Raw genomic sequence first — 57,671 nt, 5'->3', positions numbered from 1 at the left:
ACTGTTGAATTTGCGGATTATTTTCCAGCCACGCATCCGCCTCGGCGGGGGTGTGATTGAACCAAAACGGATCGGGAATGCGCGGCATCTCCACGCGCTGGCAGTGAATTAACGCGGCTGGCGCGGGCAATTCGGGCAAATACGGCGTGACGTTGCGCACCACGAGCGGCAGCAGACGGCGCGTCACCGGACAAAACCACGCCTCGCGCACTTCGGTTAATTCGGCTTGCTGTTCCAACTCAAGACGAAACCCGCTCTCGGTTTGCGTCAAAAGCGGGCGCAATCCATCCCAAATCGCCCGCAGGATTTCCTCAATGAAAGCGCGGTGTTGAGCGTCATCAAGACTCAATTGAAACACTTGGCTGAGATAGCGAATAAGACGACTGCGTTTAGCAAATAGTGAATACGCAGAAAACCAAGCACGTTCGGTGTGACGATTCTTTACCGGCTGTTCAGGTGGCAATAAAAAACTCGGGCGACTGGCATACCCAAACCAACGCAATACATCGGGCGCAACGGCAACGGGTGAATTGCTGCCGCGCAATACATTATCAATGGTGATTTGCAATAACGCCCGCCATTCATCTAGCTTAACATGGCGTTGTTTCATTACCGCTGGCAATGACGCCTGATCGAGTTTTGGATAATGCAGGCGCACCAATCCCAAGCCTTCTAATGAGAATTGCCGCCGCGGCCGTAAATAAAACTCGCGCAGTAAACAGAGTTTTACTAATTGCCGATCAGTCAATTTACCAAATGTCAATTCTGTTAATGATGGCAGCAACCAGTGTTTGAAATCGTTGGCGCTGAATACCGCATCTTCGGCCGCTTGCCAATTCAAACATCCGACCGCTGGTGTTTGTAATTGAATCAACTCGCGGCGTTTTTGTTCTAAAACAGTGTTTAATACGGGATTAACACGAGCGGCAATTTCCAGTGCTTGAATGGTCTGCTCTAATTCGGCGAGGTGCGCTGAATTAGCCGCCGTTGGCACACTCGCCGCGAGTTGGTGATACAGCAAACTGCGCACATAATCGCGTTCACTTTCCTGCTGCAATTTCGCCGCAAATCGCGCTGTGCCTTGCCGACTATCGGTAAAACTCATTAAACGCCGCCCGTCTAATGGCCCCTGATCATTTTTATTGAATAGCGGCGGCAGTGATTCTAATAAGGTAGGAATTGCGGTACTCAATAAAAACGGCGCACCAATCCGCACGGGGCGAAACAATTGATCTTTGCGATCAAAGCGTTCGTACTCGCGGCACACCGCGCATTGCAAACCATCGCTATTCGGCAACCGCAACTGAATAGGAACGCCATCCTGTCCGCTGGGATCAAGTACATTGGTTGGATTTAATCCCCAATTGTGCAAATTGGCGTGTTCCGCACTGGTCAGCAAACGCGGTTCATTAGCAACCACATCATTAAAAATGATGACATCGGGATCATTCTCATCATCTGTTGGCAGCGGTTCTAATTCCTGTTGAAACTCGTCTTCATCCTGATCGTGTTGTTTGGCTAATAATTGACTTTGGCCGTCACACTCGCTTTCATTAGCAATTAAATACTCCGCGCCACATTCGCGGCACTGCACCAATTCAAATACCGGCATTTCGCAATGCGGGCAATGGGTGCGGCGCTCTAAAAACACCGCACCGAATGGCCACGTCGGCTGATCCAGCGCCGTGTTGGCACGTCCCGCGCAGGCAGCGTTGGCACACGCCCACAACCCGCTCACCGTGCGTTGGAACAGGTGCGCCCGCAGTGGCAAAAATGGCTCGCCGCTGGCGCTCGTCGCTTGAGTGCAGAGATCGAGCCAGTGCAACGTCGTCTGCCGTGCCGCGCTAATATCCCGTTGAAAATCAGTGAGTTGCGGCACTAAATCAGTCAGGCGGCGCGGGCGTTCCGTCAACGTGGCGCGGAGCGAGCGCAGGCGCGGATCACTGGCTAACGCGGTGAAACGCTCGGCGGGTGACTGTTGCCACACCGTCTCCAGCGGCGGGCAAGCGTGATTTTGCGCCACCAATTCTGACGGCAACGGCGGCACTGCCCGCGCACCGGTGATGACCGTCACCCGATCCATCGTCACGCCCGCAATATCTGCGAGAAATTCAGCCAGTTGCCGCTTTGACGCCGCCGAGTCATCGCCCAACGTCGCCGAAGTCGCCACGACGCGCACCTGCTCCGCGTCACAGCCGAACGTGTGCCGCACTCGCCGCAATAACAACGTTAATTCAGCCGCTTGCGAGCCGAGGTAGGTGTGCGCCTCGTCAATCACGATCCAGCGCAATTGCCCGCGTGACTGCTCAATTAACGGGCGGTCTTCGGTGCGCACCAGCAGATATTCGAGCATGGTGGCGTTGGTCACGAGCAGCGGCGGCGGATTGCTGCGCAACGTGCGCCGATCTGGCACTTCGCATTGCCAGTCACTTTTGCCCTGATCGGGCGTATCACCGTTGTATAAACAAAAACGAATACCGCCATTAAATGGCTCTGACCACGCAATTAACCGATCGCGTTGGCTTTTAATCAACGCATTGAGTGGATATAAAAACAACGCCCGCACACCAGTTAATGGTGCAGATTGACGTTGCGTTAATTCGCTCGCTAAATCGCTGAGGATTGGAATTAAAAAACATTCGGTTTTACCCGAACCGGTGCCGCTCGTGACCAATACAGAGCGGTGATCTTTTAATAACGCTTGCCACGCCTCTAATTGATGGCGATACGGCTGGCGGTCAAGTGGAAAACTGTAATCGTCATTTAATCCACGTTTGCAGGGCTGGCGCAGTGCTTTCATTAATTGCGGGTGTAATAAACCGCTGGTTTGCAATTCACGCATCGTTTGCGCTGCGGGTTGCCAACCAAAACTGGCTTCAAATACCGGATCGGCAATAAATGCGCCTGGTAATCCCGCCGCTTGATCGAATACTGAATGCAAATGAGTGCGTAAAGCGTCGTGGCGAAATCCACTTAAGCCGAGCATGGCGCGAGTTGCCCGCCGTCCGAGTTGTTCAATTAAACGGCTATAAAACAGCGTGCGATTCATGGGGGAATACTCGATGTGATGCAATGAAATCAGGTATTAAGAATGCAGTGCTAAACCCCGACTCAATGCAATGGCATAGGCGGCGTCGAACCAATCGCAATCAAAATCGCGCATCATGCGAAATTGATAAACAAGCGATTCATTCGTGACAATGCCATTCACACTGCAATGCGCGGCGAATAGGGGCGCGTAACGCACGACGGCGCTGTAATGCGGTGCCGGTTTAATTGCGGTCGGTCGCCACCAATCAATTGTGCGCATGGCGGACATGAGCGCGGCGCTCTCTGCCCAGCGTTCATCGGCGGCGTGACGCGCTTGCAGCGCCAGCAGTTCAGCGGCGAGGTGTTCCTCCAGCCAGCCATCACCCAACCCGCGAATGACCTGCAACGCGCTGCCTTTTAACGGTTGCTGCGGGAACAGCCGCTCCTGTAACCAATCGCACAGGTGCGCCCAATAGCGGCGATGTTGCGTGATGCGGGCGCGAAATGTTTGGAACGAGTCAAAAACCAGCGTTTCCTGCGCATCCGCTTCGAGGTCAACGTGCGCCAACGCCTCGCGTAGTGCGTTGAAATGTGCCGTCGCGCTGTCCTGCCAAACCGCACTGTTGAGCAATGCCCACGAAAACGGCATTTGCTGCGCCAACTCCCACACGATTTCAAAATCATCATCCGCTTTGAACAGCGCCAGCGCGAGGGTGCGCGGCTGACTAATTAACTGCTGCAATACTTCTAGCGTTTGCGGTGGATAGTCGCGGGTCAGACGAATGGCGTCTAACAGTAATTGCCAATCAGGATGGTTTGGATTACTGCCTAGCGTGGCGAGTGCCGATTGCAACTGTGCCGTGCGTTGTTCACGATTCGCCGCCCGAATTGCCGCGGCTAGGGCGCTCGCGTGATCAACATCGTCGCTCGGCGCATCGCTAAACACCGTCCACAGCAGCGGGCGAAACCGCGCCCAGTCGCCGTCAACTCCCAAAATCCACCACGGTCCCGCTTCGAGTTGCGCCGGTAACGTCCAGTGCCAGTCGTTTTCAGCAGCGCGGGTGAGTGGAATCGGCTCACGCGCTGGCGCCCAGAGCGGGATCATTTGGCAATCCAGCCGTGTCGCGCCGTCGTCACCAAAACGGCCGCGCTGTTCAACTGGCACAAACACCTGATTGCTGGAGCGATCTGGTTGCAAATGGCAATCAAAGCGCGTCACCAACAGCCGTGCCAACCGCTCCCCCCGCCCCGTTTCAACGGTCACGGTCACATGCGCATCCAACTCGCCGGTGGTCGCCAACAGTGCCGCGATGCGCGGTTGCCACGACCAGAGCGCCAGCACCAATTGACCGTCATGCAACGGCGGCATCCGCTCGGTGAACCGTTTAACGCAGTCGTCATCAGTTTGGCGCTCGTCCGCCACCAATTCGCCCACCAACCAATAACTGCCACCCACTGCCGCGTCTTGAATTAACAATTGCACCGCGCCGAGCCGCTCCAGTGCAATCGGTGTTTGATCTGAAACGGCGTTTCCATGCCACAGAAAACAAGCGCCGCGTTGCGGGTAGGGCAGCGTCAATTCAACTGGATCAGCGCCCGCCCACGTCAATTGCACTGTGAACGGCGGCGGCAGTTGACCCGTCACGGCTGGGCAAAACAGGTGCGCCTCGTCGCCGGTGCATTGCAATTTGACCGCTGCGGACGAACAGGTCACATCTGCGCCCAGCAATCCGCTGAGGTGAATCACGCCCGCCCGTTGACCTGCGCCAATCGTGGTTGTCAGTTGCAACGAGCGCGGCACCACCGCCACCTGCCGCCGCCCGCGTTCGCAATGCTCCGCATCCACCCGCCGCACCCACAATTGCCCGTAAGTCACGGCGTCGTGCAATTCCCGCCAATTCTGATCACGCCCAACCGCCCGCCACTGCTGCCGCCACTGGTCAGTTTCAGGCAACGGCTGCCCGTCGGCATCGTTCACCCGCAAACGTGGCACACCCGCGTAGAGCGGGCGCGGCTGACCACTCAACGGCACCGTCGCCCCGCTGACATCAAACGTGGCAATGACATCCTGCGCCGCCCGACAGCGCAGGCGATACCGCTCGTGTTGCGGCGTGACCAAATCCACCGTGCCGCTAATTTGATACACCGACCGCTGCACTGCCGCGCACTCGCCGACGGCGGCGCAACTGCCCGCGCTGGCGTCAACCGTGAACGTGGCTGGCGCGACAACCCACGCCTGCTCCGCCCGCAACTGCGCCGAGCCTTCAGTCACCCAGCGCCACGACTGCGATGCCGCGTGTTCGACAAACACCCACGGCGCGTCACCCCACGCCTCCGCGTCCTGCACCCGCAACGGCGCAGCGGTCGTGCCATCGTGCAACAGCAACGCATGAGGCGTGGTCACGGCGGCGTCGGTCAACCGCACCCCACCCGCCCGCAACCACTCGCGCCGATACTGCGCCTCGCCCGCGGCGGTTTCGATTCTGGTCAACCACGCCACCGGTGCGTTTTGCAGCAACAGGCGATAGCGCGGCGCCGTCGCAGTGCCGCCATCCGCTCGCCAATTCGATAACTGCGCGGCGCTCATCAATTCCGGTAAATGCAATTGTTTAGCAATTTGCCAGTGCGTTCCATTGCACAGCAATTGCCCCTGCCAATACAACCGCGCCTCACGTTCGGCCGCCAATTCATTCGAGCGCGTCACCAATAACCGCAATAACGCTGCCGCATTGTTATCATCCAAACGCAATGGCAACTGCCGCTCCCAATTTGGGCAGTTTTCATTTAATGCGGCAATTGGATCAGCCGCTTGACCAACGTGCGGTTGCAAGGCGCTGATGTGCGCAATCAATTGCCCAGTTAATTGCAACACCGGCGGCTGTTGCAGACTTTTGGGCAAACGATGCGCGTGTTGTTGGGCAATTGAAACGGCGGCGTCTGTATTCACCTGACCAGCGCGAAAATACTGATCGAGTACGGTGCGGAAATAATTGGTCAAATGCGTATTTTCGCGGGCTAATAACCGCAATGGCAATCCGCCTTCACACGCCAGCGTCACCAAATATAATTTGCCGCGCCGATTGGTTGACAATGAACGCCGCCAATACGCCAACCCGTATTCAACCCATTCGGCAATAATAGAATGCGCGGGTATTTGTTCGAGATCGAGCGGATTAAAAATCGTCTGCCATGTCCATGCACCGTCAATATGTTCACGACGGAATGTTTCGGCAGCAAATAAACAAAACAGCGCGGGTAATTCGGGGGATGATTGATTGTGCGCGTGATCTCGAATAGACTGGCGTACTAAATCGCGCAATTCAGCATAAAAACGATCAGCGGTTTTATAGCCGTAAAGCGGTCGGCCGTCGGGTTGGGTGGCGGGGCGAATATGTGCAAATAAAAACCGTGTTAGCCAAGACATAAACAACTTAACAGCATGATTTAATTCAATTTAAAGTAACATATCCACTCTGAACTATACACGCTATAGACTAGCATGTGACATGCTCTTCAAGAGTTACGCAGTTGAGAGCTCAAATACTTGATTTTTACATAAATCAAACTGTACAGCATAGCTCAGTAATTTACGTTCTGGTATTACTTTTAGTTTATTCAACGTTCGAGCTAAAAATTTTAGTAGTACATTATTTGATAGGTTAAACGATTTTTAACAAGAATAAACTTTTATGAATTGTCCAACAAAAGCATTCTTTGCTTATACCAACCGCGGCACTCCACTGCTGATCTTGCTTTAGGTCTGATGTTGTGATTTTCATTTTCGTGTTAATTGAAACTATTTCGTTGTATTATTAACTATTTACGTTAGAACAACTCTAACAAACATGAGATTGCGAAGACATGTTTAAGCATAGCCTAAAAGCTAAAATATTTGTGTTTTTCATGTTAGCCATTGTGATTGGCATTGTTGCACTGATGGTTGCCATTGGAATTATTACCAGGACATCTGTATTACAGCGAGCAAATACAGAATTAACAAATACTTTAGAAACGACACAAAATTTGTTATCTGTCATTGATGATATTATGACAGAGCGTGTTAAAACTGCAATGTCATTATTGCATAAAGAGATTGCTATTCACGGCACAGCCGCTTTAGGTAAAGAGATTGCTATAGGAACACGTCAAGTTCCAGATTTATTGCTTGGAGGGCAACCGCAAGCCAATCGATTTGAATTAGTGGATGAAATTAAAAAACTTTCCGGTAGTACCGCAACACTATTTGTTAAACAACAGCAAGATTTTGTGCGTATTACCACTAATGTCATGCATGATGGTCAGCGCGCCATTGGCACTGTGCTTGATCCCAATGGTAAAGCTATGCAATCCATACGCATGGATCGCGCATTTTTTGGTCAAGTAGATATTTTGGGTAATCCATTTTTAACTGGTTATACACCTATTCATGATGCCACGGGGAGTGTCATTGGGGTAAGCTACGTTGGTTATAAAGCTGATCTGGAAATCCTCAAACAATCCGTGCAAAATAGCCGTATTTTAACTCAAGGTTTATTAATCGTTTTAGATGATAAACAACGGATCCGCATGTATAGTCGTCATGCCGATGAGGCGCTTGTTAAAACGATTGTCAATGATAAACCCGACACATGGTTAATTGAAACTCGTACTTTTGCGCCATGGAATTATACGTTATTAGCTGCTATTCCTAAAACAGAAATTAACACCACCATATACAGCCAAATTCATATCGGCTGGATTATTGTTCTTGGACTTGCAGTAGGTTTGGTGATGATGATGTTATTAACAGTATCTATAGGGCGTTTAGTTGTGCGACCGATTGTTGATGCCACGCAGTTAGCTTCTGATATTGCCAAAGGACGACTTGATTACCAGATTCATTACCATAGCAATGATGAAATCGGTCAATTAATACAGGCATTGCACCAAATGCAAATAGTATTGCGCTGTTTTGTCACGGATGTCACCAAGACATCACAATACATGAATACGGCAACATCGGATTTATCGCAGACAACCGAGGAAACCATGCAGGGCGCAACTGAGCAATTGCACAGTACTGATCAAGTAGCTATGGCCATGACAAGAATGACAACGACAGTCAATGAAGTAGCGCACCATGCTGAACAGGCTGCTGCGGCAACACAGGCTGCCGATTTAGAAACAAAACATGGTTTAGAAATTACGCAAACAGCGGTACAAAGCATTCAGAATTTAGCCAGCAATATGCTGTTGGCAGGTAATGAGATGCACGAATTAACTGAGCATAGCACTCGTATTGGAAGTGTAATTGATGTTATTCGTGGTATCGCCGAACAAACCAATTTATTGGCACTCAATGCGGCTATTGAAGCCGCCCGTGCTGGTGAACAAGGACGCGGTTTTGCCGTTGTCGCTGATGAGGTACGCACTTTAGCATCACGCACACAAGATGCTACTAAAGAGATTCGTTCTATGATTGAATTATTGCAGGCTGGCGCACAACAGGCAGAGACGCGAGTGTATGACGGACAAGAACAAGCGCAAGCTAGTGTAGCGCAGGCAGAACAGGTGGCGGTATCATTAGATCAAATTACCAGCACCGTGAAAGGTATTCATACCATGAATGAACATATTGCGAATGCGGCTAAACAGCAAACAACGGTGGCTGAAAATGTAAATAATAACTTACAACATATTACGCAGATTGCCGATAATACGAACATTAAAGCACAACGCGCTGTGACTGCCGTGACGCAGCTTAATGAATTATCAAGTCAGTTGCAACATGTCGTCCACCGTTATCATATTTGATAATGATTACGCCAATCAGGTGGCAATTAATAAGATGAGCGGGTATTTGTTCAAAATCAAGCGGTATAAAAGTCGTTTATCATGTCCACGCGCCGTCAATATGTTCACGGCAAAATGTTTCAGCGGCAAATAAACAAAACAGCGCGGGCGATTCAGGCGGGGGGTTGATGGAGAATGCTATTCGATGTCACGGTTTAATCCGCCGCGTGAATAGCCGCCACGACCTTTAATGCCCGCACGGTTGCGGCGACATCATGCACGCGAATTAAACGGGCGCCGCGTTCCACCGCTAATACCGCCGCGCTAATACTTTCTATTAACCGATCATCCACCGCGCTGCCGGTAATCCCGCCCAACATGGATTTGCGTGATAATCCAACTAATAATGGCACCCCGATTGCGGCCAATTCGGGTAAATGGACGAATAATTGAACATTATGCGCCAGGGTTTTACCAAAACCAAACCCAGGGTCAATTACGATCTGCGTTAAATTTAATCCCGCTTGTACCGCAGCGGCAATACGAGCGCGTAAAAAATCTATTACTTCCGCGACCACGTCAGAATAAGACGGCGCCTGCTGCATGACCTGCGGCTCGCCCGACATGTGCATTAAACACACCGGCACCTTTAATGCGACGGCCGTGGTTAATGCACCGGGCAATTGCAATGCGCGCACATCATTAATAAAACCGGCGCCCGCCGCAATTGCCGCCCGCATCACTGCCGGTTTAGAGGTATCAATTGAAATCGGCACCGGCAATTGCGCGGCAATGCGTTCAATCACCGGCACGACGCGGCGGATTTCTTCATCAACGCTAATGGGTGTTGCATTAGGCCGAGTAGATTCACCGCCGACATCAATCATAGCCGCGCCCGCCGCCACCATTTGTTCAGCATGACGCAGCGCCGTATCAGGCAAAAGAAAACGCCCGCCATCAGAGAATGAATCGGGCGTCACATTTAATATCCCCATCACTTGCGGGGTGGTCAAATCTAATACACGACCAGCGCAGTTTAATAGCGACATGACAATTGAAATTTAACCACCCGCCGCATCACTCAATGGCTTGACGCCCCCGAGTTTATCACTGGCTAAAATATCCAATTTACTGCCCGGATGGTGCGTGTCATTATCCCAATCTTTGGGTGGACGCGGTTCACGCCGCGACATGATGTCATCAATCTGTTCGGCATCAATGGTTTCGTATTTAATCAAGGTCGCAGCCATTGCGTGCAAACAATCCATGTTATCAATCAACAACTGTTTGGCACGTTCATAATTGCGATCAATAAAACTGCGCACTTCTTTATCAATTAAATGCGCCGTCTCATCGGACACCGCTTTATGCTGCGTCACTGAATGACCGAGAAACACTTCTTGCTCATCTTCACCATAGGCGAGCGGCCCCAATTTATCAGACAACCCCCATTTTGTGACCATATTGCGCGCCAATTCCGTCGCCCGTTGAATGTCATTAGACGCGCCGGTGGTCACCATATCGGCGCCGAAAATCAATTCCTCGGCAATACGCCCGCCGAATAAACTCGAAATCTGACTTTCTAATCGCAGTTTGCTAAAACTAAAGCGATCATCTTCGGGTAAAAACAGCGTCACACCGAGCGCCCGCCCACGCGGAATAATACTCACCTTATGCACCGGATCATGTTGCGGCACTAATCGCCCGACAATTGCGTGGCCGGATTCGTGATAGGCAGTTAATTTCTTTTCATTATCCGACATCACCATTGAACGGCGCTCAGTGCCCATCATAATTTTATCTTTGGCTTTTTCTAAATCCTGCATATCCACCAAACGTTTATTCGCCCGAGCGGCAAATAACGCGGCTTCATTCACCAAATTGGCCAAGTCAGCACCCGAAAAGCCCGGCGTTCCGCGTGCAATGATCGAGGCTTTGACATCCTCCGCCGTCGGCACCTTGCGCATGTGAACGCGCAAAATCTGCTCACGCCCGCGCACGTCCGGCAGCGGCACCACCACTTGGCGATCAAAACGCCCCGGGCGCAGCAGGGCGGGATCCAGCACATCCGGGCGGTTGGTCGCGGCAATCACGATCACGCCTTCCGTGCCTTCAAACCCATCCATTTCCACCAGCAACTGGTTCAACGTCTGCTCGCGCTCGTCGTGACCACCGCCCAAACCCGCGCCACGATGCCGCCCGACCGCGTCAATTTCATCAATAAAAATGATGCACGGCGCATGTTTTTTCGCCTGTTCAAACATATCGCGCACCCGTGATGCGCCGACGCCGACAAACATTTCGACGAAATCTGAACCGGAAATGGTGAAAAACGGCACTTTCGCCTCGCCCGCAATCGCCCGCGCCAGCAATGTTTTACCCGTCCCCGGCGGCCCGACCATCAACACGCCTTTGGGAATCTTGCCGCCAAGTTTCTGAAACTTGCTCGGATCGCGCAAGAAATCCACGATCTCGACCACTTCCTCTTTAGCTTCCTCGCAGCCGGCGACATCGGCAAACGTCACCTTGACCTGATCCTCACCCAGCATCCGTGCGCGACTTTTAGCGAATGACAACGCCCCGCGGCCACCCGCCCCGCCCTGCATTTGCCGCATGAAAAAAATCCACAGCGCAATCAGAATAAACAGCGGGAACCAGTTAATTAAAATCTGCATCAGAAACGATTGTTTCTCCGGCGGCGCGGCTTTAATTTCCACTTGATTATTTAGCAAATCACCGACCAATCCCGCATCACCCGGGCTATAGGTGGTAAAGCGCTGGCCACCGGCGCTCATTCCTTCAATAATATCGCCCCGAATACTCACTTCGCGCACTTGACCATCACGCACCTGCGCAATGAAATCCGAATACGCCAACATGCGCGGCGTACTCTGCGTCACCGTAAAATTATTAAATACCGACATCAACACTAAGGCGATGACGACCCATAAAATCAAGTTTTTTGCCATATCGCTCACAACCTACGCTCTGTTTAAATATTTTCCGATTGAACAATGCTGGAGATTAAATTAGAGACTGTCAACCTGTCGCTGTCATCACGCCGGCAGCGGGCGTAATTGGCGCGCCACGAGGTAAATTTCTTTACTCTGAGCGCGGGAGGCGGGCGGCTTGCGGGTAGTCACGCGGACAAACTGTTGGCGCAGTGTCCGCAGCAAGTCATCCAACCCCGTGCCATGAAAGGCTTTTAACACCAACCCGCCATTGGGTTTGAGTACCGTCACCGCCAACTCCGCTGCCAGTTCACCCAAATAAATGCTGCGCGGCTGATCCACCGCCACCACGCCAGAGAAGGTGGGGGCTAAATCTGACAACACCACATCCACCGCTTGCCCGGCCAGTTGGGTGTGCAACTGCGCCAACAGCGCCGCGTCGGTAAAATCGCCCTGTAATACAGTGACGCCCGGCAGTGGTGTGATGGGCAACAGGTCAACCGCAATCACCGTCCCTGACCGCCCAATCGCCTGCGCGGCAACCTGTGACCAGCCACCCGGTGCAGCGCCCAGATCAAGCACCCGCATCCCCGGGCGCAGCAATCGCTCTTTTTGGTTAATTTCCAACAACTTATACGCGGCGCGGGAGCGGTAGCCATCGCGCTGTGCCTGCTGCACATACGGATCCCGCTGCTGGCGCGCTAACCACTGTTGACTACTTTTACTTTTAATACGACTCACGCGGCATGACCAATGGTTGAAAAATGATTAGCGTGGGATGCGCGGCGGAACGCCCACCATCAATTCAAGCGGGGCGCAATTTAGAGGTGCTAGAGTTTGCAATTCAACGATTAACTGGTTGATTTTTCAAGGAAGATGGCATTCCCACGCGGGCGCGCAGGAACAATTAATCAACAACTAACTGCCCAACTCCTGCGATCAACGTGCCGCGAATGGCGCGTTCAAGTGAAAAGTCCCGCGTCACGCATCGTGAACCCAGCGGAATTCAAATATTTCAAGCAGCGCACCGGTGATAACCCCGGTGATCGCCCCGCTGGCTAACGCGAGTGGCAACACATGCGGCAATGTCAACAGCGCATCGGTGATGGCATCGCCCGTACGCCCGGTGACAGATGCGCCCACGACCCACACGCTCGCCGCCGTGAGCATCGCAATCAACCCGATCACCAACGCTTGCCGCAATTGACAAGAGCCTTGCGAGGCGCAACCCAGTTGTTCAATCCACTGCCGCACCACCGCAACGTAAAACATGCCGTTGATTGAAATCAGAAATGCCACCGCCCCGGCTGGGGATTGCAATCCCTCCACCAGCGGTTTGGCAAACACTAGCACGGTACCGCACAAGATACCCGTGACGGCGGCGGCGAAGGCTTTACCGGCGACGTGCCAAGTGCAGCACTGCGGGAAGCGCACCACCAGTCCGGCGATGATGCCGGCAACCGCGGCGGCGGTCGCCAGTGAGCCGAGTGGCAAGGTTGATCCCATGATAAGTAAGCCAAATGAGGCGACCGTTACGCCCACGAGACTGGCGGCCACTGCGACCTGTTGGGCGCTGGTCAACACCGTGACGGCCGCGGTGGTGAGCGCCGCCGCCGGCACCGTCGCCCATGCTCCGAACCCGATGACGGCAAATAGGCGATCCAAGCCGACAAACAGCGGGGCGTAGGTGATGCCCACCACGCTCCAGAGCAACGCCCGGAGTACAACTTGGCGGTAACGAAGGGAGGTGAGTACGGCAGACATGGTGTTTGAGATCAGGTGAAGTGAGGTTAGCGGGGTGCTAACGCTAAAACGATGAACCAGCTGATTAAAATGACCGTGCTTAAATCAGCAATTAGGCAGTGGAGCGCCAGTTGATTTGATCGGCAACCCAATTGACAGGATTGGTGACTGTCTTGAAAACACAAGGTTGCAAAAGCAATCGGTGAAAAGTTCAAAAAATCAAGGGGTTAGATAGAAACCACACTGTATTGTAACAAACAACAGGGCGCTAGTTTTATTCACCAACGCCCCGCCTGCGGTTATCGCAGAAAGATCGCAGTTAATTAAAATTAACCAGCCTTCATAGTCCAGGACGTACACCAGCCGTTTTCATTCACCAATTTACCCGGGAACAGGCTGCATGGACGCCACGCCCCAGTCTCGGCTAACACGAATTGGCACACGGCACAGCGTTGCTGATCCGGTGGCAAGCCAGGACGGGCGTTGGTAGCACGATCCGCCTGCGCCGCATCATTCACATACTTGAGTGCTTGCGCGGTTGCATCAGTCGCTGGGTCAACATGCGGCAAATCTTCGGCATGAGCAGCCGCCATCCCTACCAGATTCAATAATGGCACGGTTGCCAAACCACCGATCATCAACTTAACGGCATCACGACGGCTTTTGTTCATTTGCTTATCGGACATGACAGCTCCTTTCCTAGAAAAAACAATGGCATGGTTTGCGGAATCGTTGTGTTAAGGCAGCGGTGCGGGGCACCACATCACGCTACCGTCGTGCATTGTGCATCATCATCTATGGTTATGCCAAGTCTGTTGCGCCCTAAATACGATATACGCGGTCAATTAAGCCGGTGATTAGGCACGAATCAATCACCGGTATGATTGAAAATGCACACAGATTGCTCGGCAATGAGCAATGCCGGCGCTTAAATAAACCAACTCTGCCTACATTAGCGTGTCAATACAGCAATGGCAATTAAAATCGGCCGAATATCAGGGCGATTTGATTGACGCTGCTTATGAACGCTTTGATAAAAAATGCTGACCACGCCGCCATAGTGCAAATAATAACATGATATTTATCAACACCAACACTGGCGCATTGCCAAAGCGCGAAAATGGCGTGTGTCCCTGGCGCGGCTGAATAGATGCGGTTGCAGTGGCGCGAGTAAAAACTGGTATTGACGTCAGCAACCGCCCACGCCAATCAATGATGGCAGAAATTCCGGTATTGGTTGCACGGATTAAATCGCGGCTATTTTCTATAGCGCGCAAGCGGGCAAATTCTAAATGCTGCGGCGGCGCTAATGAATCACCAAACCACGCATCATTGCTGACGTTAATTAAATATGCCGCCTCTGGTAATGCTTGGCGCACTTCGGTAGGAAATACGTCTTCATAACAAATGGATGCGCCAACCAGCAACTCGCCGACTTTTAATAATGGTTTATCGGCCGTCCCGCGACTAAATGCCGATAAAGGCACCTCGAACCAATCAATCAGCGGCTGTAAAAGCTCACGAAATGGCAAATACTCACCAAATGGTACCAAATGGCGTTTATAATACTGATCTTCATTTTGTCCGAGAGTCATTAAAGCATTATAATACTCGTCGTTGGCAACCATGATTGGAATACCCACCACAATGTTGGTATCATGCTCCCATGCCTGTTGCGTGAGTGGATCAAATAAACCAGCGCGTAATGTATGCAGGAATTCAGGAATAGCGGTCTCTGGCCAAACAATTAAATCACTTTGCTCAAGTGCCGGGCGCGTTAATTCTAAATAGATTGCAATCGTTGGCAATAGCATATCTGGTTGCCATTTGAACGCCTGTTGAATATTACCCTGCACAACAGTTGCAGTCAGCGGTTGACCAGTCGGTTGAGTCCATTCAATACGCTGTAATAACCAGCCAGCTAACCATATTGCAGTTAATGCACCGATGGTAAATACACGCATCCGATTGGTGTGATGGAGTGCAGACCAAATGAGACCAGCGGATAGCGCCACCATTAAACTTAATCCGTACACGCCAAAGCATGCCGCAAAACCAACTAATGGCGAATCAACTTGGCTATTACCAATGGTTAGCCAGGGGAATCCAGTGAATAACCAACCGCGTAACCATTCAAATAATACCCAAACGGCGGGTAGTGCCATTACTGGTGCGATCCAATCCTGTCTTTTATGATTGCATTGCATGAGCCAGTGTAATAGAACGCCGGTAACGGCATAATACAATGCCATTGCAGCAATCAATAAAACTGTCAGAATGATAGCGAATGGTGGTGCTAAATTGCCGAATTCATTAAGACTAATGCGGATCCACGCAACACCAAATCCGAATAATCCTAATCCAAATAACCAGCCATTTAAAAACGCGGCGCGGGGGGTTGTTGTTGTGTATAAACTTTGATACCAAACCACCAGTGCGACAATCGCAATTGCATACCAGCCAAAGGGTGCAAAGGCTAATACAGTTGCCGCCCCGCTCATCACTGCGAATAGCGGTGAATAGCGCGATGTCGCCCATAAGCGTATTATAGTGGATAGTGCATCGGATAAACTCATATCATCACATTGCGGTCAAGCGCATATTGAAGGAGATAAGATGGCAAATGATACGGCGAGTGAACAGCACACATCATTGACGGCAACGTTGAATAAGTTATTAAAGGTAGCGCGAGTGGCGCAGCACGTTGCAGAAAGACTATTAATTCGGGTGGGGCAATTATTAATTTTGAGTATTTTGGCAGCAGCTTGGTTGAGTTATGATTTGATGCAGACCTGGCAATTACAATTAAGCACGGGGCTGTGGTTATTTGTGTTATTAGAAATATTGCCGCTGCTATTACTGGGGAAAATTTATTTATCATTACAAACCGTAATTGATTTGCCAGCGCAAATACTCGACATCATATCAGGCATGAAAGATAAAACGGCTGAATTGAGCCAACATGTGCGTGACCGTTTTGTTGAACAAAACACAGACAATCACAATAAAAAGTCCGCGTGGTCTGATTTGTTTTCGATGAGTAAAACACTGGTAGAAATAAAATTTCTTGGCGATGACGCGGCGGAAATCATGCCGATTGTCGGTGAAATTCTATTTATGACAAGCCCGTTGTTTTTAATTGTATTTGGATTAGGTGCGACGATAACAATTCTATTATTTATCGTTGCCTTAATTGTAGGATTGTAATCATCCTGCCGCACTCACCCATTCGCTACCTGCTGTTGTAATAACACGTTGTATTAAAAAATGCAGCAGATCAGTGTAAAAGAAATATCATCGCGTGTTTGAATTGGCCGCTGTGCATCTTCAGCGGTTAAAAACCGGATGCTAAAGCGGTTTCTGTGTCCACTGATTTCGGGAAAATACGGCAAATCTGCATCTAAACCAATACGCACTAATTGCGCGGGGGCGGCAGGATCAAGCGTTTCCTGAAAAAATCCCTGTATTGCCTTTTCTTCACGCGGCATGGCGCTCGTGCGGGCAAGTGACAATACCAAACGGATCGCGTCATTCACTGGGGTTAAATCGGTACTCCAGCGTTCCAACAATTGCATTCGCACTACCTGCGATTTCATTAGCAAATGGTGATAGTGCGGCAAATCAAAACTACAGGCGCCACCAGGGATGCTATTGCGTTGGGCAATTGCTTTTAAGAATTCATCTTCACGCGCCAGCGTGGCAATTTGCCCATTGATTTGTGACAGATTTTTTGAAGCAGTTTCTAATTGCGTCACAATCGTATCTAAAACGGTTAAATCAATACTCGGTTGCCGTCGCACTCGCTGCAAAGTGACTAGATTACGATCTAATTCACGAATCAATTCGTTTTTAATATCCGAACGGGATGTTACTGTGACAAGATCGAGCAAACTTTCAATTGCGGCGCGGGTTGCCCAATGACTTGGCTGCGGCCGAAAATACTCAATTTTTTCACAGAGATGTTCAAGGCGCAAAAAGGTGCGAATACGCTCATTCAACGGGTGTTCAAAATACAGTTTGTTTGACACGCAAGTTCTTCCGCTCGTTGGAAATTTCAGGTCTGCATTCCGGCATTAGGCGACAAATCATATCTGTTATTGATGCAAAAAAAAACCGCCCAATAGTATCACCTATTGGGCGGCTTTGTCGCTCAGTTTCCCTAAAAAATTAGGGAAACTAACCATTTATCAATTAGTTGACAAACAGCATTCCGGCTGGGGCGATGTCAAATACGACAGCGTGGACAGCGAGCGCAATGACTAACACGGAGAACAGAATCGGCATCAGCCAAGTAGCAGGACTAACAACCATCCACACTTTCCAATCGTCGGCTGGATTGCTGGGTTTCATAGGTAATTCCTCGTTATTTGAACGAATTAAAAGGTTAAAGCGAAGCGCTTATTAGAACCAGGGCTTGGCAGCAATGACTAACAGGTGAGCCATAGCAGCGATACCGACAAATGCGGTATAGGTGGTCTTGAACTGTTCGTGGAATTCTTTTGCTTGTTGTTCGTTTAAGCCGGACATTCTTTGAGCCTCCGAAATGAGGGTTATTAAAAGCACACTGGACTCAATAACAGAGTACAGCATTCTAAGGAATCAAACATCTGCCTTCTACTAAAACCACACCTAAACATTTGTTTAAATGTCGTTTGAACCTTGACGAGTAACACCTGTGAGAAGGTAAAGAGCCAAGTCCACCCGTTTAATCAAAAAACAATTATTGCGCGGCTGGAGCAGCTGGCGCAGCAGCAGCGACTGGGGCTGCGTCGTCAACAAACAACAATGCTGTTGGGGCAACGCTCAACACGGCGGCGTGAACGGCCAACACGGTCAATAACACTGCAAACAGGATTGGCATCATCCAAGTGGATGGATTAACAACTAACCAAAAACGATAGTCTTTTTCGCTGGGCTTGTAATTCATAACTTCGTTCATTTTATAATCCTCTTGACGAGTAATTTGTTAAATTAAAACCAGGGCTTGGCAGCAATCACCAACAGGTGAGCGGCGGCAGCAATACCGACAAACGCGGTATAGGTGATTTTGAATTGTTCGTGGAATTCTTTCGCTTGCTGTTCAGTCAAGCCTGATAAAGTCTTTTGCTCGGCCATCAACAGGTCCTCCCTACAGGGGTGTGTGACGTTGCCGCAAGTGGTGCGGCGGGGATCATCGCAGTCGTCATCTTAACGATTGATAACGATGACCATGTTTACCTAAGTTCGGCTATTCGGTTGATCTGTCCTTCGACCATCGCCCTCCATTGGGTTGTCAGTTTAACCTGACAGATTTAAATGTCAACCCTTGTGTACAGATTATTTTTAATTTTTTTGTCCTAGCCCAGATTGTCACGCACACAACCTGCGTCCTACTCGACCGTTTTAACCGAAAAATTGAAGTTAAGTTATTGTTTTATAACTCTTTATTTTGAAAAATCAAGCGACGGCGGTCGCTAATTTTGCCATCCAAAACACCGCCACTGCTCACTAAAATTAAACTATTATTACGTCATGGCAGCGCTTGCGACACCAGCAGCGCGGGAAAACTGTGGCAGAGATGTCGCACACGACGGCATCAGTTCATCACGCGCCGCCGCTAAGTGTCAACCCGGCTTTACGTTAAGCACAGTTGACAGAGTGCGCCCAGCAGACTAGATTGCTACCCATATACTTCTTCTAGTTAAGCACGTTCATCTTCGGGCAAACTGCTGACAAACCCTGAATGATGGTTGTGCAGTTACAGTTCGTTCACCCTGAACAATGTTGAACGTTGTCATTGCCAATTGGATTGACGGTGCGGTGTTCGGCGGGGTTGCGCATTTCAAATAGCAGCGTGTTGATTTGACGGTTTGCAACGTCAAATTTAAGTAAAATCAACCGTTTAGGCATCCAACTGCGTTATCCTGCAAGTGCCTCGTCATTAACGAGTAAATAAAAATTGTTGCTTAATTGAGCTGCCACGATGCCAAAGCCCACTTCGACCAAATCTACCAAGAATAAACTAACACCCGTGCGCGTCGTGATTGTAACTCTTGATAATCACCTCGCCGGTGCGGCTGAACGCGCCCAGTCGGTGTTGCAACCGGAAATCCCCGGCGTTGAGGTCAAACTACACGCCGCCACCGATTGGGAAAGTCACCCCGAGTCACTGGCGCAGTGTCACGCCGACATCGCGCAAGGCGACATCGTAGTGGCGACGATGTTATTCCTTGATGAACACGTCAAAGCGGTGCTGCCGGCACTGGAGGCGCGGCGCGATCACTGTGACGCGATGGTCGGCTGCATGTCGGCGGCGGAAGTGATGCGCTTGACGCGGCTGGGTAAATTCGACATGAGCGCCCCGCAAACTGGCGCGATGGCATTGCTCAAACGGTTGCGCGGTGGCAGTAAACAGCAGGGCGAGGGTCAGGAGAAGTCACCCGCCACCAGTGGCGCGGGGCAGATGGCGATGCTGCGCCGCATCCCGAAAATTCTGCGGTTTATTCCCGGCACCGCGCAGGATGTGCGGTCGTATTTTTTGACGTTGCAATACTGGCTGGCCGGTTCGGATGAGAACGTGGTCAACATGGTGCGCCAGTTGATTGATCGTTACGCCGCGGGGCCACGAGCGACGTGGCGTGGGCTGTTGAAAGTGACCGCGCCCGCCGAGTACCCCGAAGTCGGGTTATTTCATCCGCGCCTCAAAATTCGCATCACGGATCGGCTGAATAAATTGCCGGCCAAGTTGCCGAAAAATGCCGCCCCGCGTGGCACCGTCGGGCTGTTACTGATGCGCTCGTATGTGTTGGCGGGTAACACCGCGCATTATGACGGCGTGATCGCGGCACTTGAAGCGCGTGGACTGCGCGTGATTCCGACCTTTGCCAGTGGATTGGACGCCCGCCCGGCAATTGAAAAATTCTTTTTTGATAAGGGCAAAACGACCGTTGATGCCGTCGTGTCGCTGACCGGATTTTCACTGGTCGGCGGGCCGGCGTACAACGACGCGACGGCCGCGCAGGAATTGTTGGCGAAACTGGACGTGCCGTACTTGGCCGCGCATCCGGTCGAGTTCCAAACGCTGGAGCAGTGGCAGGCGTCAGATCGCGGCTTGATGCCGGTAGAAGCGACCATGATGGTGGCCATTCCCGAACTGGACGGCTCAACTGGCCCGATGGTGTTTGGTGGCCGCTCGGCACAGGCAAGCGCGGATCGCTCGCGTGATATGCAGTCACATGAAGAGCGGGCAGAGATGTTGGCCGCCCGCGTTGACCGCCTGATTCGGCTGCGGCAGACGCCCGCCAAAGAACGCCGCATCGCCGCGGTGTTATTCAATTTCCCCCCAAATGCGGGCAACACCGGCACCGCCGCGTACTTGGCGGTATTCGAGTCGCTGTATCGCACGTTGCTGGCGCTGAAACACGACGGCTATCATGTTGATTTGCCAGCGGATGTGGACGAATTGCGCGAGCGGGTGATTCACGGCACGGCAGCGCGGTACGGCGCTCATGCCAACGTGTTCACGCGCATTCCCGCCGATGACCACGTCACCCGCGAAAAATACTTGGCGGACATCGAGGCGCAGTGGGGGCCGGCACCGGGCAAACATCAAAGCGACGGCTCGACGCTGTTCATTTTAGGTGAGCAATTTGGCAACGTGTTCGTCGGTGTTCAGCCCTCGTTTGGCTACGAAGGCGACCCGATGCGGTTGTTATTTGACAAGGGCTTCGCCCCGACGCACGCCTTCTCCGCGTTCTACCGTTTCCTGCGGGATGATTTTGGCGCGCACGCGGTGCTGCATTTCGGTACACACGGCGCACTCGAATTCATGCCGGGCAAACAAGCCGGGTTGAGCAGCGACTGCTGGCCGGATCGCCTGATCGGTGATTTGCCCAACCTGTATTTGTACGCCTCGAATAATCCGTCCGAGGGGACGATTGCCAAGCGGCGGGCGGCGGCGACCTTGATTAGTTACCTGACGCCACCGATTGCCAACGCCGGGCTGTATCGCGGGCTGGTGGATTTGAAAGGCTCGATTGAACGCTGGCGCACCTTGACGCCGGAAACGCTCGATTCGGAGCGCATCGAGTTGGCCGAGTTAATTCAGGCGCAGGCGGTCGAGTTGGATTTGGTACCCGCCGAGCCGGCGTGGACGGAACACGATGCCGAGCGGCACATTCAGCAGTTGAACGATCACATTTTAGAGGTCGAATACACGCTGATTCCCTATGGTTTGCACGTCGTCGGTGAGCCGCCGAATGCGCAGGAACGGATTGATTTGCTGTTGGCCGTGGCCGAAGCGACGGGGCAGAACCCGAATGAGCGCGCTGGCATCACGGCGCTGGTCGAAGGCGTGACGCCGGAGCGGGCGCTGGCGGCGGCGGGGATTGCGGTCAACGCCGAAGCGGTCAAGCGCTACGCGGATTTGGCGCATTACAACCAGTTGCTGAGTGAAGATCACGAAACGCCGGCCATTTTGCGCGCATTGGCGGGACGATTTGTCCGCCCGGCACCGGGTGGTGATTTGTTACGCACCCCGGAGATTTTGCCGACCGGCCGCAATTTGCACGGCTTTGATCCGTTCCGCATTCCCAGCACCTTTGCGATGCGCGAGGGCATCCGTCACGCGCAACTGCTGCTGGATCGTTACCTGCAAGACGGCAACCCGCTGCCCGAATCCATCGCGCTGGTGCTGTGGGGAACGGACAATTTGAAAACCGAAGGCGGGCCGATTGCCCAAGCGCTGGCGCTGCTCGGTGCGCGGCCGCGGCTGGATAGTTACGGCCGCGTCTGCGGGGCGCAGTTGATTAGTTTGGAGGAACTCGGCCGCCCGCGCATTGACGTGGTGATGACGCTGTCGGGTATTTTCCGCGACCTGCTGCCGTTGCAAACCAAATTACTGGCGGAGGCGTCGTTTTTTGCCGCGACGGCCGACGAGCCAGTTGAACAAAATTACGTCCGCAAACATGCGCTGGCGTATCAACAAACGCACGGCTGCGATTTGGAAACGGCGGCGCTGCGGGTGTTCAGCAATGCCGACGGCGCGTACGGCTCAAACGTCAACCATTTGATTGATAACAGCCGCTGGGATGAAGAGGACGAGTTGGCGGAAACCTACACGCAACGCAAATGTTTTGCTTACGGGCGCGCCGGGACGCCAGTGCGGCAGTCGGAATTGCTCAAAACGATTTTGGGCGACGTGCAATTGGCGTATCAAAATCTGGACTCGGTCGAGTTGGGCGTCACCACCGTTGACCATTACTTTGACACACTCGGCGGGATTAGTCGGGCGGTGAGTCGCTCCCGCGGCGGCGAGGTGCCGGTGTACATTGGCGATCAAACTCGCGGCGACGGCACGGTGCGCACCTTGTCGGAACAGGTGGCGCTGGAAACGCGGACGCGAATGCTCAACCCCAAGTGGTACGAGGGAATGTTGAAACACGGTTACGAGGGCGTGCGGCAGATTGAGGTGCATGTCACCAACACGATGGGCTGGTCAGCCACGACCGGGCAGGTCGCGCCGTGGGTGTATCAGCGCATGACCGAAACCTTTGTGTTAGATGAAGAAATGCGCGAGCGGTTGGCGGCGCTGAATCCGGCGGCGTCGGCGAAGGTGACGCGGCGGTTGCTTGAAGCGCACGAGCGCAATTATTGGCAACCGGACGCGGCGACGCTGGAGGCGCTGCGGCGGGCGGATGAGGAATTGGAGGATCGGTTGGAAGGCATTACCGAAGGAGTCGCGGTGGCATGAGAATTGATCGTTTGCCCAGCGGCTTATTTGGCAGTGGCGCGGCCGGGCGTCCACCCGACGGCGAGGGCAGTGTGCAGGTGCAACTCGATCCCGACGTGCAGATCGGCAACGCCAAAGTGTTTGCGATTTACGGCAAGGGCGGCATCGGCAAAAGCACCACCTCGTCCAATTTGTCGGCGGCGTTTTCCCACTTGGGCAAGCGCGTGTTGCAAATCGGCTGCGACCCCAAGCACGACTCGACCTTCACGCTCACCAAATGCCTCGTGCCGACGGTGATTGACGTGTTGGAAACGGTCAATTTTCACCCCGAAGAATTGCGGCTCGACGATTTCGTGTACGAAGGGTACAACGGCGTGATGTGCGTTGAGGCCGGCGGCCCGCCCGCGGGGACGGGGTGCGGCGGCTATGTCGTTGGGCAGACGGTGAAATTGCTCAAACAACATCATCTGTTGGATGACACCGACGTGGTGATTTTTGACGTGCTGGGCGACGTGGTGTGCGGTGGCTTTGCCGCGCCGTTGCAACATGCCGAGCGGGCGCTCATTGTCACGGCGAATGATTTTGATTCGATTTTTGCAATGAATCGCATTGCAACGGCCATTCTCGCCAAAGCCAAGAATTATAAAGTGCGCATTGCCGGTGTGGTCGCTAACCGCAGTGCTAAAACGGATGAGATTGATCGGTTTAATGCGGCCGTTGGATTAAAAACGCTGGCGCATTTGCCCGATTTTGACATCATTCGGCGCAGTCGGTTAAAGAAATCTACCGTGTTTGAAATGGACTCCACGCCTGAATTAGAACATGCCAAAGCACAGTATTTGCAATTGGCGGAGGCGTTGTGGGCGGGAACAGAACCATTAGCCGCCCATCCAATGAAAGACCGCGATTTATTTGATTTTTTGGGATTTGATTAATCCAAAACTATTCGGGTTGCAATCAATAACACATGACCGAACCATCCTATCGCACCCGCCGCAGTGAAATAGAAACGTATTTTGATCGCACTGCCGCCGAAGCATGGAAACGCTTAACGTCTGATGCGCCACTTGGCCGCGTCCGTGCTACCGTGCGCGCTGGCCGTGATGAAATGCGGCAAACGTTATTAGATTGGTTGCCGAATGATTTAACCGGTTGTCGGTTATTAGATGCCGGCTGCGGCACGGGTTTATTAACCATTGCCGCCGCTCGGCGCGGTGCGCAAGTGGTGGCAGTGGATTTATCGGCGACGCTGGTGCAATCGGCGCAGGAACGCCAGCCGGCTGATATTCCCGCGAATCAAATTGAATGGTTAGTTGGCGATATGCTCGATCCCAAACGCGGGCAGTTTGATTACATCGTGGCAATGGATTCATTGATTCATTACGAATTAAACGACGCGCTCCAGTTAATTGGCGGTTTCGCGCAACAGGCACGGGCGGGCGTATTATTTACATTCGCGCCGCGCACTCCCGCATTAACAGTGATGCACGCGGTCGGCAAATGGTTTCCGCGCAGTGATCGCTCGCCCGCAATTATTCCGGTGAATGATAAAACGCTATTGCGGCAGATCGCGTCCATGCCCGAATTAGTGAATTGGACGGCGGGGCGTAATCGGCGGATTAAACGCGGGTTTTATATTTCACACGGCTTGGAATTGGTGCCCCGGTAATGCGATTGGATTACAGTCATTTGGCACGGCGTTGGATGCAGGTTGCACCGCGCTTTTTGCCATTTGCCGATGTCATCACCGCCGATTTACCACTCGGCCGTTTATTGCGTTTATCATTATTCCAAGTCTCCGTCGGCATGGCGATGGTATTATTAAATGGCACGTTAAATCGTGTCATGGTCGTTGAAATGGGCGTGGCGACGTGGCTCGTGGCATTGATGGTGTCATTGCCATTAGTATTCGCACCATTGCGGGCGTTAATTGGGTTTCGCTCCGATCATCACCGCTCGGCATTAGGTTGGCGGCGGGTGCCGTATATTTGGTTTGGTTCATTGCTACAATTCAGCGGTTTGGCGATTATGCCATTCGCGTTATTATTATTGGCGGGCAATCACAATGCACCTGCATTCATTGGGCAAGTCGGCGCGGCAGTCGCATTTTTATTAGTCGGGGCGGGGTTTCATACCACGCAAACAGCGGGATTGGCATTAGCAACTGATTTAGCACCAGAAGAGGCACGGCCGCGTGTTGTCGCATTGCTGTATATCACGTTGTTATTAGGCATGGTCGGTAGTGCATTATTGTTTGGCGCGCTGTTAACTGACTTTAATAATCAACAGTTAATTCAGGTGATTCAGGGCGCGGCCGTGGCGACAATGGCATTAAACGTCATTGCGTTGTGGAAACAAGAAGCGCGTGATCCGAGCCGCACCCGCGCCGATCAATTGCGGCCGTCATTTCGGCAATCATGGCAGGAATTCATGCACGGCGGGCGGGCAAGTCGGTTGTTAATTGCCGTCGGCCTCGGCACTGCCGGTTTTGCCATGCAGGACATTTTATTAGAACCGTATGGCGGGCAGATTTTACATTTATCTGTCAGCGCGACCACTGTATTAACCGCCATTTTAGCCAGCGGTTCATTAGCCGCATTCATTGTCGCCGGGCATGTGTTAGCACGCGGTTATGATCCACACCGATTGGCCGGTTACGGCGCGGTATTAGGCATTTTTGCATTCGCCGCCATTGTCTTTGCCGCGCCACTCGCATCGCCCTTGTTATTTCGCATTGGCACCGCGTTAATTGGCTTTGGTGGCGGGATTTTCGCAGTGGGAACATTAACTGCCGCAATGAGCATGGCCAAAGACGGGCAGAGCGGATTAGCACTCGGCGCGTGGGGTGCCGTGCAGGCGACTGCAATGGGCGTCGCCATTGCATTGGGCGGTTTTTTGCGCGATGGAATTGGACACTTGGCAATGAGTGGTCAATTAGGGAGCGCCCTTGTTAATCCCAGCACCGGCTACGCATTCGTGTATCATTTGGAAATCATTTTATTGTTTGTTACTCTTATTGCCGTCGGGCCACTGGTGCAGCGCATGAGTGATCCAACGGTGCGTTCGTCGTCAAAGCTCGGTCTGACTGAGCTGCCTTAGTTGTTGTTTGTTGTTAATCCAAGCCTCGGAGGAATCAATGCCATCACCATCTGGTTTTTTAACTGAATATCTCGACGTTGCCCAATTAACGCTTTGGGTATTTTGGTTTTTCTTTTTCGCATTAATGTATTACATCCGTCGTGAAGACAAGCGCGAAGGCTATCCGGCTGAATCATTGCGCATGGGCGGCACGAAAATGATGGAAGGTTTCCCGCCGATGCCGGCACCCAAAACGTTTACGCTGCCACACAAGGGCGGTGACGTGGTCAAGCCAGGGCCGGAAACGGCGCAATACGAGTTGAAAGCGCGTCCAATTGCGCCCTTCCCCGGTGCGCCGTTGGAACCAGTGGGCAACCCAATGTTGGCGGGCGTCGGGCCAGGTGCGTACGCGCTGCGGTCAAATACGCCTGATTTGACGCATCAAGGCACGCCGCGCATTGTGCCGCTGCGCGTTGCCAAGCATTTTGTCATTGTTGATAGGGACCCTGATCCACGCGGCATGACAGTCGTCGGTGCGGATGGTGAAGCGGGTGGCACGGTGAAAGAAGTGTGGGTGGATCGTTCCGAACCGCAAGTGCGTTATTTGGAACTGGAAACCAAGAATGCCAAGCGCGTGTTGCTGCCGATCACGATGGCGCGGGTCAGTGGTAAAACCAATACCGTCAAGGTTGCATCCATCAACGGTGCGCACTTTGCGGACGCTCCGACGTTGGCGAGTTATGACCAAATCTCGTTGGCAGAAGAAGATCGCGTGTGCGCCTATTATGGCGGCGGTACGCTGTACGCCACGCCAGATCGGGCGGAGCCGCTTCTGTGAGTGAATACGACGGCGAGCCAATTCACGGCTTACCTGAGCAGCTCCCCGCTGGGGAGTTGCTACGCTGGCAAGGCGCCCCGCAGTGGGGCGCTTTAGCCAAGCGGGCGTTTCATGTCCGCAGCGTGGCGCTGTACTTCGGGCTGTTACTGGTTGTCACGGTGGCAATTTTGTTGGCGCAACACCAGTCGTTTGCGCAAATCGTGCAGGCGACCACCTGGTTTGTGGTACTCGCCGTCGCGGCAATCGGCATTTTGACGGCGCTGGCGGTGCTGTATGCGCGCTCAACTGTGTACAGCATCACGGATCGGCGGGTGGTGATTCGCTTTGGGATTGCGTTGCCAATGGCGGTGAATATCCCGTTCAAAAGTATCGAAACGGCCGGGTTGCGGGTGTATGCCGACGGCACGGGCGATATTCCGTTGTCGTTGCTGCCCAGTCAGCGCGTGAGTTATTTTATCATGTGGCCGAATGTGCGGCCGTGGCATATGCTGCACGCGCAGCCGATGTTGCGAGCGTTGCCGGATGCGCAACAGGCGGCGAATATTTTGGCGGCAACGTTGAAAGCCGCCAGCGCGGCAGATCACACGGCCGGCGCACCTGTGACGACTGACGGTGAGATGCCCGCCTCTGCAACCGATGCGTCACCAGTTTTTTCGGCAACGTCATCGTGAACGTACTTTTGAAAGTTGAGCCAGTGCAACGGAGTTTTTTGTGAGCGACCCATTTGAAGGGCGACCTTTTCCGCGTGCCGTGCTCATTGGTGCGGCCGTTTTAATCAGTTTTGTCATTGCGGTGGCGGCGTTTGTGCGCGTGACGGGCATCGGGCGGGCGACGTTGGAGCTGGCGCCACAGGTGACGATGCGCGAGTTACGCTTTGAAGACATCGCCGAAGCAAAAAAACGCATTTATGCCGACAAGGTCGTGGTGGCCGAGGTCAGCGAAGTGTCAGCACCGTTTATTTTTGGTGTCTTGCGTGCCATGCAGCGCCAGCGGAAGTTGTTACAAGTGCCATTTGAATCACCCTATCTGCTGTCATTGCGGGCGGATGGGCAATTGATTTTAGAAGACCCCAGCGTCGGCGAACGGATTGATTTGCGGGCATTTGGGCCGGATAACACCAAAGCCTTCTCGGCGTTGTTGACCATGCCACCGCTCTCACCCACGTCTACCTCCCCCTGACACGGCGGCTGCACCAACAATGTTGCGCTTTGCGCTACCGGTGGCCTACGCCCTATTTCTTTGGTGGTTCAGTACCGGATTGATCCTGTACCTTGACCGGTTAGCGCGGCGCACCTACCGCACCAGCATCCTGTGGGCAAGCGGCTTGCTCGTGTTATCAATTGTCGGCGTGATCGGCGTACGCAGCCAAACAACGCTGCTCGGTGCCTACCTCGGCTTCACCTGCGGCGTGTTAATTTGGGGTTGGCTGGAAATGACGTATTTTATGGATGTCATCACCGGCCCGCGCAAACAGCCCTGCCCGACGCCGTGTGGTCAATTAGAGCGGTTTTGGTTAGCCATTCAGACCAGTCTGTACCACGAATTAGCCATTATGGTCGCCGGCATTGGTTTGATCGTGTTGACGCTCGACTATCACAATCAAGTTGCCACCTGGACATTCATTATTCTGTGGTGGATGCGCTGGAGTGCTAAACTCAACTTATTTCTTGGGGTGCCGAATCTCAATGAAGAGTGGCTGCCGCCCCATTTGCGTTTCTTGACCACCTACCTTGCCAAACGGCCGATTAACCTATTCTTTCCAGTGGTGGTCACGGTGGCAACGGTGGTGATGTCGTTGTTGGTAGAACAAGCATTAGAATTGCCGGCTGACAGCTTCACAGCCATTGCATTATTATTAACAGCGACCTTATTAGCACTGGCAATCCTGGAACATTGGTTTTTAATTCTGCCATTACCAGATGCCGCGCTGTGGGATTGGTTATTAGAACAGCCGCCGCCGGTCATTGAACCGGATAAAACAGCCAAGGCGGTAAAGCAATTGCCAACGCCCCCCTAGTGAAGCAACGTTTGTTTGGAATTGAACCAAATGAAAGTGACGCAAGCACCATCAGTTTGGTTTAATACGGGTGTTATTTAGGATTTCAGTTTATTGACTGCCGGAGATTTTGACTTATGCGTATTCTCATGATTCAACCTAATTACCACTCCGGCGGCGCCGAAATTGCGGGCAATTGGCCGGCTGGCTGGGTTGCCTACATTGGTGGCGCAATTAAAGGCGCCGGAATGCCCAATGTGCGGTTTATTGACGCGATGTGCGATGAAATCCCCGATGATCGCTTGCGTGAAATTATCGCGCAAAATCAACCGGATGTGGTATTAGCGACGGCTATTACCCCAATGATTTATCAAGCGCAAAAGACCTTGCAATTAGCGCGTGAAGCCGTGCCGGGCTGCGTGACGGTATTAGGCGGTATTCACGCGACCTTTATGTATTCACAGGTATTACAGGAAGCGCCCTGGATTGATTACATTGTGCGCGGTGAAGGTGAGCGCATCATTGTCAATTTATTGCGGGCAGTTGAGAATGGCACTGATAAACAAGAGCGCAAAAACATTCGCGGATTGGCGTATTTAGATGGCGATCAAGTCATTGCTACGCCCGCCGAGCCGGTGATTGATGATTTGGATAGCTTAACCCCCGATTGGTCATTACTGGAATGGGATAAATACATTTACATTCCATTAAATACGCGGGTTGCGGTGCCGAACTTTGCACGCGGCTGTCCATTCACCTGCCGCTTCTGTTCACAATGGAAATTCTGGCGCAAATATCGCCATCGTGATCCCATTAAATTCGTGGATGAAATTGAAAAGTTGGTGCGCGATTTTAATGTCGGCTTTATGATTCTAGCGGATGAAGAACCGACCATCGTGCAATCCAAGTTTATTGCGCTGTGTAAAGAATTGGTTAAACGCCAATTGCCAATGCACTGGGGCATTAATACCCGCGTGACTGACATCATGCGTGACCGTGAATTATTACCGCTGTATCGTAAAGCCGGTTTGGTGCATGTGTCGCTCGGCACTGAAGCCGCGGCGCAAATGAACTTGGACATATTCCGCAAACAAACCACTGTTGAACAGAATAAACTGGCGGTGAAATTATTGCAGGATGCGGGCATTGTCGCTGAAGTGCAGTTCATTATGGGTTTGGAAAATGAAACGCCCGAAACGATTGAAGAAACGTATCGGTTAGCCAAAGATTGGCGCCCCGATATGGCGAATTGGAATATGTACACGCCCTGGCCCTTTGCCGAATTATTTGAAGAACTCGGTGATCGGGTCGAAGTGCGCGATTATTCCAAATACAATTTCGTTACGCCAATTATGAAACCCGAGGCGATGACGCGGGAACAGGTATTAAAAGGCGTATTGAAAAACTATGCCCGTTTTTACATGAGCAAATCGGTTTTCCATTACCCCTGGATTCGTGACAAATTCAAACGCCGTTATATGCTCGGGTGTTTGAAAGCCTTTGCCAAAACCACGATTACGAAGAAGTTTTATGATCTTGAGCGAGTGAAATATCGTGGTGGGATGACCACTGAAATTGATCTTGGCTTTGATGAAAGCAAGATTCTCACGCGGGAACAAATTACCCAATTGAAAAAGGATCGGCCGGATTTATCTGCGGATGTTGATTTCACGGGTGTTCGTGGTGGTGGTGGCTCAGTGGCTATTTCTGCTTGCGGCGCACCGAATGATTTGCAGGTGGTGGAAAAGCCGACAGTCACCGAAACACGTTAATGATGTTAATCCAATGCCAACTAATTAGGTGTTAATATGACCGCCGCCGCGCCTATGGTCATTTCGCCGGATGTATTAAAACGTTTGGTGTGTGTTGATCAACAACATGACCGATTATGCGAAGCGCCGACGTGGTTGGCGGTACCGAATGATGCGGATTACCGGGCGGCATTGGCGGCACTGCATGATCGGGTGGATGAAACATTAGCCCTGTACATTCACATTCCATTTTGTCCAGGACGCTGTTTATATTGCGGTTGTAATACGACCGTCACGCATAATACACAGCGAATTGATCGCTATTTAGATCGGTTGGAAATGGAGATTGAATTGGTCGCGCCGGCCATTGCAAGCGGGCGCGATGTATTGCAATTGCACATTGCCGGTGGTACGCCAAATTATTTGGGTGATGCGCAATTGACGCGGCTAATTGAAATGATCGAGCGCCGCTTTCGTATTCTGCCCGAAACCGATACTTCAATTGAATGTGATCCGCGCCGCAGTTCGGCTGGGCAATTAGAATTATTGCACAGTTTAGGATTGCGGCGTATTACGTTTGGTGTGCAGGATTTAGAACCGCGGGTGCAACGGGCAATTGGGCGGATTCAATCCATTGATTTGGTGCGCGATGTCTATTGGATGGCGCGAGAAATCGGCTTTGAATCCATTAGTTTTGATTTAATTTACGGCTTGCCAGAGCAGACTGAAGCGAGTTTTCAAGCGACAGTGGAAGCGGTGATTGAATTGGGGCCGGATCGCGTGGCGTGTTTCGGTTATTCACGCGGGACGGAGCAAAGTCCACATCAACACGCGATTGATTGTCATCGTTTGCCAACTGATACTGAACGGGCGCGGTTATTTGAACGGGCGGTCGAGTTATTTACTAATTCGGGCTACGTTTGGATTGGATTGGACACCTTTGTATTAGATTCGGATGAATTAGCGCTGGCACAAGAAGAGTGCCGCTTGCAGCGCAATCCAATTGGTTATACCGCAATGAAACCGCATCATTTATTAGGATTTGGCGCGGGGGCGGTGGCTGACATCAATGGTTATTGTGTGCAGAATGAAACGACGGTAGAAGCGTGGGCGGCGGCCATTAATCGCCAAATTTTACCCATTGCGCGGGGCTATCAATTAACCGAGCGTGATCGTTGTCGCCGCAATGCCGTTGGTCATTTCGTATGTAATTTAGCATTGCCCTGGGCATTGGCCGAGCAGTGCATGGCGGATGAATATCATCGTTTAACGAAGTATGTGAATGAAGGTTTGATTGCAGTACATGACACGCATTTATGTGTGACACCTAAAGGGCGTTATTTTTTACGTCAATTATGTACTGAACATGATGCGTGGTTTGTTTGGGATCGAGCGCAATGGCATTTTTCACGCACGAGTTAATACCCAATTCATAAATCATTATTCACCTTGATAGCATCCCTAATCATCTTTTCATGCCCTCCATTCCCCATTTATCATTCGCACTCATTCTCACTGCATTAGTCTCCTGCGCCGCCCCGATTGCCAATGCAATAGATTTTAGTCAACTCGGGTTTAATCGCGCCAGCACCGCCGATTCATTACTACCGGTCGAAGACGCCTTCCGCAGCAGCGCGGTCGTGATGACATCCGAGCGCCTGCGGGTGCGGCTGGACATCGCCCCCGCCACCTTCATTTACCGCGACAAAGTCACACTCGCCATCGCCCCACCCGCCGCCGTGCAATTGGGCGCATTTGTCCTGCCACCGGGCGAGGTCAAACCCAACACCGCCCGCCCCGACGGCAGCATTGGCGACGTGGCGATTTATCACGGGCAAGTAGAATTTGACGTACCGCTGCAACGGCAATCGGCGCCGGCGGCAACAGCGTTGACGCTACTGGTGAGTTATCAGGGTTGCGCCGAGCGCGGCATCTGCTACCCGCCCGTCACGCAACCATTTGAGTTGACCTTGCCGGCGGTTGACGTGCAACCCGTTGCCGCGCCGGTCAGCACCAATTCACCCGCGCCAGCACCTGTTGTGACCACGCCACAGGACGCCATCGCCGCGCAACTCGCCACGCTGTCACTGCCCGCCGCCTTCGCGCTCTTTGTTGGATTTGGGCTACTGCTGGCGCTGACGCCGTGCATTTTCCCGATGATCCCGATCTTATCCGGCATCATCGTCGGTCACGGTCAGACAGTCAGCACCCGCCGCGCTCTGGCATTATCAAGCAGTTACGTCGTGGCCATGGCGTTGACCTACGCCATCGTCGGGCTGATCGCTGGGCTATTCGGCGCCAATTTACAACTCGCGTTCCAACATCCGCTGATCTTGACGCTATTTGCCGCGATCTTCGTGGCACTGGCGCTGTCGATGTTTGGTTTATACGACCTGCAACTGCCCAGCAGTCTGCAAACCCGCCTGACGCGCTGGGGTAATCGGGGCAATCAACTCGGCGGCGGCGGATCACTGCTCGGCGCGGCGATCATGGGCGGTTTATCGGCACTGATCGTCGGCCCCTGCATTGCCCCGCCGCTGATGGGCGCACTGTTGTTTATTGGTCACAGCGGCGACGCACTCCTCGGGTTCACCGCCTTATTTGGACTGGGACTGGGCATGGGCGCACCGTTACTGGTGATCGGCAGCGCGCTGGGGCAGTGGCTACCGCGAGCGGGCGGGTGGATGAACACGGTTAAAACGCTGTTTGGCGTAGTGTTACTCGGCGTGGCAATTGTGATGTTAGAACGCATCCTGCCGAGCGGCGTGACGCTGTGGCTGTGGGGGACGCTGTTGATCGTGACGAGCGTCGCCGTGCTAGACGTGTTGACGCCGCTCGCTGCCAGCGCCAGCGGGTGGCAACAGGTCAAGCGCGGCGTGGGCGTGATGGTGTTGATTTACGGCACTTTAATGTTGATCGGCGCCGCGGCGGGCGGACGTGATCCCTGGCAACCGCTGCGCGGTCTCGTGACCAGCGCATCACCCGTCGCGGCAACCGTGCAGTTTCAACCGATCAAGACGTTAACCCAGTTAGATCAAGCACTTGCCGCCGCCCGCGAGCGTGGTCAACCGACGTTGCTAGACGTGACGGCGGACTGGTGCGTGACCTGCCGCGAGTTGGAGGCGCAGACATTTCCCGACGCAACGGTGGCGGCGGCGCTGCGGTCATTGAACGTGTTGCGCGTTGACGTGACGGCAAATGACCGCGACGATCAGGCGTTGATGCGGCAGTTTGAGATCATTGGCCCGCCGATGTTGTTGTTTTTTAACGCAAATGGACAGGAGCGGCGCGAGTTGCGGGTGGTTGGATTTATCACACCGGCGGATTTGGTGGCGCAGGTGCGTCACTTGGCACCGTGAACGATGTAACGGCGGCTAGATAGGAGTTTGGTTAAAAATATGAGCGTTATCAAAGTCGTAGCCGCCACTGCCCTCGCGGGCGGGTTGAGTATCGGCATCGCGCTGTACGGGCAGCAGTGGTTCGACGGGCAATTTGGCACGAGTGGCGACCGCAGCTCGGTGCGCCTGACCAGTCTGCCGGACATCCGCCTGCCGGATGTGAACGGCCGCGAGGTGCGCAGCAGCAGTTGGGCGGGTAAGGTGTTGATTTTGCACTACTGGGCGAGCTGGTGCGCGGCGTGTGTGACGGATACGCAACTGCTGGCGCAGGTGCAACAGCAATACGGCGCGGGTGCATTGCAGGTGGTTGGCATTGCGATTGATCAGCCGCAGGCGGTGAATGCGTTTTTATTAGAACAGCCGCTACCGTATCCAATTTTAATTGGTGGAAATGCGGCGGCGGAATTGTCGCAGCAATTGGGGAATCGCACATTGGGATTGCCGTTCACGGTGATGTTTGATGCGATGGGACGGCGGGTATTTAGTCACTCGGGCGAATTAACATTGGCGCAGGTGACGAATGAACTTGCGCGGCTGGTGCCGGTGAAAAAATAAAACCTGCCACCAATTTTAATCACTGGTCGTCCACTCTGGCGTATTGATAAACTGCATTGCCTGCTGCAATACCTCAATCCCAGCATTGGATTGATGCGCATGAATACTCAAATACCGCCGCCACGCCCGCGCCCCGGGTTGCCCTTGAAATAACCCGTGCAAATGGCGCGCAATCCGATTAAATGGCAGCCCATCGGCTAAACAGCGTTCCGCATACGGCAGAAGTGCGTTAATTAAATCAATTTGCGTAGTGATCGGATGCGGATCATTAAAGAACTGCGCATCAGCAGTAGCAAATATCCAGGGATTGCGATACGCCGCCCGTCCAATCATCACACCATCCACCGCCATTAACCACCGCGCCGCCTCATCTAATGACGTGATGCCGCCGTTAATAATGATCGGCAAGTGCGGGAAATCAGTTTTTAATTGCGTGACCAATTCATAACGCAATGGCGGACGTTGGCGATTGGCACGCGGGGTTAAGCCAGTTAAATGCGCGCTGCGAGCGTGAACGATTAAAACATCGCACCCGGCCGCGACCTGATGCGCCGTGAATGCCGCTAAATGTTCATAGTCATCTTGCGCGTGCAAACCAATACGGGTTTTAATGGTGACGGGGACAGTGACCACCGCTTTCATTGCCGCAATGCAGTCAGCCACTAATGCCGGTTCGGCCATTAAACAGGCGCCAAAGCGGCCATTCTGAACGCGATGAGAGGGGCAGCCGACATTTAAATTGATTTCATCATAGCCCCATTCAACACCCAGCCGCGCACAGGTGGCGAGTGTATTAGGATCGGCGCCGCCTAATTGTAATGCAATCGGATGTTCAGCTGGATCAAATGCTAATAACCGCCGCACGTCACTATGCAATAGCGCGCCGGTCGTGACCATTTCAGTGTATAGCAAGGTGTGGCGGGTGATTAAACGCATCAAATAGCGAAAATGCCGATCTGTCCAGGCCAGCATTGGCGCAACTGATAATGATCGTTGAATAGCGGGCGGGGGTGAATTAACGGAGATTGACATGTGCTAAGACCCACAGCGCGGCGGCAATTAATAATAACGGCGGCAGCAAAGCGGCAATGGCCGGGTTTAATCCAAATAATAACGCCAAATAAGTACAGGTGCGGCTAATTAAATAAAATGCGATGCCAATGGGAATGCCCGTAAAAATGCGGGCGCCTAAACTGGTGCTGCGGGCGGAGCCGACCAATACCGGAATGGATACAAAAATCATGGTCAACACTAATAATGGTTGTACCAATTTAGTCCATAACGCAACGCGATAAAGACTGGCGTCTTGTTGACTGGACTGGAGGAATTGAATGTAGCGTATGATGCCCCACACTGATAGGGCGTGTGGTTCGACAATAATCAATTTGAGTAATTCAGGATTGAGTAATGATTGCCACGTTTGGCTGGCGTGGTGTTCAATCCGGACTTGATTGGGTTCAATTAAACTGCGGGCGACATTGTTTAATATCCAATGATCGGTTTCATAAGACGCGGACTCGGCGTGGGTGGCATAACGCAAGCGTGTTCCGTCTAATTCGTAAATTAAAATATCGCGCAAGTGGGCATTGGGTAAAACTTCACCGACGGCAATAAACGCATTGCCATCGCGTACCCATAAACCGGATGCGGTTAATTGCACCGCTTGACCAGTGGCGGCGAATGAACGCAATGCCAGCGCGTGGCGTTCGGCAATTGGCGTGATGCCTTCACCTAATATGACTACCGCAATTGCCAGTATTACGCCGCCGCCCAATGCGCCGCGAATCATGCCACCAAGTGACACGCCCGCAGCGCGCATGGCGACTAATTCTGAACGGCTGGCTAAATTGCCCAATCCCGCTAATGCGCCAATTAACGTTGCCAATGGAAAAATTTGATAACCATAGCGCGGCAAACTAAATAACACGAATTGCGTTACTTGCCATATTCCATAGTTTTGGGTGCCGATCTGATCTATTTGATCGGCAAAAATAATGATGCTTAATAGGGGAATAAAGATCGCCAGCGTGATGACCGTCCCGAGTAGCACAGCACGAGCAAGATAACGGTCAAGAATGGTCATGGGATTGATTGTGTTCATTTAATAAACGTAGGATGCGTTAAACTGTTTCTTTACTCAACAACGGACGATCACATGATATGACCAATCACTCAACCTTTGATCCCACGCCGCGCATTTTTGGTGAAGTTTTATTTGATTGTTTCGCCACTAATTCAGGTGCGCCACCGACCTGTCTGCTTGGCGGCGCGCCGTTTAATGTCGCTTGGCATTTACACGCATTTGGGCAAGCGCCGCTATTCATTAGCCGCGTTGGCGCGGACGATTTCGGGCGGGACATTATCGCCACGATGCAGGCACATCAGATGACGACGAGCGCGGTGCAACAGGATCGGCAGCACCCGAGCGGGCGCGTGGCGGTCACGCTCGACAACGGCGAACCCAGTTACGACATCGTAGCCGAGTGCGCCTACGATTTTATTGATGCTGCCGACCTGCCCGCCGCACCTGCACATTCACTGTTGTATCACGGCACTTTGGCGTTGCGCAGTGCCGTATCAGCTGCCGCGTGGCAGCATTTGTGTGCCGAACACCAGCCGGCGCGGTTTGTTGATGTCAATTTGCGCGCTCCCTGGTGGCAACCGGCGCAGGTGCAAGCACTGCTGACGGGCGCTCGTTGGATCAAACTCAACGTTGCCGAGTTGGCGCAACTGGCACCGGCTGGCACGACGCTGGTTGAACGCGCACAGGCGCTGCTCGACCAACACGGTGCGGCGTGTGTGATTGTCACGCAAGGCGCGGCGGGCGCCTGTGCCATTTCCGCCACCGCCCCCCCGCTCTCTGTCAGTCCACCCGCGTCAGTGCCAGTGGTTGACACCGTTGGTGCGGGCGATGCCTTCGCCGCCGTGTTCATATTGGGTCTGATGCGCCATTGGCCCCTGCCCGTCACGTTAAATCGTGCGCAGCAGTTTGCCGCCGCCATCGTCGGGCAGCGCGGCGCGACCGTGCAGGATGCGGCGTTTTATGCGGCAATCAGTCGCAGTTGGTCAACAGATTAAAGCGCCGCCGTAATAGTCAATTCAAGATCATTTAATACAATCAGGAATTACGCAGTTGTTGTCTGCTGTTACGCAACTATGATGCAACCCCCTAATCAACCGCCTGTTCCCAAATTAAATTCAAGATGTCGGATGTGTTTAATGCCTGATTAATTGGACACTGCGGACAGCCCTGACGGGTGGGCGGGTGTGTGCATTGTGAACAGCTTTGAATGGTGCGCATGACTTGGGTTAATTCACCGTCTAATTGCCTCATCATGTCAATCTGCCCCCGCAACGTGGCTTGCAGCGTTGTTAATACGCATGAAACCTCACGACTGGCTTGGGCGCCGGTGGACGCCTGCTCGCGGGTAATTGCCAATGTTTTAATAAACGCCAATGGAATGCCCGCCTGCGCCAATTGAAGAATTGCACGAAAGCGGGCAATATCTTCGGCATTGTAAAGCCGAGTACCTTTCGGTGTACGGCGGGCATTCACCAAGCCTTCTTCTTCATAAAATCGCAAGGTGCGCGGCGTCGTGTTAAGCAATTCAGCGACCTCACCAATTTTTTTTAACGTGTTCATTTTATTGAATGATCGTTCCCACACGAGCGCGTGAGAACAATCGCGTTTAATTGAATTATGCACCAATCAATTGGGCATCATAACCGCAAGCGCGCACTTGATTGAGTAATACGCCCGCCGCCGTGGCCGCTGGGTTAAATGCAATCAATAATAAATGATCGGTGCCGGCATTAAAGCGCGGTGCAATCACGCCATCAATTTCCCGCATGGCGTCTTCTAAACACTGCCGCTGTTGTTCATTCAAATGTTGATTGATGTGAATTAAAACGTCGCTGATATTCATTCTGATTTCCCGGGTTGCACAGTTGAAGGGCGCGCTTTTTATCTCACGATAACGTGAGATTTGCAACTCAAACTGGCAACCCGTTGATTAAACTAGTGTTTATCAACCTCCCCCAGCGAGGCGGTTACTTGCCCGCTCGCATCCCCGCCGCCTGCAACGTATTTTCCAACAAACTGGCAATGGTCATGGGGCCGACGCCGCCCGGGACGGGAGTGATCCAACTCGCCCGCTCAACCGCCGCGCTAAAGTCCACATCGCCGGTCAATTTGCCGTCAACGGTGCGGTTCATGCCGACATCAATCACGATTGCGCCGGGTTTGATCCACGCGCCGGGGATGAATTCCGCCCGGCCAATTGCCACCACCAGCACGTCAGCTGCGGCGACCTTGGCGGCCAGATCACGGGTGCGGCTGTGGCAGACGGTGATGGTGCAGCGGGCGGCAAGCAATTCCAATGCCATCGGGCGGCCGACGATGTTGGATTGCCCGACGATCACCGCGTCGCACCCGGCTAATGTCTGCCCGGTGCGTTCGAGTAACGTCATCACGCCTTTGGGGGTACACGGGCGTAGCGCCGGCAAGCGCAGCGCCAGCCGCCCGATATTGTACGGGTGAAAACCGTCCACATCCTTTGCCGGATCAATGCGTTCCAGCACCGCCTCGGTGTCAATCGCGTCGGGCAGCGGCAGTTGCACCAAAATGCCGTGAATGCGCGGGTCGGCGTTGAGTTGGTCAATCAGCGCCAGCAATTGGTCGGGCGTGACCGTCGGGGGTAATTCGTGCAATTGCGAATAAAACCCCACCTCGGCGCAGGCGGTGCGTTTATTGCGGACGTACACCTGCGAGGCGGGGTGATCGCCAACCAACACCACCGCCAGCCCCGGCGGCGCCGCCCCGCTCGCCAATTGTTGCGCGACCTGCTGTTTTAATTCAGCGCGGATGGATGCGGCAATCGCTTTGCCGTCAAGCAGTTGTGCGTTCATTCGGTTGTCAATTCCAATTATCAACGTTTTTTCAGTCTTAGTCGGTTAGAATAGCACCATGCTAAATATCAACTCATCACCACCGGTTTTAGGAACAATTCCCATGCACCGCACTTTACTCCCACTCGCCACCGCTTTTTTCGTAACCACCGCCCTTGCCGCTGATCCGGCGGCGCCGCCGTCAACTGATCCAACCGCGCAGGCGCAGGCGGTGATCCATGATTTCAAAACCAATCTGCAAGGCGAATTGAAAACCGCGCTGTCCAAAGGCGGCCCCGCGGCGGCAATTGAGTTTTGCCAAAAACGCGCCCCGCAAATTGCCACCGAGGTGTCCGAATCGAGCGGCTGGCAAATTCGGCGGGTGACGCTGAAGCCGCGCAATCCTGACAATAACGTGCCGGATGCGTGGGAACGGCAGGGTTTGGCGACGCTGGCTGACAAACTCAGTAGCGGTGCGCCGCAACCGATTCTGGTGACTGAAGAAGTCACCACGCCAAACGGGCGGGTGTTTCGCTACATGCAGGCGATTCCGGTGGCGAAAGCCTGCTTGACCTGTCACGGCGACCAATTAACCCCCGAGGTGACGGCGGCGTTGGATAAGGCGTATCCGAACGATCAGGCACGCGGGTACACGATTGGGCAGTTGCGCGGGGCGTTTAGTTTGTCCAAACCACTGCCGGCGGCGGAATAATATTTGACTAATCAAGCGGTTGCATTCACTGGTTACACGGACTGCCATCATGCCCGAGTCGCGTTATGATGTTGTGTTTGCTGGTCAATTGGTCGCAGGTGCCGATGCTGCGACGGTGCGCATGGCGTTGCAAACGCAGTTTAAGCTGACGGATGCGTTACTTGACCGGCTGTTTAGCGGTCAACGGGTTGCCGTCAAGCGCGGGTTGGAGTTGCCGGCGGCGCAGCGGTACTGTGAATTGTTTGCCCACGCCGGCGCGGTGTTGGAACTGGTGGCGATGCCGGCGGTGGTCAGCCCGCCGGCGCCAGTTGCAGCCGTACCCGTGCCACCGTCGCCAGTCATGCCCGCCCCGCTTGTTTCATCTGCACCACCGCCCGCCAGTTTCACGCTTGCCCCAGTCGGCAGTACGCTGGAGGAGTTGACCGATGGTGCGGCGCCGCGCAATCCGAATACCAGTCACTTGAGTTTGGTGGCGGGTGAGGCGTGGACGCTCGAAGATTGCGCGCCGCCACCGCTGGCGCAGCCGCTGCCGGATATTGATTCGCTCATGTTAGAACCGCTGGCGCCGCGTGCCATTCGCCGGGATGAATAGCGCAATAATTAAGTGTATTACACGCGAAAGACTTTGATGACTTCATCGCCATAATGATTAATCACCTTGACCGCCACTTTGCCGCTATTTGGTTTAGGAAATGGTCGGCTGGTGGTGCGATAGAGTGCATCCCACGCCGCTTCATTCACTTCTGCTTTTAATGCTTTTTTGAGTTTGTCATACGGTTGATCGCCGCCGCTGAAATAAGCGTGGCGGACAAAAAAGCTCTCGCTATCATAATCCGTGTCAATTAACCAGCAGGCGATTTCATTCGTGCCGTGACTGGTAATCAATCCGGTGGTTGGATTATAAATGTCCACGCCGCGCACTTCGATTTGATACATCCCGTCCGCTTGCGCAATTAACTTGCCCGTCGTTGAATCAACCGGCCCAATGTCGGGTTCACCAAACACCATGAATAAATTGCCGCTGCCGGTTTTCTTTAATAATTCATCGCCCATTGTTAAATCAGGATTCATTTTGACCGGTAAAATGGTGAGTTGGCCGAATTGTTTGGCCTCTTCGTTGACTGACGGATCGAATGCAAATCCGCAGATTAATAATAAATGAAAACCGAGGCCGCGGACGGCTTCTTTCGCCGCTTCTTTGACCGCTAAACTACTCACGGTGCCATGCTCGGGGCCAATATGAATTGCCACTCGTTGCACCGTGCCGTCCTGTTCGGTGTATTCACCGTCGGCATGAATCCATGTTCCGGCGAATACGTCGAGCCGATCAAACATTAACCGCTCATGTTTAATCGTATTCTGCACGCCCGCCTTTCTTAAATTATCCAAAATCATCGTGGTGAAATCGGTTTCATCCGGCGTGGTTAATGGCGCTTGCACACTATCCTTTTCATCTAAATGCGTCGGCCAAATACGATGCGGCGATAAGGATTCAACGGTGAATGGGCCGCTCACCCGCACTCGTTTATTATCTTCATACGGTTGGTCATACAGAATTTCGGTATCGGCATTGCGCGCAATGGAATCATCAATCTCCTGTTGACGGCCGCGCCGCGCTGCCCACCATTGCTGGTGTATTGCAATGATTGATTGATCCCAATTGCCCGCCTCACGCGGGATTTCCCATTCTTCCCACGCCTGATTTAATGCCGCGTTTAATTGATCGCGCAGCAGTTCTAATGTTTCCTGCCATTTGGCGTGAATCACGTCAATCTCGGCGTTATTGGCAATAGATTTGAGCGTGACATGTGGCACGGTTTTATAAACAAAGCCGTGTTTGATGTCATTGGTCGGAGCGCGGGTAATGGATTCGCCGGTTAATGCGGTGCGCTTTTTAATGCCATCCGCTGAATCGGCTAATAAATAAAACGGATAGCGGGCGGCCATTAACCGAGTGCGGGCGAGGGCTAAGGCGACGCGGGAGGTGTCAATGGCGATCCAGCGCCGTCCCCATTGCTCGGCGACATACGCGGTGGTGCCGCTGCCCATTGTCGGGTCTAATACCAAATCGCCGGGGTCGGTGGTCATTAGGAGGCAGCGTTGGATGACTTTATTATTTGTTTCAACAACATAGTGCATATTAACTGGAGCTGATGTAGATGCCCATAATGTATTAACAGGGGTAATAGGGTAATCACTCAGTTTTAAGACATAACGCAAAGTATCACCACCGCTATAAGGGACTAATCTATCAGCAAATTTGAGCCTAATAGCGCCTGACAAATCGGTTTTCCAGCTTTTTCCGTTCGGGGGAAAATATTTTTGCTTATCAATTTCTATAGAAAAAACGCGATTTTTATCGAAACCGATTGGACTCATTGAAACTAGCTGTAGTAGATCAACTTTTTCTGGTAACAACTTATGGTTATTAATTTGATCCAAAGTTAATTTAGTTCTTAATCCATTAACTTCACAGATATTCCAATGATTATCGCCTTCTAAATTCATGGATTCATAGAGAGGCCGATATTTTAAGGTATCTTTATCTTTTGCGTAAAAAAGGATATAATCGCAAAGTTCTTCTAAATACTTTGCACCAAGTGGCATAGTTTTTTTTCGGAATGTAATTTGGGCTACAAAATTTTTATTCCCAAATACCTCATCCAATAAACACCGTACCAAATGCACATTCTCATCCCCGATCTGCACAAACACACTGCCCGACTCGGTTAATAACTCCCGCGCCACCATTAACCGATCCCGCAAATACGCCAAATAAGAATGAATGCCTAACTCCCAAGTATCCCGAAACGCTTTTATTTGCTCCGGCTGCCGCGTTAAATCCTCCACCTTGCCATCTTTCACATCGCGCTTGCGGGTACTCACCTGCCAATTCGAGCCAAACTTAATTCCGTAGGGCGGATCAAGATAAATCATTTGCACCTTGCCCTTGAGCCGCTCCTTTTCAGCTAAAGAAGTCATTACCTGCAAACTATCACCCAAAATCATTCGATTCTGCCACTGCTGCTGGTGTTGATAAAACTCAATCAACTGCGGGAATTGCATCGAATTAAAATCCGCAAATAAATCATCGGTGACGGGTTGACTGCCCTGCGCCGTCGCCCGAATATCATCAATTAACGCCTGCGGGTGGATTTTTTCTTGAATGTAAATCGGCACCACCGGCACTTCTAATTCATCCAATTGCGCATCTTTACCGCGCCACACCAATTGCGGATCAAGATCAGGATCACGCGGGTAGCGCATTTTTTTATCTTCAAGCGTATCAAAATGCCGCAATTCCTCCGTCGGGATGTTTATTCGCGTGTCGGTCGCGTGTTTAATACTGTCAATGGCGATGGGTTGGGCGGGGGATTTGGATTTGCGGGGCATGAGTTTAATAACCTAAATAAAAATGCACAGGCGATTTTAATTGAGCCAATCTTCTACCAATAAACCGGGGACACGACAAAACTCACTCGTATTATGTGTGACCACGACTAATTGATTTGCCCGTGCAATTGCGGCAATTTGCAAATCATACGGACCAATCGGCGTACCTTGCCGCGTCAGAACGGCCCGAATTTCGCCATAATGCAATGCGGCGTCACTGGTGAATGGCAAACTCGGCAGCCACGTTAATAGCGTCAGCAGACGTTGGCGATTCTTTTCCTGCTGAATGCTTTTATTTACACCAAACCATAACTCCGCCTCCACTGGTGCGCAGATTCTCAATTGCGCTGTGCCGACACGTTGTATCTGTGCGGTAACAGCAGCATGATTTTTTAATAAAGCAATGACGGTATTTGTATCAAGTAGATAAATCATTAATCAAACGTATCCCGTGCCGCATCAATTCCCAAATCAGCATCCGTAATGTCATCTGGGAAATCATCACTCAAACCGCCCGCAATCGCCTGTAAAAAGGCATCGGTGTAATCAGAACTCGGCGGCGGTGAATAGCGTTGTTCTAATGTCTGAATAAATGCCAACACCTCATAGGCGGCCGTTTCTGGTAAGCGGCGGCTATGTTCATAAATGGTTTCGGCGAGTGTCATGTTTAATAACTCCACTGTTTCATTTGTTGATCGTTCCCACGCTCCAGCGTGGGAACGATCAAAATGTTTGACGGCGTATCGTCAAGCCACCTCATCTAATACCGGTAACGCATTACGCTGACTCACAGACAGCACCTCAATCCCAATTAAACGTCCATTAACATCATAATCCGCCAAAATACCCGCTTCAATTTCTGTCGTGGTCGCCACTTCACCGGCAAAAATCTCAAAATAAGCAGCATCAGCAATTGGATCAAATTCAAGTTTCATTACGCCTGTACCTCATCATCAAAATAAGCAGTGACAATGGCAACTGGTGTCAGTGTCTCATTATAAATCACCCGCAATATACGACCGTGACGCTCCGGCACTGGATACAACACATGCACGAGGCTGGCATCTTCAGCATCGCTTTCAATCCGAACATGCTGCAATAAGGCGTGTTGAATCCATTCAATTTTAATTTGCGTCTAAGACATCGTTTTTTAGCATGGTCAGTTAAAAAGAAATTCATAGAACAGCACATCGTGAATGATTAGTAGTTGTGGGTTTCAAATACGAAAATAAATGCCAGATTAGCGGGCGCGTTTAACTGCGTATGGTTAACGATTCATGCCGCATCCTGTATTTGCGCTAACCCAACATAACGCGCCAATGTTTCCGGTGCAATATCCACTTGACCATTTAAAAATGTTAAACAACTCCACGCCATGTCAACCTGCGCGGTAGTTAATTCATGTTCATTAACATACTCACCAATCAAGTCGCGTAAATCACTTTCAATCACCTGCCTATCGGCAAATGTCAGAATAAACCGATAAGCACTTAATTGTTGAGCGTGGGTGAGTTTCATTACGCGCTACTCAAGCCGCCGCCTGTACGCGCTCAATCTCAAATGGATAAAACCCACATTGCCGCGCCTCCAAAATAGTCAATTCACCAAGACCTTCAACCGTATAGCCAACGTTGATATTCCAATTGACAGATTCATCACGCACAATCGGTAACGTTGAAAACTCAATCAATAAAATATCATCGGCTTCGTGATAGGTAATTTTCATACTAGATTACTCCGTTTAGTCCAGTTGACCATAATGGTTTTAATAACAATTGCTTGCCCAATCACGATTGCAGCACACACGTTATTATCTGATCGTGCAGGGAAATAGTAAAATATCCAACCATGTTGTTTATCTTTTTCAAAATAATCACCATTTTCGATTAATGTTATTATTTCAGCGACAGTTACATGACGCTTGTACATCGCTTCTATGGCGTGATCTGTCAACCACACTGATTTAGCAAAACGTACACTCTTAAAACTCTGTGGCATTATTTAATAAAACCGCTGATTGATAATCCATTTCCTGAGCGATGCGCTGAATTCCGGCAATAAAGACTAAAAAACTTTTGGAACAGTTATGAGTGATACTGAGATGTTGAGACAATAAACGTGCGCCCGCGATCTTTTGAAATTCCGGCACCAGTTGCGTTAATGCTTTAGATGGCTTTAATAATTTATCGGGCTGCGCGTATTTTTTAACTACCGCCGTTCTTAATAACGACCGATTATCATACGCAGTTGCCAGCGCAGTTAAATCGCCCAGATACCAAGATTCTAATTCTTGACAAACGAGTCTGATTAACACATCAGACCGGCCGCAATTAAAACATAACGTGACAAGTCGCGCTTTTAATTGCACACAATCGCCACCATCATTATCACGCACCACCACAAAACGCACATTTGGTTCGCGCCATGCTTTGAGTTTTCGCGGAATGCTTTTTTCTAAATCCGCTTTGCCATTGTGTTTTATACAAAAAAATTGTTCACCCGCAACCCAACCCGGAAACAGGCGCGGTAATAATTGATCTAATAATTCCTTCATAGATGGCTCTTCCAAGAGAAAGATCAACCGCCCGTGCATTTATTTCAATTCCCCAAACAAGCCCTGCATCCATAACGCACCCGGCACATCACCTGCTTGAATAAGATCATTAAACAGTGCTGAATCGGATGCGCGGATCACTTGCGTAAAGCCGGCCACTTTTTTGAGAAAATAAATCTCGTTTAATTTAACAACGTTCAAAAAATCAGGCGAATGGGTTGAAATGAATACCTGACCACCGCGCCGTGCATACTCACGGAATTCTTCCGCCAATTCTGGCAGTAACTCTGGAAACAGTTGATTTTCTGGTTCTTCAATTGCTAATAAAGGAAACGGTTTTGGATCATTCAGCAACACCAAATAAGCAAACATTTTAATTGTGCCATCTGAAACAAAACGCGCAATAAATGGGTCTTGAAATGCGCCATCCTGAAACCGTAAAATTAATCGGCCATCTTCTGTTGGTTTTGCTTCTATTTTCGTTACGCCGGGGACCCGCCGGGCCATCGTTTCAATAATTTTATTAAACACTTCTTGATGAGAAAAAAACAGATAGTATGCCACTTGCGCAACATTATCGCCCTGAGTTGATAAATGTTCAGCATAACCAACATCATTGCTTTGCCGTGCATCGTTAATATGAAAATCAGAAATATGCCAGTTTTCAATCAAGCTGCGAAACTCGGCCACCGTTTGAAACTCTTTGAATTGTCCCAAACCTTTAATCGCTAAAATATCGGGGGCATCTAATACATATTGTTGACGTTCTGCTTTAGCGTCAACATCGCCATACCTGTTTTCATTAATGATCGCGTAACCTGTGCCATTGGAAAAATCAACAAAGTGCCACGGCTTACCACGTTGACCCCGACGATATTTCAATATTTCCCGCGCCACGATCGGCATTCCCTTTGAATTCTTATTAATAGTCAGTTCATAGGTGGCTAACCGCCCGCCAGATTCACGAAATTTGAGCGTAATTTTAATTGGCCCTGTCGTACCACGACTGACTAATTCATTAAAACCACCGCGTTTTAATACTGCCCGGCTGACATTCTGTGTCAACGCATCTTTTAAAAAAGAAAACACATCAAAAAGTGTTGATTTACCGGTGCCGTTTGCCCCAACTAAAGTAATCAAACGTGGGAGATGATCCAATTTGGTGTTTTTGAATACGCGGAAATTTTCGATGGCAATGGATTCAATTTGCATCACTGAATATCCAACTATCAACTGATTGCTTATGACCGGTTTGGCGATTATTCACCAGCAATTGTCCAGCATCTTGCTGGAACAGTTGTTCATTCGCGTTCAATAATTCAATGCCATACAGCCGCCCGTCGGGCATTAAATCAATGTTTAATTCTTCGCTGAGATGCACCGTTTGCAAATCCGCCGCTGGATGATCCAGAAAACGTAAATAAGCAATGTTGTATTGCGGGTCATATTCAATGCGCATGAATCAATCCTCTAAAATCACGCGGCAAACCGCAAAATCTCAACTTCAGCATGACGTGCGACTGCCGCCGCCGCCTGTTCATACAATTGCATTGCAATTGCGCTATTCAAATAGTATTCCCCGCAATTATCACACACGTCAGCCGGTACACCTTTAATAACAACGAGCGTGTCATCACGATTCAAAGAAACCGTCACCACACCAGGGCGCGTTTCGCCGTGTTTGCAAAGCGTACAGTTCATTAAAGCCTCCTAGTTTTGAAATCATCCTGCCACAAATTAGGATTAGGAATATACACAGTCACCACAATACACTGCATTGTGATTGGGGCTTGTGCAATCACCAAATGCAGTAGTGTTTGACCAATCCATGCCAATAACAATGTTGTTGGAAAAGGCGTGTCATCAGGGTACGTTTTAATCACTTCGCCAGTGATAAACCACGCTCAAAGGCATGACGCGAAAATTGAACACTGCTGCAATTCATTTTATGATGCCCGCTATGCGTAATTGATTAGATTATTCATGTTGTATATTTTGCCTGTGACAACCCAACATAACGCGCCAATGTTTCCGGTGCAATATCCACTTGACCATTTAAAAATGTTAAACAACTCCACGCCATGTCAACCTGCGCGGTAGTTAATTCATGTTCGTTAACATACTCACCAATCAAGTCGCGTAAATCACTTTCAATCACCTGCCCATCGGCAAATGTCAGAATAAACCGATAGTCATTAAAACTCTCAGACTTTTGTAGATAAAACATAAATAAAACAATATCAATCAAGATGATTTTGTTTAAAGTACTCCAGAATATGTCGAAATAAGTTTATTATCAAACCAAATAAAAATTGGTACTTGCTCAGTATAGTAATGCGCTCGTTTTTAATTAAAACAGTTCTAATAAAAAAACCGGCACGAGGCCGGTTGAATATACGCTGAATATCGGCAGTGCGCATCGTCCATGATGCGCAATGGCGTTGTTAATTAATCAATCATGCAGCGGCGCTAATAAATTAGGGATATTCGCAATCGCCGCATCGCGGGTCGTTTCATCCTGCGTGACATTCGCTAAAACATTACTGCCGGCGGCAATGAGGTATTGCTGATTCATGGCATCTAATGCGCCATATACAATGCCGTGTTCACTTTGATAATCCGCAAAGGCTAATGCCACTTCAGTGCGATATTTGAAGCGCAACATATCCGATTGTGCATCGGCTGACGTATTGCCCCAACCGCCGTTAATCACGGTAATAATCATCGCATTGCGTGGCGTACCACGTTCGCTTAATTCGGTTAACCAATAATTGCGGCCGTCCACATCAGCACCGCGGCCAAAGATGTTGCGGTAAATCTCATCAATGAACTCGCTATTGCTGAGGGTGGTGGGATATTTAGCTTGTACCAAGTCCACATTAAAGAACGCTTGGGCGACGGTATCAATTGTCCAGGGTTGACCTTCGCTATCAAGTTGACCGGATTCGATGTTATTCACCCAATAATTCAAACCCTCCGCGTCCATTGCATAACCCATTGTCGCCATATACAATTCAGCCACTTGCCAGCGCGTGGTATTACTGCGATCAATTGCGCCAAATGATGCGATGATTGATGAACTATTTTCACCACTGGCAATTAACTCAGCAATGGTGACAGTGCAAATCGGCGTGTCGCCCTGATCGGCACAAACGCCGCCCCAACTGGTGAATTGTGCATTCTCTTCTGCGGTGGCAGTGAAAATAACAACTTGATCGGCGGTGTAATTCGTCACGCAGGTGCCGGTTAATTCGGCATCATTATCAGCGCGACCGCAATCAATTCCACTTCCACTCGGTTGGCTAGTGATATTTCCAGCACCAACAATAATGGCTTGCAATTCATGTTGATTAACTGATGCCGCCTCTTCAAATACCGCAATCGCCGTTTGCGTTTGATTTAAGGTGAATTGACATTCCGCCGTTGTTTCACCGCCGCACGCGCCGCCGCGTTGCCATTCTTTGAATTGCCAACCCGTTTCAGGTTGCGCGGTTAATGTCATTGCGGTGCCGGCCGTAAAGCCACCAAAACACAATGCCGTATCGCAATTAACGCCGCTCGGATTGCTAATAACCTGCCCTTCGCCTAATACCGACACAATCAATTGTGTCATTGAGGTTGGATAGCGGAACGTGGCGGTGACGTTTTGCGCTTCATTCATCGTGACGGTGCAAGTTAATCCGTTTTCATTCGGGCATCCATCCCACCGACTGAATACGGCGCCGCCAGTTAATGGCATGGCAGTTAATACCACTTGCGCACCACTATTAAATGTTTTGCTGCACACGCTGCCGCAGGCGATGCCACTTGGATTGCTATTAACTGCGCCGGGTCCATAAGCATTGACAGTTAAAGTTTGCTGTGTGCTATTGGATTGTAATTCAAAATTGGCGGTGACGGTTTTGGCCGCATTCATTGTGACCGTGCAGGTTGTTAATATGCCAGAGCAGGCGCCTGTCCAATTAACAAACCGCGAGTCGCTATTCGCAACGGCGGTGAGTGTGACTTGCGTACCACTGGTGTAATTCTCTGTGCAATCGGTGCCGCAATTAATATCAACCGTGCTGCTGGCCACAGTGCCATTACCAAACTTATTCACGGTTAATAAATAAGTCGGCGCGGTGGTTTGGAAATTAGCGGTGACGCTTTTAATTGCATCCATTGTCACCGTGCAGGTTGTTAGATTACCCGAGCAGGCGCCGCCCCAACCGGTGAATTGATTAGCGCCAGTTGCTGCGGCAGTTAATATGACTTGCGTGCCGCTATTATAAGTTTCATTACAATCGCCCGGGCAGTTAATTCCCGTGCCGCTCACGGTGCCCGTGCCAGCGACGGTGACGGAGAGCGCGTACGTTTGCGGTGCGGCCTCGCTGAACTCGGCTGTCACGGCGCGAGCTTGATCCATGCTGACGGCGCAGGTGGGTTCGTTGCCAGTGCAAGCGCCCGTCCAGCCAATGAAGGTGGCGGTGCCGGTGGGCGTGGCGATTAAGATAACTTGTTGATTAATCAGGTAATCTTCGGCACAGTCGCCGCCGCAGGTGATGCCCGCTGGGTTGCTGGCGACGCTGCCGGCGCCGGTGACGGTGACGTTGAGTGACGAGGTAATGTCGCGCACGAGGCGGATGTATCCGTCGTCACTTCGATTGTATTGCCCCGTGGTTCCATCAGCGAAGTTTGCATATGTACCATAGTACGAATAGCTATTACCGGGGGAGATTGACCAGAACCATGAACTTGGCGTATTGGGAAAATAACGAGTGTCAATTGCGGGGTTGGAACGACCATAATCTACCAGAGTTCGCAGTTCTTTGATATTTGGCAGTCGCCAATCAGCGTAACCGGCCAAACGAGAGTTTTCAGCAACAGATAACGAATAACTCCAGGGTACTTTTATCGCATTTCCCGAGCAATTCGTGTCTCTCTGACCTTCGGCACATTTAGCCCACATCAACCCTGTATTGGTCTGCGTAACCGTGCCATTGCCATTATCACTAAAGGAGTTAAAAAACGCTCCGCCACGCACAAGCCGAATAGGGCATTCAAAACTCCGGTAAATACTCTTAGTAACTCCATAATGAAAACCTACGACCCATGCAGCGTTTGAATCGTCAAGATCGGGATAACCAGACCAAAACCAACTCGTTTGAGTATTTGGAAAGTAGTTAATATCAACGGCAGGATTACTACGCCCATGATGCGTAATTTCTAACAGTTCTTTTACGGTGGGCATACGCCAATCATTAAAGCCACACAAACTCGTGCTATTTATACCCATCACATAATCGGCAGTAAGACTAAAAATATAAGTTTTATTTTGATCGCGTAAGCCACCATCATCTGTTTTTACTTCCCACATTAACCCTGTCACGTTATCGCGGGTACACGCCCAATCAGCCGCCCCACTACCCAATTGCGCATCAGCAGACAAAACTGCACCGGTATTGCTGATTTTGGTGAAATCAAAACCCGCTTCACCACCGCCAATTTTTATTAAAGTGCCAGTCTGTGCCTGCGCATCCCGCCCATATTCTGCATCTTGACGCGGAAATCCGTCCACGGGGCAGGGCAGCCAATTTTCAGTTTCATTCGAGCAAGTGGTAATGCCGGTATCGTTGAGAGCTGCAAAAGACGGCACCGCCGCAATAGCGGTAAAAAAAACCATTACAAATATCAATATAAAAACAAAAATTAGATACCGCGCCACTTGGCGAATGACGGGCAGTTGCAACCAAGCTGTCAGTTTCATTGGTAATTACCTTAATAAAATTAAACAACACCCGTGTTGTTTATCTGAAACACCCGCGCACGGCGGGATAAACAGTATAAAAAACACTCGGATAGAGTTTAGCTGGGAATTTGGAAAACTGCCAAATTTTTTATTACCAAAAACGATTGACAAAACGCAATTGTTGAGTGATTTACAATGGAATTAAGCGGCGGGCGAACACTGTTAAAATAATGGGCTAGGTGTTGCAGCCGAGCAATTGTTAATAATTGATCGTTGTGATAATTCGGCTCGTGGCGGTGGTTTGTTTTTAATGCTTGTAAACGCAACAGACCGGTATTAACCCGGTCTGCAAATAACAGTTAATCCAAACGGTTAACTGTTAATAAGAACTATCGTGTAAAGAAAGCTGTCGCAGTCTGATTTGCATTCATGGTGACGGTACAGGTATTAGTTCTCACACCCGCACAAGCACCATACCATTTTAAGAATGCTTTACCAGCCATTGGTGTTGCAGTTAAAACGACCGTTTGATTATTGGTGTAGTTGTCGCTGCAATCGGGGCCGCAGTTAATACCAGCAACACCAGTACTTGACACAGTGCCACTACCAAAATTATTCACGGTTAATGAATAAGTCGGGGCGGCGGCTTGGAAATTAGCGGTGACGTTTTTAATTGCGTCCATTGTCACGGTACAGCTTGGCAGATTACCTGAGCAGTCGCCACTCCAGTTAGTGAAGGTAGTCGTGCCAGTGGTTTCTGCGCCCAACATGACTGGCGTTCCGCTGGCGTAGCTTTCGCCACAATCGCCCGGGCAAGCAATTCCCGTGCCGCTGACTTTGCCGCCGTTGCCGTTCACGCTGACGGAGAGCGCGTAGTTGGACGGGCTGCTGCCTGAAATGTCGCGCACGAGGCGAACGTGATTACTGTAGTTTCGCACATGATCAATAGCATAACCGTCGTTGAATTTCACAACTCTCGCTAAATGTGAATAAAAATTTATATCAGGAACGGAAGAACCTGACCAAAAATATGAACTTGGCGTATTTGGAAAATAAGCAACCTCAATTGCCGGATCAGTACGAGTATAATCCACTAAAGATTGTAGTTCTTTAAAGTTAGGTAATCGCCAATTACTATAGCCCGCCAGTCGCGAGTTATTGGCAATGCTTAGTGCTTCACTCCACGTCATTAGTGTCGCTTCACCGGTACAATCACTACTCATTTGCCCTTCACTACACTTAGCCCACATTAACTCTGTGTTCACTTGCGTCACAGTGCCATCATCATTGGCAGCAAAGGAATTTAAAAAGTCAAGTTGTGTTCCGCGCACGAGTCGGATATGATAACGACCATCATTTCGATTCCCACCATCGCTTGCTTCTCCAAGCAGAAAAGTTACAATCCATGCGTATTCCGAGCTGTTAGCAAGCGGAACTCCAGTCCAGAACCAATTACTTGATGTATTTGGAAAATAACCAAGATCAATTGATGAATTAGTGCGACCATGATGCGCAATACTCATTAATTCTTTTACGGTTGGCATCCGCCAATCATGAAAACCACATAGCCCGGCCGCATTGATATCAGCAACGTATTTTTCGGTATCGCACCGCCCAGTTGTTTTACAAGTGCCTCCGCTGACCGTCCCCGAATTACTATCCGTCACATGAGAATCATACCAGCTATAGGTATGATCTTTATCCCGCAACCCACCATCATCTGTTTTCACTTCCCACATTAAATCAGTCACATTATCGCGCACACACGAATGCGGATTAGCGCCACTGCTGGGCATCGTCGTCTGACCATTCGCATCTAATGCCGTGAAATCAAAACCCGCGTCACCGCCACCCGTTTTTATTAAAGTACCAGCGCGTGCCTGCGCATCGCGTCCGTATTCAGCGTCTTGACGTGGAAAACCCGTTACCGGACACGGCAAACCATTTTGTACAGCATCCGAACAGGTTGTAATACCAGTATCATTCAGCGCCGCAAACGCCCGCAGCGTAACGCCACTGGCAAATAACCCAATCATCACCATCAATAAAAACGCAACAACTGGCTGCCGCGCCATTTGGCGAATGACGGGCGGTTGCAATAAATAAGCAGATCGCATTGGTACTTTCCTCGATAAAAATAAACCACAGGTGCGTTGTCTGCGCGACACAGCCACACACCACCGAGCAACGGTATTAAAACCGTAGTTAAAGTATAGCTTAGGATTGAAAACTTGCTTGAATTTTTATTTGCGCTTCATTGACAAAACGCAATGCAACTTAAATTGCTTGTCAAATTACGCGGCGGGCGAACACTGTTAAAATAATGGGTTAGGTGTTGCAGCCGAGCAATTGTTAATAATTGATCGTTGTGATAATTCGGCTCGTGGCGGTGGTTTGTTTTTAATGCTTGTAAACGCAACAGACCGGTATTAACCCGGTCTGCAAATAACAGTTAATCCAAACGGTTAACTGTTAATAAGAACTATCGTGTAAAGAAAGCTGTCGCAGTCTGATTTGCATTCATGGTGACGGTACAGGTATTAGTTCTCACACCCGCACAAGCACCATACCATTTTAAGAATGCTTTACCAGCCATTGGTGTTGCAGTTAAAACGACCTGTTGATTATTGGTGTAGTTGTCGCTGCAATCGGGGCCGCAGTTAATACCAGCAACACCAGTACTTGACACAGTGCCATTACCAAACTTATTCACGGTTAATGAATAAGTCGGCGCGGCAGCTTGGAAATTAGCGGTGACGTTTTTAATTGCATCCATTGTCACCGTGCAGGTTGTTAGATTACCTGAGCAGTCGCCACTCCAGTTAGTGAAGGTAGTCGTGCCTGTGGTTTCTGCGCCCAACATGACTGGCGTTCCGCTGGCGTAGCTTTCGCCACAATCGCCCGGGCAAGCAATTCCCGTGCCGCTGACTTTGCCGCCGTTGCCGTTCACGCTGACGGACAGGGCGTAAGTTTGCGGGGCGGCGGTGCTGAACTCGGCTGTTACGGAGCGCGGTTGATCCATGCTGACAGTGCAGGTGGGTTGATTGCCAGTGCAGGCGCCGCTCCATTTAATAAACGTGGCACCCGCCGCTGGTGTTGCCGTCAGTTCAATGGATTTGCTGGCGTCATAATTTTCGGCGCAGTCGCCGCCGCAGTTAATACCCTCCAAGTTACTGGTGACGGTGCCGCTACCCACTGGTTCAATTGAGACGTTTAATTGATTTTTCACCACTCCACCAGCGCCTTCTTCAAACGCGCCGATGTCCACGGCCGCACCGGTAATACGCGCAAAACCCTCGCCACGTTGGTCAGTTGTTAATTCAGCCGGCACGATGGTATTTTCGCCAGCGTCAATGGCAGGACTGCCGGGCATTAAAGCGTGGGTTTGCGTTAATCCGCCGTTGTCCATTAACGGGCCGAGAACGGTGCTGGGATCACCGGCGAGGGTTATATCGGTCGCTGGATCGAGATAAGTGAGATCGGTCACTCCCGCGTTGCCATTGCTGCCGAATAGATTATTACCTAATGAGGTCAATTCGCCACTGACTTCTGATGCAGTCGGTGCAAAATTACCAATACTGATCGTGTTGCCGATTTTTAATGTGCCCAAATACCGAGATACACTGCCGCCCTGACCCGCCGCATAATTACCAGTGAATGTACTATTGAGAATCGTCACATCACTATAGAGCCAAATGGCACCACCGTCGCGGCCAGCATTATTTTCTGAAAAAGTGCTATTCTGCACTGTCATGACTGATTCAGAATCGCCAGCGTCAATCGCACCACCGACGCCTTCGGCATAGTTTTTAACAAAAAGACTGTTCGTCACCGTTAATGCGCCACCATTGCCAACGCCACCGCCGTTGTATGAACTTTTATTCGTGGTAAAAGTATCTCCATGTAATGCTAGTTGACCAAAATTGGTAATAGCACCCCCACCATCACGCCCATGATTATTCGTCAACGTCGTATTGGTGACAGTCAGTTGCGCCCCAGTGTCGTTGTATATTGCACCGCCAACACCAGCATCATTACCGGAAAAAGTGCTATTGTTAATGGTGGCAGTACGACTATTAAAAAAGGCACCACCAGAACCTCCAGTCGAATTATCTGCAAAATTAACCTCAGTCATATTTAACACAGCCTCGTTGTAGACTGCGCCACCATTATTACCCCACCACCCTCCTTCTGCTTTGTTATTCGTAAAATTGAGTTGATTCAAGGTTAAATTGCCTTGATTGCGAATTGCACCGCCACTATCCGCACTACCGTCCTTAAGCGTTAAACCTGCAATAGTGGTGTTCATCGTTTTCACTAAAAAAATACGCGAACTCTGATTACCACTAATTGTCAATACCGCCGCACCGGGGCCGTTAATTGTCAATTTATCAGTGATTTGCATTTCACCAGTCGTCAGCGTAATGGTGCCGGTCACACCCGGATCAAATGCAATCGTATCGGCGACACCGAGCGTGGCATTGGCATCGGCAATTGCCTGCCGCAGCGAGCCGGCACCACTGTCTCTCAAGTTGATGACAGTGTAGGTCGCGGCGTGCGCAACACCGGAAAAGAGCGCTACTGGCACTGTCAGTGCGGCGCACCAGATGGCGAAAGGAGATTGCTTAAACATTGCATATCCTCGAAATGAGCGTCAGGATGTATGAAACATTGCCCCACAATGTGATGTTGAAATCAACATGCAAATGTAAAAAAACCGGCATGGGGCCGGTCAATTATAGTCCAAATCTTGCCGCTGCATATCTGATCGTAACGCAATCAACAGGTCACCCTTATCTAGTAAAAAAGACTGTGGCAGTTTGGTTCGCGTTCATATTCAAAGTACAGGTATTGGTTCTATTCCCAAGACAAGCGCCCTGCCATTTTAATAGCATTCCACCAGCAGCGGGTACGGCAGTCAAGGTCACGGATTGATTATTAGTATAGGTTTCAGTGCAGTCGGTGCCGCAGTTAATACCAGCAACACCAGTACTTGACACAGTGCCACTACCAAAATTATTCACGGTTAATGAATAAGTCGGGGCGGCGGCTTGGAAATTAGCGGTGACGTTTTTAATTGCGTCCATTGTCACCGTGCAGGTTGTTAGATTACCTGAGCAGTCGCCACTCCAGTTAGTGAAGGTAGTCGTGCCAGTGGTTTCTGCGCCCAACATGACTGGCGTTCCGCTGGCGTAGCTTTCGCCACAATCGCCCGGGCAAGCAATTCCCGTGCCGCTGACTTTGCCGCCGTTGCCGTTCACGCTGACGGACAGGGCGTACGTTTGCGGTGCGGCGCTAAAGGTGGCGTCCACACTCTTGGCGGCGTCCATGGTAACAATACAAGTACCCGTGCCAGAACAACCGCCGCCGCTCCAGCCAGTAAAACGCCAGCCATTCTCGGCTAAAGCGGTGAGTGTGACTTGCGTGTTATTTGCGTATCGTTCATTGCAATCGCTGCCGCAATTAACGCCATATGGGCTGCTGGTAATTGTGCCGGCATTACTATCAGGGTTTTTAGATACAGACAGCAAATTCCTTTGATCGAGCAAAACATTAGTAGAAAAATTGTTCGTTTT

The 57,671-nt window shown here is 51.0% G+C and carries 53 protein-coding genes (2 of these 53 cut by a window edge); 17 read left to right on the top strand and 36 right to left on the bottom strand.

Annotation, left to right across the window (positions count from 1 at the left end):
* A protein-coding gene (locus HUK38_RS01255) for a DEAD/DEAH box helicase (RefSeq protein WP_182581962.1) crosses the window boundary here: on the bottom strand, window positions 1–3,049 show its 5' portion. It extends 2,030 nt beyond the left edge of the window; 3,049 of the gene's 5,079 nt are visible here — the first part of the coding sequence; the start codon lies at window positions 3,047–3,049; the stop codon falls past the left edge of the window.
* A gap of 36 nt (window positions 3,050–3,085) precedes the next feature.
* Window positions 3,086–6,454: an STY4851/ECs_5259 family protein gene (locus HUK38_RS01250; protein ID WP_182581961.1), complete on the bottom strand. Its 3,369-nt coding sequence runs from the start codon at window positions 6,452–6,454 to the stop codon at window positions 3,086–3,088.
* 437 nt (window positions 6,455–6,891) lie between these two features.
* Here HUK38_RS01250 and HUK38_RS01245 point away from each other — a divergent pair, with 437 nt between their 5' ends.
* Window positions 6,892–8,823, top strand: a complete 1,932-nt coding sequence (locus HUK38_RS01245) for a methyl-accepting chemotaxis protein (RefSeq protein ID WP_182745122.1) — start codon at window positions 6,892–6,894, stop codon at window positions 8,821–8,823.
* A gap of 194 nt (window positions 8,824–9,017) precedes the next feature.
* On the opposite strand, the gene folP is transcribed toward HUK38_RS01245, so the two are convergent.
* The 6 genes from folP to lnt form a co-directional block, all read right to left on the bottom strand.
* Window positions 9,018–9,851 (bottom strand): dihydropteroate synthase, encoded by an 834-nt coding sequence (gene folP / locus HUK38_RS01240; RefSeq protein WP_182581959.1) that lies wholly within the window; start codon window positions 9,849–9,851, stop codon window positions 9,018–9,020.
* Between the two features lie 12 nt (window positions 9,852–9,863).
* A complete protein-coding gene (gene ftsH, locus HUK38_RS01235) occupies window positions 9,864–11,771 on the bottom strand; it encodes an ATP-dependent zinc metalloprotease FtsH (RefSeq protein WP_182581958.1) in 1,908 nt (635 codons plus the stop codon).
* An 87-nt stretch (window positions 11,772–11,858) separates the two neighbouring features.
* A complete protein-coding gene (locus tag HUK38_RS01230; protein ID WP_338065337.1) occupies window positions 11,859–12,494 on the bottom strand; it encodes an RlmE family RNA methyltransferase in 636 nt (211 codons plus the stop codon).
* 240 nt (window positions 12,495–12,734) lie between these two features.
* Complete coding sequence (locus HUK38_RS01225) at window positions 12,735–13,517, bottom strand: hypothetical protein (RefSeq protein WP_182581957.1); 783 nt, start codon at window positions 13,515–13,517, stop codon at window positions 12,735–12,737.
* Window positions 13,518–13,825: 308 nt separating this feature from the next.
* A complete protein-coding gene (locus tag HUK38_RS01220) occupies window positions 13,826–14,182 on the bottom strand; it encodes a high-potential iron-sulfur protein (protein WP_182581956.1) in 357 nt (118 codons plus the stop codon).
* Window positions 14,183–14,515: 333 nt separating this feature from the next.
* Window positions 14,516–16,072, bottom strand: a complete 1,557-nt coding sequence (gene lnt, locus HUK38_RS01215; protein WP_182581955.1) for an apolipoprotein N-acyltransferase — start codon at window positions 16,070–16,072, stop codon at window positions 14,516–14,518.
* Window positions 16,073–16,112: 40 nt separating this feature from the next.
* Here lnt and HUK38_RS01210 point away from each other — a divergent pair, with 40 nt between their 5' ends.
* A complete protein-coding gene (locus tag HUK38_RS01210) occupies window positions 16,113–16,703 on the top strand; it encodes a hypothetical protein (protein ID WP_182581954.1) in 591 nt (196 codons plus the stop codon).
* Between the two features lie 53 nt (window positions 16,704–16,756).
* Here the strand turns inward: HUK38_RS01210 and zapD are convergent, their stop codons facing one another.
* The 5 genes from zapD to pufB (HUK38_RS01185) all read right to left on the bottom strand — a co-directional run bounded on the left by zapD (window position 16,757) and on the right by pufB (HUK38_RS01185) (window position 18,611).
* Window positions 16,757–17,524, bottom strand: coding sequence for a cell division protein ZapD (gene zapD / locus HUK38_RS01205; RefSeq protein ID WP_182581953.1), 768 nt, complete (start codon window positions 17,522–17,524; stop codon window positions 16,757–16,759).
* A gap of 163 nt (window positions 17,525–17,687) precedes the next feature.
* A complete protein-coding gene (pufA, locus tag HUK38_RS01200; RefSeq protein ID WP_182581952.1) occupies window positions 17,688–17,846 on the bottom strand; it encodes a light-harvesting antenna LH1, alpha subunit in 159 nt (52 codons plus the stop codon).
* Between the two features lie 51 nt (window positions 17,847–17,897).
* Window positions 17,898–18,023, bottom strand: coding sequence for a light-harvesting antenna LH1, beta subunit (pufB, locus tag HUK38_RS01195; protein ID WP_182581951.1), 126 nt, complete (start codon window positions 18,021–18,023; stop codon window positions 17,898–17,900).
* Window positions 18,024–18,216: 193 nt separating this feature from the next.
* On the bottom strand, window positions 18,217–18,435 hold the full coding sequence (gene pufA, locus HUK38_RS01190) for a light-harvesting antenna LH1, alpha subunit (protein WP_182581950.1): 219 nt from the start codon (window positions 18,433–18,435) through the stop codon (window positions 18,217–18,219).
* A gap of 32 nt (window positions 18,436–18,467) precedes the next feature.
* Window positions 18,468–18,611, bottom strand: a complete 144-nt coding sequence (gene pufB, locus HUK38_RS01185) for a light-harvesting antenna LH1, beta subunit (RefSeq protein ID WP_182581949.1) — start codon at window positions 18,609–18,611, stop codon at window positions 18,468–18,470.
* 847 nt (window positions 18,612–19,458) lie between these two features.
* On the opposite strand from pufB (HUK38_RS01185), the gene HUK38_RS01180 reads away from it, so the two are divergent.
* The 12 genes from HUK38_RS01180 (at window position 19,459) to HUK38_RS01125 (ending at window position 34,821) form a co-directional block, all read left to right on the top strand.
* Entirely contained in the window at window positions 19,459–23,226 is a 3,768-nt protein-coding gene (locus tag HUK38_RS01180; RefSeq protein ID WP_182581948.1) for a magnesium chelatase subunit H, read from the top strand.
* Window positions 23,223–24,140: a ferredoxin:protochlorophyllide reductase (ATP-dependent) iron-sulfur ATP-binding protein gene (gene bchL / locus HUK38_RS01175; RefSeq protein ID WP_182581947.1), complete on the top strand. Its 918-nt coding sequence runs from the start codon at window positions 23,223–23,225 to the stop codon at window positions 24,138–24,140. The genes HUK38_RS01180 and bchL overlap by 4 nt, the downstream gene beginning before the upstream one ends.
* A gap of 32 nt (window positions 24,141–24,172) precedes the next feature.
* Window positions 24,173–24,874 (top strand): magnesium protoporphyrin IX methyltransferase, encoded by a 702-nt coding sequence (gene bchM / locus HUK38_RS01170; protein WP_182581946.1) that lies wholly within the window; start codon window positions 24,173–24,175, stop codon window positions 24,872–24,874.
* Window positions 24,874–26,304: a BCD family MFS transporter gene (locus tag HUK38_RS01165; RefSeq protein WP_182581945.1), complete on the top strand. Its 1,431-nt coding sequence runs from the start codon at window positions 24,874–24,876 to the stop codon at window positions 26,302–26,304. Before bchM ends, HUK38_RS01165 begins: the two co-directional genes overlap by 1 nt.
* 37 nt (window positions 26,305–26,341) lie before the next feature.
* The gene (puhA, locus tag HUK38_RS01160; protein ID WP_182581944.1) at window positions 26,342–27,121 is read left to right on the top strand and encodes a photosynthetic reaction center subunit H; all 780 of its coding nucleotides are present in this window, start codon (window positions 26,342–26,344) and stop codon (window positions 27,119–27,121) included.
* Window positions 27,118–27,792, top strand: coding sequence for a photosynthetic complex putative assembly protein PuhB (puhB, locus tag HUK38_RS01155; protein ID WP_182581943.1), 675 nt, complete (start codon window positions 27,118–27,120; stop codon window positions 27,790–27,792). The genes puhA and puhB overlap by 4 nt, the downstream gene beginning before the upstream one ends.
* Before the next feature lie 40 nt (window positions 27,793–27,832).
* Window positions 27,833–28,300 (top strand): photosynthetic complex assembly protein PuhC, encoded by a 468-nt coding sequence (puhC, locus tag HUK38_RS01150; RefSeq protein ID WP_182581942.1) that lies wholly within the window; start codon window positions 27,833–27,835, stop codon window positions 28,298–28,300.
* 19 nt (window positions 28,301–28,319) lie between these two features.
* Complete coding sequence (gene puhE, locus HUK38_RS01145) at window positions 28,320–29,138, top strand: putative photosynthetic complex assembly protein PuhE (protein WP_182581941.1); 819 nt, start codon at window positions 28,320–28,322, stop codon at window positions 29,136–29,138.
* 116 nt (window positions 29,139–29,254) lie between these two features.
* The gene (gene bchE / locus HUK38_RS01140; RefSeq protein ID WP_182581940.1) at window positions 29,255–30,889 is read left to right on the top strand and encodes a magnesium-protoporphyrin IX monomethyl ester anaerobic oxidative cyclase; all 1,635 of its coding nucleotides are present in this window, start codon (window positions 29,255–29,257) and stop codon (window positions 30,887–30,889) included.
* Window positions 30,890–30,925: 36 nt separating this feature from the next.
* A complete protein-coding gene (gene hemN / locus HUK38_RS01135) occupies window positions 30,926–32,290 on the top strand; it encodes an oxygen-independent coproporphyrinogen III oxidase (RefSeq protein WP_182581939.1) in 1,365 nt (454 codons plus the stop codon).
* Window positions 32,291–32,343: 53 nt separating this feature from the next.
* Window positions 32,344–34,227, top strand: coding sequence for a protein-disulfide reductase DsbD (gene dsbD / locus HUK38_RS01130; RefSeq protein ID WP_182581938.1), 1,884 nt, complete (start codon window positions 32,344–32,346; stop codon window positions 34,225–34,227).
* 39 nt (window positions 34,228–34,266) lie between these two features.
* Entirely contained in the window at window positions 34,267–34,821 is a 555-nt protein-coding gene (locus tag HUK38_RS01125) for a TlpA family protein disulfide reductase (protein WP_182581937.1), read from the top strand.
* Window positions 34,822–34,836: 15 nt separating this feature from the next.
* Here the strand turns inward: HUK38_RS01125 and dusA are convergent, their stop codons facing one another.
* Both dusA and lptG read right to left on the bottom strand, forming a co-directional pair.
* A complete protein-coding gene (gene dusA, locus HUK38_RS01120; protein WP_182581936.1) occupies window positions 34,837–35,853 on the bottom strand; it encodes a tRNA dihydrouridine(20/20a) synthase DusA in 1,017 nt (338 codons plus the stop codon).
* Window positions 35,837–36,922 (bottom strand): LPS export ABC transporter permease LptG, encoded by a 1,086-nt coding sequence (lptG, locus tag HUK38_RS01115; protein ID WP_238787348.1) that lies wholly within the window; start codon window positions 36,920–36,922, stop codon window positions 35,837–35,839. Before lptG ends, dusA begins: the two co-directional genes overlap by 17 nt.
* Before the next feature lie 59 nt (window positions 36,923–36,981).
* On the opposite strand from lptG, the gene HUK38_RS01110 reads away from it, so the two are divergent.
* Window positions 36,982–37,899: a PfkB family carbohydrate kinase gene (locus HUK38_RS01110; RefSeq protein WP_182581935.1), complete on the top strand. Its 918-nt coding sequence runs from the start codon at window positions 36,982–36,984 to the stop codon at window positions 37,897–37,899.
* A gap of 91 nt (window positions 37,900–37,990) precedes the next feature.
* Here the strand turns inward: HUK38_RS01110 and HUK38_RS01105 are convergent, their stop codons facing one another.
* From HUK38_RS01105 to folD, 3 genes are all read right to left on the bottom strand, one after another.
* Complete coding sequence (locus HUK38_RS01105) at window positions 37,991–38,464, bottom strand: MerR family transcriptional regulator (RefSeq protein ID WP_182581934.1); 474 nt, start codon at window positions 38,462–38,464, stop codon at window positions 37,991–37,993.
* A 55-nt stretch (window positions 38,465–38,519) separates the two neighbouring features.
* A complete protein-coding gene (locus tag HUK38_RS01100) occupies window positions 38,520–38,747 on the bottom strand; it encodes a hypothetical protein (protein ID WP_203218649.1) in 228 nt (75 codons plus the stop codon).
* Between the two features lie 124 nt (window positions 38,748–38,871).
* Window positions 38,872–39,729, bottom strand: a complete 858-nt coding sequence (gene folD, locus HUK38_RS01095; RefSeq protein ID WP_182581933.1) for a bifunctional methylenetetrahydrofolate dehydrogenase/methenyltetrahydrofolate cyclohydrolase FolD — start codon at window positions 39,727–39,729, stop codon at window positions 38,872–38,874.
* Between the two features lie 103 nt (window positions 39,730–39,832).
* Here folD and HUK38_RS01090 point away from each other — a divergent pair, with 103 nt between their 5' ends.
* Both HUK38_RS01090 and HUK38_RS01085 read left to right on the top strand, forming a co-directional pair.
* Window positions 39,833–40,420, top strand: coding sequence for a Tll0287-like domain-containing protein (locus tag HUK38_RS01090; protein ID WP_182581932.1), 588 nt, complete (start codon window positions 39,833–39,835; stop codon window positions 40,418–40,420).
* 49 nt (window positions 40,421–40,469) lie between these two features.
* On the top strand, window positions 40,470–41,012 hold the full coding sequence (locus HUK38_RS01085) for a hypothetical protein (protein WP_182581931.1): 543 nt from the start codon (window positions 40,470–40,472) through the stop codon (window positions 41,010–41,012).
* A 17-nt stretch (window positions 41,013–41,029) separates the two neighbouring features.
* Here HUK38_RS01085 and HUK38_RS01080 read toward each other — a convergent pair whose 3' ends face one another.
* The 18 genes from HUK38_RS01080 to HUK38_RS01000 all read right to left on the bottom strand — a co-directional run.
* On the bottom strand, window positions 41,030–43,813 hold the full coding sequence (locus HUK38_RS01080; protein ID WP_182581930.1) for a site-specific DNA-methyltransferase: 2,784 nt from the start codon (window positions 43,811–43,813) through the stop codon (window positions 41,030–41,032).
* A 36-nt stretch (window positions 43,814–43,849) separates the two neighbouring features.
* Window positions 43,850–44,248 (bottom strand): type II toxin-antitoxin system VapC family toxin, encoded by a 399-nt coding sequence (locus tag HUK38_RS01075; protein ID WP_182581929.1) that lies wholly within the window; start codon window positions 44,246–44,248, stop codon window positions 43,850–43,852.
* Entirely contained in the window at window positions 44,248–44,478 is a 231-nt protein-coding gene (locus tag HUK38_RS01070; RefSeq protein WP_182581928.1) for a DUF2281 domain-containing protein, read from the bottom strand. The genes HUK38_RS01075 and HUK38_RS01070 overlap by 1 nt, the downstream gene beginning before the upstream one ends.
* Window positions 44,479–44,559: 81 nt before the next feature.
* The gene (locus HUK38_RS01065; protein WP_182581927.1) at window positions 44,560–44,748 is read right to left on the bottom strand and encodes a DUF2283 domain-containing protein; all 189 of its coding nucleotides are present in this window, start codon (window positions 44,746–44,748) and stop codon (window positions 44,560–44,562) included.
* Window positions 44,748–44,912, bottom strand: a complete 165-nt coding sequence (locus tag HUK38_RS01060) for a hypothetical protein (protein ID WP_182581926.1) — start codon at window positions 44,910–44,912, stop codon at window positions 44,748–44,750. Before HUK38_RS01060 ends, HUK38_RS01065 begins: the two co-directional genes overlap by 1 nt.
* A 176-nt stretch (window positions 44,913–45,088) precedes the next feature.
* Entirely contained in the window at window positions 45,089–45,331 is a 243-nt protein-coding gene (locus tag HUK38_RS01055; protein ID WP_182581925.1) for a DUF2442 domain-containing protein, read from the bottom strand.
* Window positions 45,332–45,341: 10 nt separating this feature from the next.
* On the bottom strand, window positions 45,342–45,539 hold the full coding sequence (locus tag HUK38_RS01050) for a DUF2283 domain-containing protein (protein ID WP_182581924.1): 198 nt from the start codon (window positions 45,537–45,539) through the stop codon (window positions 45,342–45,344).
* Window positions 45,536–45,811: a DUF4258 domain-containing protein gene (locus HUK38_RS01045; protein ID WP_182581923.1), complete on the bottom strand. Its 276-nt coding sequence runs from the start codon at window positions 45,809–45,811 to the stop codon at window positions 45,536–45,538. The genes HUK38_RS01050 and HUK38_RS01045 overlap by 4 nt, the downstream gene beginning before the upstream one ends.
* On the bottom strand, window positions 45,795–46,406 hold the full coding sequence (locus tag HUK38_RS01040) for a DUF4276 family protein (protein WP_182581922.1): 612 nt from the start codon (window positions 46,404–46,406) through the stop codon (window positions 45,795–45,797). The genes HUK38_RS01045 and HUK38_RS01040 overlap by 17 nt, the downstream gene beginning before the upstream one ends.
* A complete protein-coding gene (locus HUK38_RS01035; RefSeq protein WP_182581921.1) occupies window positions 46,407–47,579 on the bottom strand; it encodes an AAA family ATPase in 1,173 nt (390 codons plus the stop codon).
* Window positions 47,569–47,826 carry a DUF2283 domain-containing protein gene (locus HUK38_RS01030; RefSeq protein ID WP_182581920.1) on the bottom strand — a complete coding sequence of 86 codons (258 nt, stop codon included), beginning with the start codon at window positions 47,824–47,826 and terminating at the stop codon, window positions 47,569–47,571. Before HUK38_RS01030 ends, HUK38_RS01035 begins: the two co-directional genes overlap by 11 nt.
* 17 nt (window positions 47,827–47,843) lie before the next feature.
* The gene (locus tag HUK38_RS01025; RefSeq protein ID WP_182581919.1) at window positions 47,844–48,068 is read right to left on the bottom strand and encodes a type II toxin-antitoxin system MqsA family antitoxin; all 225 of its coding nucleotides are present in this window, start codon (window positions 48,066–48,068) and stop codon (window positions 47,844–47,846) included.
* On the bottom strand, window positions 48,068–48,250 hold the full coding sequence (locus HUK38_RS15570; RefSeq protein ID WP_420825159.1) for a hypothetical protein: 183 nt from the start codon (window positions 48,248–48,250) through the stop codon (window positions 48,068–48,070). Before HUK38_RS15570 ends, HUK38_RS01025 begins: the two co-directional genes overlap by 1 nt.
* Before the next feature lie 98 nt (window positions 48,251–48,348).
* Window positions 48,349–48,594, bottom strand: a complete 246-nt coding sequence (locus HUK38_RS01020; protein WP_238787347.1) for a DUF2442 domain-containing protein — start codon at window positions 48,592–48,594, stop codon at window positions 48,349–48,351.
* A 225-nt stretch (window positions 48,595–48,819) separates the two neighbouring features.
* Entirely contained in the window at window positions 48,820–52,113 is a 3,294-nt protein-coding gene (locus tag HUK38_RS01015; RefSeq protein WP_182581917.1) for an Lcl domain-containing protein, read from the bottom strand.
* Between the two features lie 371 nt (window positions 52,114–52,484).
* Window positions 52,485–54,212 carry a DUF1566 domain-containing protein gene (locus HUK38_RS01010; RefSeq protein ID WP_182581916.1) on the bottom strand — a complete coding sequence of 576 codons (1,728 nt, stop codon included), beginning with the start codon at window positions 54,210–54,212 and terminating at the stop codon, window positions 52,485–52,487.
* 365 nt (window positions 54,213–54,577) lie between these two features.
* The gene (locus tag HUK38_RS01005) at window positions 54,578–56,728 is read right to left on the bottom strand and encodes an InlB B-repeat-containing protein (protein ID WP_182581915.1); all 2,151 of its coding nucleotides are present in this window, start codon (window positions 56,726–56,728) and stop codon (window positions 54,578–54,580) included.
* Between the two features lie 160 nt (window positions 56,729–56,888).
* A protein-coding gene (locus HUK38_RS01000; RefSeq protein ID WP_182581914.1) for an InlB B-repeat-containing protein crosses the window boundary here: on the bottom strand, window positions 56,889–57,671 show its 3' portion. The gene runs 717 nt beyond the window's last position; only the last 783 of its 1,500 coding nucleotides appear in the window; its start codon lies beyond the right edge, outside the window; it ends in the stop codon at window positions 56,889–56,891.

Source organism: Thiospirillum jenense (assembly GCF_014145225.1).
GTDB classification, from domain to species: Bacteria; Pseudomonadota; Gammaproteobacteria; order Chromatiales; family Chromatiaceae; genus Thiospirillum; species Thiospirillum jenense.
Note: the sequence above shows the minus strand (reverse complement) of the source record. Positions and strands in the feature narration are given on the sequence as shown.

Excerpts from the sequence above, each read along its gene's own strand:
- HUK38_RS01250 (WP_182581961.1), bottom strand. The coding sequence starts at position 6,454 with ATGTCTTGGCTAACACGGTTTTTATTTGCACATATTCGCCCCGCCACC.
- HUK38_RS01245 (WP_182745122.1), top strand. The coding sequence starts at position 6,892 with ATGTTTAAGCATAGCCTAAAAGCTAAAATATTTGTGTTTTTCATGTTA.
- folP (WP_182581959.1), bottom strand. The coding sequence starts at position 9,851 with ATGTCGCTATTAAACTGCGCTGGTCGTGTATTAGATTTGACCACCCCG.
- ftsH (WP_182581958.1), bottom strand. The coding sequence starts at position 11,771 with ATGGCAAAAAACTTGATTTTATGGGTCGTCATCGCCTTAGTGTTGATG.
- HUK38_RS01225 (WP_182581957.1), bottom strand. The coding sequence starts at position 13,517 with ATGTCTGCCGTACTCACCTCCCTTCGTTACCGCCAAGTTGTACTCCGG.
- HUK38_RS01220 (WP_182581956.1), bottom strand. The coding sequence starts at position 14,182 with ATGTCCGATAAGCAAATGAACAAAAGCCGTCGTGATGCCGTTAAGTTG.
- lnt (WP_182581955.1), bottom strand. The coding sequence starts at position 16,072 with ATGAGTTTATCCGATGCACTATCCACTATAATACGCTTATGGGCGACA.
- HUK38_RS01210 (WP_182581954.1), top strand. The coding sequence starts at position 16,113 with ATGGCAAATGATACGGCGAGTGAACAGCACACATCATTGACGGCAACG.
- pufA (WP_182581952.1), bottom strand. The coding sequence starts at position 17,846 with ATGAAACCCAGCAATCCAGCCGACGATTGGAAAGTGTGGATGGTTGTT.
- pufB (WP_182581951.1), bottom strand. The coding sequence starts at position 18,023 with ATGTCCGGCTTAAACGAACAACAAGCAAAAGAATTCCACGAACAGTTC.
- pufA (WP_182581950.1), bottom strand. The coding sequence starts at position 18,435 with ATGAACGAAGTTATGAATTACAAGCCCAGCGAAAAAGACTATCGTTTT.
- pufB (WP_182581949.1), bottom strand. The coding sequence starts at position 18,611 with ATGGCCGAGCAAAAGACTTTATCAGGCTTGACTGAACAGCAAGCGAAA.
- HUK38_RS01180 (WP_182581948.1), top strand. The coding sequence starts at position 19,459 with ATGCCAAAGCCCACTTCGACCAAATCTACCAAGAATAAACTAACACCC.
- bchL (WP_182581947.1), top strand. The coding sequence starts at position 23,223 with ATGAGAATTGATCGTTTGCCCAGCGGCTTATTTGGCAGTGGCGCGGCC.
- bchM (WP_182581946.1), top strand. The coding sequence starts at position 24,173 with ATGACCGAACCATCCTATCGCACCCGCCGCAGTGAAATAGAAACGTAT.
- HUK38_RS01165 (WP_182581945.1), top strand. The coding sequence starts at position 24,874 with ATGCGATTGGATTACAGTCATTTGGCACGGCGTTGGATGCAGGTTGCA.
- puhA (WP_182581944.1), top strand. The coding sequence starts at position 26,342 with ATGCCATCACCATCTGGTTTTTTAACTGAATATCTCGACGTTGCCCAA.
- puhE (WP_182581941.1), top strand. The coding sequence starts at position 28,320 with ATGTTGCGCTTTGCGCTACCGGTGGCCTACGCCCTATTTCTTTGGTGG.
- bchE (WP_182581940.1), top strand. The coding sequence starts at position 29,255 with ATGCGTATTCTCATGATTCAACCTAATTACCACTCCGGCGGCGCCGAA.
- hemN (WP_182581939.1), top strand. The coding sequence starts at position 30,926 with ATGACCGCCGCCGCGCCTATGGTCATTTCGCCGGATGTATTAAAACGT.
- dsbD (WP_182581938.1), top strand. The coding sequence starts at position 32,344 with ATGCCCTCCATTCCCCATTTATCATTCGCACTCATTCTCACTGCATTA.
- HUK38_RS01125 (WP_182581937.1), top strand. The coding sequence starts at position 34,267 with ATGAGCGTTATCAAAGTCGTAGCCGCCACTGCCCTCGCGGGCGGGTTG.
- dusA (WP_182581936.1), bottom strand. The coding sequence starts at position 35,853 with ATGTCAATCTCCGTTAATTCACCCCCGCCCGCTATTCAACGATCATTA.
- lptG (WP_238787348.1), bottom strand. The coding sequence starts at position 36,922 with ATGAACACAATCAATCCCATGACCATTCTTGACCGTTATCTTGCTCGT.
- HUK38_RS01110 (WP_182581935.1), top strand. The coding sequence starts at position 36,982 with ATGACCAATCACTCAACCTTTGATCCCACGCCGCGCATTTTTGGTGAA.
- HUK38_RS01105 (WP_182581934.1), bottom strand. The coding sequence starts at position 38,464 with ATGAACACGTTAAAAAAAATTGGTGAGGTCGCTGAATTGCTTAACACG.
- HUK38_RS01100 (WP_203218649.1), bottom strand. The coding sequence starts at position 38,747 with ATGAATATCAGCGACGTTTTAATTCACATCAATCAACATTTGAATGAA.
- folD (WP_182581933.1), bottom strand. The coding sequence starts at position 39,729 with ATGAACGCACAACTGCTTGACGGCAAAGCGATTGCCGCATCCATCCGC.
- HUK38_RS01090 (WP_182581932.1), top strand. The coding sequence starts at position 39,833 with ATGCACCGCACTTTACTCCCACTCGCCACCGCTTTTTTCGTAACCACC.
- HUK38_RS01085 (WP_182581931.1), top strand. The coding sequence starts at position 40,470 with ATGCCCGAGTCGCGTTATGATGTTGTGTTTGCTGGTCAATTGGTCGCA.
- HUK38_RS01080 (WP_182581930.1), bottom strand. The coding sequence starts at position 43,813 with ATGCCCCGCAAATCCAAATCCCCCGCCCAACCCATCGCCATTGACAGT.
- HUK38_RS01075 (WP_182581929.1), bottom strand. The coding sequence starts at position 44,248 with ATGATTTATCTACTTGATACAAATACCGTCATTGCTTTATTAAAAAAT.
- HUK38_RS01070 (WP_182581928.1), bottom strand. The coding sequence starts at position 44,478 with ATGACACTCGCCGAAACCATTTATGAACATAGCCGCCGCTTACCAGAA.
- HUK38_RS01065 (WP_182581927.1), bottom strand. The coding sequence starts at position 44,748 with ATGAAACTTGAATTTGATCCAATTGCTGATGCTGCTTATTTTGAGATT.
- HUK38_RS01055 (WP_182581925.1), bottom strand. The coding sequence starts at position 45,331 with ATGAAACTCACCCACGCTCAACAATTAAGTGCTTATCGGTTTATTCTG.
- HUK38_RS01050 (WP_182581924.1), bottom strand. The coding sequence starts at position 45,539 with ATGAAAATTACCTATCACGAAGCCGATGATATTTTATTGATTGAGTTT.
- HUK38_RS01045 (WP_182581923.1), bottom strand. The coding sequence starts at position 45,811 with ATGCCACAGAGTTTTAAGAGTGTACGTTTTGCTAAATCAGTGTGGTTG.
- HUK38_RS01040 (WP_182581922.1), bottom strand. The coding sequence starts at position 46,406 with ATGCACGGGCGGTTGATCTTTCTCTTGGAAGAGCCATCTATGAAGGAA.
- HUK38_RS01035 (WP_182581921.1), bottom strand. The coding sequence starts at position 47,579 with ATGCAAATTGAATCCATTGCCATCGAAAATTTCCGCGTATTCAAAAAC.
- HUK38_RS01030 (WP_182581920.1), bottom strand. The coding sequence starts at position 47,826 with ATGCGCATTGAATATGACCCGCAATACAACATTGCTTATTTACGTTTT.
- HUK38_RS01025 (WP_182581919.1), bottom strand. The coding sequence starts at position 48,068 with ATGAACTGTACGCTTTGCAAACACGGCGAAACGCGCCCTGGTGTGGTG.
- HUK38_RS01020 (WP_238787347.1), bottom strand. The coding sequence starts at position 48,594 with ATGTTTTATCTACAAAAGTCTGAGAGTTTTAATGACTATCGGTTTATT.
- HUK38_RS01015 (WP_182581917.1), bottom strand. The coding sequence starts at position 52,113 with ATGAAACTGACAGCTTGGTTGCAACTGCCCGTCATTCGCCAAGTGGCG.
- HUK38_RS01010 (WP_182581916.1), bottom strand. The coding sequence starts at position 54,212 with ATGCGATCTGCTTATTTATTGCAACCGCCCGTCATTCGCCAAATGGCG.
- HUK38_RS01005 (WP_182581915.1), bottom strand. The coding sequence starts at position 56,728 with ATGTTTAAGCAATCTCCTTTCGCCATCTGGTGCGCCGCACTGACAGTG.